This window comes from Pantoea sp. App145 (assembly GCF_047947045.1).
Lineage (GTDB): Bacteria > Pseudomonadota > Gammaproteobacteria > Enterobacterales > Enterobacteriaceae > Pantoea.
This window is the reverse complement of sequence record NZ_CP133290.1, coordinates 4,203,223-4,260,893: the sequence shown is the minus strand read 5'-3', so window position 1 is coordinate 4,260,893 and position 57,671 is coordinate 4,203,223. Positions and strand designations below refer to the sequence as shown.

The 57,671-nt window shown below is 55.5% G+C and carries 48 protein-coding genes (1 of these 48 running past the window's edge); 17 read left to right on the top strand and 31 right to left on the bottom strand.

Going from position 1 to position 57,671, the window contains the following annotated elements; all coding sequences use genetic code 11:
• The 3 genes in view from RCF31_RS19720 to fhuB are tightly spaced (at most 4 nt apart) and all read left to right on the top strand, a layout consistent with a single transcriptional unit that may run on beyond the window.
• Positions 1-360 carry the 3' end of a TonB-dependent siderophore receptor gene (locus RCF31_RS19720; RefSeq protein WP_416412043.1) on the top strand. It extends 1,791 nt beyond the left edge of the window, so only the last 360 of its 2,151 coding nucleotides appear in the window; the start codon falls outside the window, past its left edge; the stop codon is at positions 358-360.
• 4 nt (positions 361-364) lie between these two features.
• Entirely contained in the window at positions 365-1,237 is an 873-nt protein-coding gene (locus tag RCF31_RS19715; protein ID WP_299445421.1) for an ABC transporter substrate-binding protein, read from the top strand.
• Positions 1,234-3,207, top strand: coding sequence for a Fe(3+)-hydroxamate ABC transporter permease FhuB (fhuB, locus tag RCF31_RS19710; RefSeq protein WP_416412042.1), 1,974 nt, complete (start codon positions 1,234-1,236; stop codon positions 3,205-3,207). Before RCF31_RS19715 ends, fhuB begins: the two co-directional genes overlap by 4 nt.
• A 127-nt stretch (positions 3,208-3,334) precedes the next feature.
• On the opposite strand, the gene RCF31_RS19705 is transcribed toward fhuB, so the two are convergent.
• Positions 3,335-3,895 (bottom strand): GNAT family N-acetyltransferase, encoded by a 561-nt coding sequence (locus tag RCF31_RS19705; protein WP_416412041.1) that lies wholly within the window; start codon positions 3,893-3,895, stop codon positions 3,335-3,337.
• Between the two features lie 213 nt (positions 3,896-4,108).
• Here RCF31_RS19705 and RCF31_RS19700 point away from each other — a divergent pair, with 213 nt between their 5' ends.
• Both RCF31_RS19700 and RCF31_RS19695 read left to right on the top strand, forming a co-directional pair.
• Positions 4,109-4,312: a hypothetical protein gene (locus tag RCF31_RS19700; protein ID WP_013509840.1), complete on the top strand. Its 204-nt coding sequence runs from the start codon at positions 4,109-4,111 to the stop codon at positions 4,310-4,312.
• Between the two features lie 74 nt (positions 4,313-4,386).
• A complete protein-coding gene (locus RCF31_RS19695) occupies positions 4,387-5,112 on the top strand; it encodes a 4'-phosphopantetheinyl transferase family protein (protein ID WP_416412040.1) in 726 nt (241 codons plus the stop codon).
• 17 nt (positions 5,113-5,129) lie between these two features.
• Here the strand turns inward: RCF31_RS19695 and RCF31_RS19690 are convergent, their stop codons facing one another.
• The 3 genes from RCF31_RS19690 to apbE all read right to left on the bottom strand — a co-directional run bounded on the left by RCF31_RS19690 (position 5,130) and on the right by apbE (position 8,562).
• Positions 5,130-6,782, bottom strand: a complete 1,653-nt coding sequence (locus RCF31_RS19690; RefSeq protein WP_416412039.1) for a multidrug ABC transporter permease/ATP-binding protein — start codon at positions 6,780-6,782, stop codon at positions 5,130-5,132.
• Between the two features lie 86 nt (positions 6,783-6,868).
• Entirely contained in the window at positions 6,869-7,510 is a 642-nt protein-coding gene (gene alkB / locus RCF31_RS19685) for a DNA oxidative demethylase AlkB (RefSeq protein WP_299445410.1), read from the bottom strand.
• Positions 7,511-7,524: 14 nt separating this feature from the next.
• Entirely contained in the window at positions 7,525-8,562 is a 1,038-nt protein-coding gene (apbE, locus tag RCF31_RS19680) for an FAD:protein FMN transferase ApbE (protein ID WP_416412038.1), read from the bottom strand.
• Positions 8,563-8,949: 387 nt separating this feature from the next.
• On the opposite strand from apbE, the gene RCF31_RS19675 reads away from it, so the two are divergent.
• The gene (locus tag RCF31_RS19675) at positions 8,950-9,096 is read left to right on the top strand and encodes a hypothetical protein (RefSeq protein ID WP_313684837.1); all 147 of its coding nucleotides are present in this window, start codon (positions 8,950-8,952) and stop codon (positions 9,094-9,096) included.
• 8 nt (positions 9,097-9,104) lie between these two features.
• On the opposite strand, the gene RCF31_RS19670 is transcribed toward RCF31_RS19675, so the two are convergent.
• Positions 9,105-9,560 carry a nuclear transport factor 2 family protein gene (locus RCF31_RS19670; protein WP_299445679.1) on the bottom strand — a complete coding sequence of 152 codons (456 nt, stop codon included), beginning with the start codon at positions 9,558-9,560 and terminating at the stop codon, positions 9,105-9,107.
• Positions 9,561-9,653: 93 nt separating this feature from the next.
• On the opposite strand from RCF31_RS19670, the gene RCF31_RS19665 reads away from it, so the two are divergent.
• Entirely contained in the window at positions 9,654-10,217 is a 564-nt protein-coding gene (locus RCF31_RS19665; RefSeq protein ID WP_416412037.1) for a TetR/AcrR family transcriptional regulator, read from the top strand.
• 27 nt (positions 10,218-10,244) lie between these two features.
• On the opposite strand, the gene ompC is transcribed toward RCF31_RS19665, so the two are convergent.
• Positions 10,245-11,351: a porin OmpC gene (gene ompC, locus RCF31_RS19660; RefSeq protein WP_416412036.1), complete on the bottom strand. Its 1,107-nt coding sequence runs from the start codon at positions 11,349-11,351 to the stop codon at positions 10,245-10,247.
• A gap of 1,077 nt (positions 11,352-12,428) precedes the next feature.
• Between ompC and RCF31_RS19655 the strand changes: the two genes are divergently transcribed.
• Genes RCF31_RS19655 through rcsB form a run of 3 tightly spaced genes read left to right on the top strand, consistent with a single transcriptional unit; the run spans position 12,429 to position 16,916 of the window.
• A complete protein-coding gene (locus tag RCF31_RS19655; RefSeq protein WP_416412035.1) occupies positions 12,429-13,583 on the top strand; it encodes an MFS transporter in 1,155 nt (384 codons plus the stop codon).
• 23 nt (positions 13,584-13,606) lie between these two features.
• Positions 13,607-16,264, top strand: coding sequence for a phosphotransferase RcsD (gene rcsD / locus RCF31_RS19650; protein WP_299445677.1), 2,658 nt, complete (start codon positions 13,607-13,609; stop codon positions 16,262-16,264).
• 1 nt (position 16,265) lies between these two features.
• Entirely contained in the window at positions 16,266-16,916 is a 651-nt protein-coding gene (gene rcsB, locus RCF31_RS19645; RefSeq protein WP_013509853.1) for a response regulator transcription factor RcsB, read from the top strand.
• Positions 16,917-16,959: 43 nt separating this feature from the next.
• Here rcsB and rcsC read toward each other — a convergent pair whose 3' ends face one another.
• Together rcsC and gyrA are read right to left on the bottom strand one after the other, a co-directional pair.
• The gene (gene rcsC / locus RCF31_RS19640; protein ID WP_416412034.1) at positions 16,960-19,812 is read right to left on the bottom strand and encodes a two-component system sensor histidine kinase RcsC; all 2,853 of its coding nucleotides are present in this window, start codon (positions 19,810-19,812) and stop codon (positions 16,960-16,962) included.
• Between the two features lie 167 nt (positions 19,813-19,979).
• Entirely contained in the window at positions 19,980-22,619 is a 2,640-nt protein-coding gene (gyrA, locus tag RCF31_RS19635) for a DNA topoisomerase (ATP-hydrolyzing) subunit A (protein ID WP_299445391.1), read from the bottom strand.
• A 177-nt stretch (positions 22,620-22,796) separates the two neighbouring features.
• Here gyrA and ubiG point away from each other — a divergent pair, with 177 nt between their 5' ends.
• A complete protein-coding gene (ubiG, locus tag RCF31_RS19630; protein WP_416412033.1) occupies positions 22,797-23,522 on the top strand; it encodes a bifunctional 2-polyprenyl-6-hydroxyphenol methylase/3-demethylubiquinol 3-O-methyltransferase UbiG in 726 nt (241 codons plus the stop codon).
• Between the two features lie 79 nt (positions 23,523-23,601).
• Here the strand turns inward: ubiG and lsrG are convergent, their stop codons facing one another.
• From lsrG to lsrA, 5 genes are read right to left on the bottom strand one after another with little or no spacing between them, the layout of a single operon-like run.
• Positions 23,602-23,895 carry a (4S)-4-hydroxy-5-phosphonooxypentane-2,3-dione isomerase gene (gene lsrG, locus RCF31_RS19625; protein ID WP_416412032.1) on the bottom strand — a complete coding sequence of 98 codons (294 nt, stop codon included), beginning with the start codon at positions 23,893-23,895 and terminating at the stop codon, positions 23,602-23,604.
• An 11-nt stretch (positions 23,896-23,906) separates the two neighbouring features.
• Entirely contained in the window at positions 23,907-24,914 is a 1,008-nt protein-coding gene (lsrB, locus tag RCF31_RS19620; protein WP_416412031.1) for an autoinducer 2 ABC transporter substrate-binding protein LsrB, read from the bottom strand.
• A 5-nt stretch (positions 24,915-24,919) separates the two neighbouring features.
• A complete protein-coding gene (lsrD, locus tag RCF31_RS19615) occupies positions 24,920-25,933 on the bottom strand; it encodes an autoinducer 2 ABC transporter permease LsrD (protein ID WP_416412030.1) in 1,014 nt (337 codons plus the stop codon).
• Positions 25,930-26,973, bottom strand: a complete 1,044-nt coding sequence (gene lsrC, locus RCF31_RS19610) for an autoinducer 2 ABC transporter permease LsrC (protein WP_416412029.1) — start codon at positions 26,971-26,973, stop codon at positions 25,930-25,932. Before lsrC ends, lsrD begins: the two co-directional genes overlap by 4 nt.
• Complete coding sequence (gene lsrA / locus RCF31_RS19605) at positions 26,973-28,508, bottom strand: autoinducer 2 ABC transporter ATP-binding protein LsrA (protein WP_416413299.1); 1,536 nt, start codon at positions 28,506-28,508, stop codon at positions 26,973-26,975. Before lsrA ends, lsrC begins: the two co-directional genes overlap by 1 nt.
• A 217-nt stretch (positions 28,509-28,725) precedes the next feature.
• Here lsrA and lsrR point away from each other — a divergent pair, with 217 nt between their 5' ends.
• From lsrR to yfaE, 5 genes are all read left to right on the top strand, one after another.
• The gene (lsrR, locus tag RCF31_RS19600; RefSeq protein WP_299445379.1) at positions 28,726-29,697 is read left to right on the top strand and encodes a transcriptional regulator LsrR; all 972 of its coding nucleotides are present in this window, start codon (positions 28,726-28,728) and stop codon (positions 29,695-29,697) included.
• A gap of 48 nt (positions 29,698-29,745) precedes the next feature.
• A complete protein-coding gene (lsrK, locus tag RCF31_RS19595; protein WP_416412028.1) occupies positions 29,746-31,323 on the top strand; it encodes an autoinducer-2 kinase in 1,578 nt (525 codons plus the stop codon).
• Between the two features lie 464 nt (positions 31,324-31,787).
• Entirely contained in the window at positions 31,788-34,073 is a 2,286-nt protein-coding gene (gene nrdA / locus RCF31_RS19590) for a class 1a ribonucleoside-diphosphate reductase subunit alpha (protein ID WP_299445375.1), read from the top strand.
• 78 nt (positions 34,074-34,151) lie between these two features.
• Positions 34,152-35,282 carry a class Ia ribonucleoside-diphosphate reductase subunit beta gene (gene nrdB, locus RCF31_RS19585; RefSeq protein WP_299445373.1) on the top strand — a complete coding sequence of 377 codons (1,131 nt, stop codon included), beginning with the start codon at positions 34,152-34,154 and terminating at the stop codon, positions 35,280-35,282.
• A gap of 2 nt (positions 35,283-35,284) precedes the next feature.
• Positions 35,285-35,545 carry a class I ribonucleotide reductase maintenance protein YfaE gene (yfaE, locus tag RCF31_RS19580; protein ID WP_416412027.1) on the top strand — a complete coding sequence of 87 codons (261 nt, stop codon included), beginning with the start codon at positions 35,285-35,287 and terminating at the stop codon, positions 35,543-35,545.
• 87 nt (positions 35,546-35,632) lie between these two features.
• On the opposite strand, the gene RCF31_RS19575 is transcribed toward yfaE, so the two are convergent.
• Together RCF31_RS19575 and elaB are read right to left on the bottom strand one after the other, a co-directional pair.
• On the bottom strand, positions 35,633-36,829 hold the full coding sequence (locus RCF31_RS19575; RefSeq protein WP_416412026.1) for a nicotinamide mononucleotide deamidase-related protein YfaY: 1,197 nt from the start codon (positions 36,827-36,829) through the stop codon (positions 35,633-35,635).
• A gap of 134 nt (positions 36,830-36,963) precedes the next feature.
• On the bottom strand, positions 36,964-37,272 hold the full coding sequence (elaB, locus tag RCF31_RS19570) for a stress response protein ElaB (RefSeq protein ID WP_084876105.1): 309 nt from the start codon (positions 37,270-37,272) through the stop codon (positions 36,964-36,966).
• Between the two features lie 274 nt (positions 37,273-37,546).
• On the opposite strand from elaB, the gene RCF31_RS19565 reads away from it, so the two are divergent.
• A complete protein-coding gene (locus RCF31_RS19565; protein WP_416412025.1) occupies positions 37,547-39,205 on the top strand; it encodes a glucan biosynthesis protein D in 1,659 nt (552 codons plus the stop codon).
• 28 nt (positions 39,206-39,233) lie between these two features.
• Here RCF31_RS19565 and RCF31_RS19560 read toward each other — a convergent pair whose 3' ends face one another.
• The 16 genes from RCF31_RS19560 to RCF31_RS19485 all read right to left on the bottom strand — a co-directional run bounded on the left by RCF31_RS19560 (position 39,234) and on the right by RCF31_RS19485 (position 57,330).
• On the bottom strand, positions 39,234-39,683 hold the full coding sequence (locus RCF31_RS19560; RefSeq protein ID WP_416412024.1) for a GNAT family N-acetyltransferase: 450 nt from the start codon (positions 39,681-39,683) through the stop codon (positions 39,234-39,236).
• 30 nt (positions 39,684-39,713) lie between these two features.
• On the bottom strand, positions 39,714-40,826 hold the full coding sequence (locus RCF31_RS19555; RefSeq protein WP_416412023.1) for an MFS transporter: 1,113 nt from the start codon (positions 40,824-40,826) through the stop codon (positions 39,714-39,716).
• Positions 40,823-42,169 carry an HdeD family acid-resistance protein gene (locus RCF31_RS19550; protein ID WP_416412022.1) on the bottom strand — a complete coding sequence of 449 codons (1,347 nt, stop codon included), beginning with the start codon at positions 42,167-42,169 and terminating at the stop codon, positions 40,823-40,825. The genes RCF31_RS19555 and RCF31_RS19550 overlap by 4 nt, the downstream gene beginning before the upstream one ends.
• A gap of 121 nt (positions 42,170-42,290) precedes the next feature.
• Positions 42,291-43,754, bottom strand: coding sequence for an NADH-quinone oxidoreductase subunit NuoN (nuoN, locus tag RCF31_RS19545; protein WP_084876110.1), 1,464 nt, complete (start codon positions 43,752-43,754; stop codon positions 42,291-42,293).
• 6 nt (positions 43,755-43,760) lie between these two features.
• Positions 43,761-45,281 (bottom strand): NADH-quinone oxidoreductase subunit M, encoded by a 1,521-nt coding sequence (gene nuoM / locus RCF31_RS19540; RefSeq protein WP_299445355.1) that lies wholly within the window; start codon positions 45,279-45,281, stop codon positions 43,761-43,763.
• Between the two features lie 91 nt (positions 45,282-45,372).
• Positions 45,373-47,208, bottom strand: coding sequence for an NADH-quinone oxidoreductase subunit L (nuoL, locus tag RCF31_RS19535; protein WP_416412021.1), 1,836 nt, complete (start codon positions 47,206-47,208; stop codon positions 45,373-45,375).
• Entirely contained in the window at positions 47,205-47,507 is a 303-nt protein-coding gene (nuoK, locus tag RCF31_RS19530; protein ID WP_013509877.1) for an NADH-quinone oxidoreductase subunit NuoK, read from the bottom strand. The genes nuoL and nuoK overlap by 4 nt, the downstream gene beginning before the upstream one ends.
• Positions 47,504-48,055: an NADH-quinone oxidoreductase subunit J gene (nuoJ, locus tag RCF31_RS19525; RefSeq protein ID WP_299445336.1), complete on the bottom strand. Its 552-nt coding sequence runs from the start codon at positions 48,053-48,055 to the stop codon at positions 47,504-47,506. Before nuoJ ends, nuoK begins: the two co-directional genes overlap by 4 nt.
• A 9-nt stretch (positions 48,056-48,064) precedes the next feature.
• Complete coding sequence (gene nuoI / locus RCF31_RS19520) at positions 48,065-48,607, bottom strand: NADH-quinone oxidoreductase subunit NuoI (RefSeq protein ID WP_013509879.1); 543 nt, start codon at positions 48,605-48,607, stop codon at positions 48,065-48,067.
• Positions 48,608-48,618: 11 nt separating this feature from the next.
• Positions 48,619-49,593 carry an NADH-quinone oxidoreductase subunit NuoH gene (nuoH, locus tag RCF31_RS19515; RefSeq protein ID WP_313688941.1) on the bottom strand — a complete coding sequence of 325 codons (975 nt, stop codon included), beginning with the start codon at positions 49,591-49,593 and terminating at the stop codon, positions 48,619-48,621.
• On the bottom strand, positions 49,590-52,313 hold the full coding sequence (gene nuoG, locus RCF31_RS19510; RefSeq protein ID WP_416412020.1) for an NADH-quinone oxidoreductase subunit NuoG: 2,724 nt from the start codon (positions 52,311-52,313) through the stop codon (positions 49,590-49,592). The genes nuoH and nuoG overlap by 4 nt, the downstream gene beginning before the upstream one ends.
• A gap of 103 nt (positions 52,314-52,416) precedes the next feature.
• Positions 52,417-53,757: an NADH-quinone oxidoreductase subunit NuoF gene (gene nuoF, locus RCF31_RS19505; RefSeq protein ID WP_208617319.1), complete on the bottom strand. Its 1,341-nt coding sequence runs from the start codon at positions 53,755-53,757 to the stop codon at positions 52,417-52,419.
• Between the two features lie 2 nt (positions 53,758-53,759).
• Positions 53,760-54,275, bottom strand: a complete 516-nt coding sequence (gene nuoE / locus RCF31_RS19500) for an NADH-quinone oxidoreductase subunit NuoE (protein ID WP_416412019.1) — start codon at positions 54,273-54,275, stop codon at positions 53,760-53,762.
• A gap of 2 nt (positions 54,276-54,277) precedes the next feature.
• On the bottom strand, positions 54,278-56,077 hold the full coding sequence (nuoC, locus tag RCF31_RS19495) for an NADH-quinone oxidoreductase subunit C/D (protein ID WP_084876119.1): 1,800 nt from the start codon (positions 56,075-56,077) through the stop codon (positions 54,278-54,280).
• A gap of 116 nt (positions 56,078-56,193) precedes the next feature.
• Positions 56,194-56,871, bottom strand: coding sequence for a NuoB/complex I 20 kDa subunit family protein (locus RCF31_RS19490; protein WP_084876120.1), 678 nt, complete (start codon positions 56,869-56,871; stop codon positions 56,194-56,196).
• A 15-nt stretch (positions 56,872-56,886) separates the two neighbouring features.
• The gene (locus RCF31_RS19485; protein WP_084876121.1) at positions 56,887-57,330 is read right to left on the bottom strand and encodes an NADH-quinone oxidoreductase subunit A; all 444 of its coding nucleotides are present in this window, start codon (positions 57,328-57,330) and stop codon (positions 56,887-56,889) included.
• Positions 57,331-57,671: the final 341 nt, after the last annotated feature.

Sequence of the window (57,671 nt, the reverse complement as noted above, 5' to 3'; positions counted from 1 at the left end):
GCCACCACGCTGGACGGCGGCACCACCTCACTGGAAGGCAAACGCCTGTGGGGAATACCACGCAATACGGCATCCGCCTGGCTGGACTACACCTTCCATCAGGGGGTGATGCAGGGATTTGGTGTCAACGCGGGTGTTCGTTACATCGGAGCCAGTGAAGATACGTCAAACACCATTCGTGTGGCGTCCGCAACCGTGATGGATGCGGGTATTCATTACGATACCGGTGATCATTGGTTGTTTAGCCTGAACGCCAGTAACCTGCTTGACCGCCATTATGTCGCCTCGTGCTATAGCGCCACGACCTGTACCTATGCCGATGGCGCAAACGTACTGGCCAGCGCACGCTACCGCTGGTAATGGCATGAGAAGACGTACGTTTTTACAGTGGTTCGCGTTGCTCTCCCTGGTGGGGAGCACGCGTTATGTGAGTGCGTCTTCACTCCCGGCCCCACGTCTGGTGGTACTCGACTGGGGGCTGGTGGAAACGCTACTGGCGATAGGTGTGATCCCGGCTGGCGTGGCAGAAATCGAGGGTTATCACGACAACGTGGTGGAACCACGCATTCCCGCCGAGGTGCCGGATGTCGGCCTGCGCCTGACTCCCAATCTGGAGTGGTTACAACAGTTAGTGCCGGATTATATCCTGATCAATTCCAGCCAGGAGTCGCAGCGCGAAATCCTTGAGCGCATCGCTCCGGTGCGGGCATTCACCATTTACAGCGATACAGGGACACCCTGGCAACACGCCATCGAGGCCACCCGCCAGCTGGGTGAACTGTGTCACCGCCAGTCCGCTGCCGCGCAGCTGATAAGCGGTGCCGCAGAAACCTTACGCCAGGCAGCATCAGGCCACGCAACCGACTTAACCGTTTTCCTTATCCGCTTTTTCGATGCCCGCCATATCGGTGTCTATGGTCAGCGCAGCCTGTTTCAGGACGTTCTCACCGCCATGAAAATTAACAATGGCTGGCAGCGAGAAACTGATTACTGGGGAATCAGCGTCGCTGGGCTGGATAGCCTGGCCCCGGCCACTCAGGCACAGATTCTTTATTTCACCCCGTTACCCGCCAGTATGCCGCACGGCCTGGCGGATAATGCCTTATGGCAGGCGCTACCTGCGGTGCAGGCAGGCCATAGCGCGCCATTACCCGCCTTTTGGGGATTTGGCATGCTCCCCTCCGCCATGCGTTTTGCCCGGCAACTGTCCGCAGCACTCAGAGATCGGTCCGCATGAAACCCCTGAACCTGCGCGCCCGGATAATATTGCTACTGGCGTTACTGCTGCCATTGCTGTTGCTGAGTCTGCATAACTTTGCCCAGTTGCTGCCGATGCCAGCGCACTCTATCCGGCAACTGATCGTTTTGCAGGGATGGTTACCGCGTCTGGTGATCAGCCTGTTGTGTGGGGCAGCGCTGGGTCTGGCGGGTCTGCTGTTTCAGCAAACGCTGCGTAACCCGCTGGCAGAACCGATGACGCTGGGAGTGGCTGCCGGTGCCCAGCTCGCGCTCTCACTGGTAACGATATTTCTCCCGCACTGGCTGGTGGCAGGGACGCAAACGGTGACGCTGATCGGGGCGATCACTGCAGCCGGGCTGGTGCTGGTCCTTTCAGCCTCACGTGGGCTGGAGCCTTCGCGGGTGGCGATTGCCGGTTTGGTGGTGAGCTTATTCTGTGGTTCAGTGATCACCGTGCTGCAATTGCTCTACGCCCCTTATCTGCACAGCCTGTTTATCTGGGGAGCCGGTTCGCTGGTCCAGGCGGGCTGGGGATCGGTACGTCAGTTGGCCGGGCAGTTGCTGGTTGGCTGGCTGCTGGCGTTACTATTACGGCGTCCGTTGCAGCTACTGGGCCTCGGTGAACTGCACGCCAGCAGCCTCGGACTACGCACCCAATATGCCAGGCTGGCAGGATTTGCTCTGGCGGTGCTGCTGACCGCCGCAGTGGTCAGTGCAGTCGGGGTCATAGGTTTTGTCGGGCTGGCAGCCCCTGCCCTGGCACGGTTGCTCGGCGCGCGTCGTCTGCTGCACCAGTTGCTACTGGCCCCACTGTGTGGCGCGCTATTGCTGTGGGGTACCGATCAGGCCGTCCAGCCTTTTGCCAATGCGCTGGGGGAGTTGGTACCCACCGGAGCGGCCACCGCGCTGTTTGGCGCTCCGCTGATACTGTGGTTACTGCTCAGGTTGCGCACTACGTCCATGCCGCTGGCCCCGGTGTCTGCGAGTGCTGGCGAGTCGATCCACACAGACCACCGTATCTCCCCTCTTAGCCTCGGTTTGTTTGTGCTGCTGGCGCTGTGTCTCCTGCTATCGGTGTTTTTTGGCCGCTCCCCCAGCGGCTGGGCGTTCACACCACTCTCGCATCTGGCAGCGCTGTTGCCATGGCGCGTACCCCGTGAGGTGGCCGCCTGTGCTGCCGGGATGATGCTGGCCGCAGCCGGGGTGTTACTGCAACGATTAACCGGTAACCGGCTGGCAAGCCCGGAAATGATGGGGGTGAGTGCTGGCGCTGCTTTGGGGATGCTGGCATTGACTCTGATGGTGGGAAGCACATCACATGCGCTGCGTCTTGGCGTTACCACGGGCGGGGCGTTGGTTACGTTGCTGATCATTTTATCTTTTTCCCGCCGTCATCATTTTTCCCCGGATCGCGTTTTGCTGGCCGGCGTGACCATCAGCGCGCTGTTCCAGGCATTGGTGGCGACGGTCATCGCAGCCGGTGATGAACGCGCCATCACCTTGCTGAACTGGTTATCCGGCTCGACTTACTCGATCATGCCGCGCGATGCAGAAGTCGCGGCAGGGATGGCGCTGATATTAAGTGTACTGACGCTGTTTTTCCGGCGCTGGCTGAGCATTTTACCGCTGGGTGCAGCCTGTGCCGCCTCCGTCGGCGTCACTCTGGCGCAGGCCCGCCTGCTCACCCTGACCTTTATCGCCATGCTGACGGCATCGGCAACCTTGATCGTCGGCCCGGTATCCTTTGTCGGCCTCACCACTCCGCATATTGCGCGCCTGCTGGGTGCGCGGCGTCCGGGGCAGCAACTCCTGCTTGCCCTGCCCAGTGGCGCGTTAATGATGGTAGTGGCAGATTGGGCCGGGCGCACCTTGCTGGCTCCACGCGAACTCCCCGCCGGGCTGGTCGCCACCCTGCTGGGCGCACCTTATATGATGTGGCTGCTTACCCGGCGTGGTGAGAGATCATGAGAGAGGGTGTTACGCCTGCTTATCTGCTCGGATCCGTAGCGGCGCGATTTATCGCGCTATTATCAGCTGCGCCCCCTGCCAAAAGCGCGCAATAAATTGCGCCGCTACGACCTGGTGCGATATTGCATCACGGGGCAGATTTCTGCGTCCGCTGCGCCAGCCACTCTTCCTGCGTGATTTCCCAGTTGCCCGCCAGCATTTCGCCGCCGACAAAGGCTTTACTGAAGGTATCGATCAGCCGCATCCCGGTGCGTTCGGAGATGCGCCGCGATGCGAGGTTATCCATCGCTTTGGGCACGCGCAGACGAGGTTGTTTCAGAGTCAGAAACCAGTAGTCAGTCACCACAGCACAGGCTTCGCTCATCAACCCCTGCCCCTGCCATTCTGGCACCAGCCAGAAACCCCGGTTATCTTCCTCACCGGCGCGCAGGGAGATCAGTCCAATCACTGTCTCTGGTGCGGAACGATGGCGTAAACTCCAGTGCCATGCCTGACCGGCCTCCATTGCGGGTAACGCGATGTGGTTAATGTAATAACTGGCCCCATCCGCAGGGTATGGCCAGGGGACCGCATTAGTCAGATGCCGTACGATTTCCCAGCGTGGGAAGATTTGTTGTACCTGGATGGCATCGCTGCTTTGTAGCGGTTCCAGAAGCAATCGTGGCGTTTCGAGCCGGGGTACTGTCATCTCAACCTCCTGTTGTCCAATCCCTTAATGGGTATCAGAAAATAGCCAGAATTAACATTGTTTTCACCAAATAATCAGTAAGTTACCGTGAGCAATAAATTCTGCCCCAGATCACATTTTTGCTAAATTGTGACAGCAATTCATCTGAGTGAAACAAAACTGTCACACTATTACCCTAACCTTTAGTCTCCTGTTTTACGATGGAAAACCGTTATGGTCATCAAAGCAAAAAATCTGCAGGACGCTGAAGAACTCCTGCACTCCGGTATCAGTAAAGTCGAACTGGCTTACGATATTGGCAGCGACGATTTCTTCCGCCTGGCGTCTCGCTGGTGCGATCGCGGTGCGCGCATCAGTAAAGGCCATCAGCATTTTGTGGTATCGATCAAGAGTTTTGCCATTCCCCCTAATGACTAAAGACGGTGAGCGCTGAGCTTGCCCTCTCTCCGGCTGACTGGTTAAATGCCCTTTTCCGTCAGACGTGATTCCCTATGTTTACACCCGCCACACCGCTTACCGTTCCTGAATCACCCTTTTTGCTCGCCGCTGGCATAACACCTGGCGCCCCGTTGCTCGCCTGGTGTCAGTTCGATAAACAGCACTGGCAGGCCGAGCTGCATCAACGTTGGCAATTGCCACTGCCTGCGGCACTGGAAAAGGCGGTGATTAAGCGTAAGTCCGAACATCTGGCCAGCCGCTGGCTGGCGCGCGAAGTGATGGCACAATTTGGCGTGGCGGATTTTATGCTACTCAACGCTACCGATCGTTCACCCTGCTGGCCCGCAGGCGTGCAGGCCTCCCTGTCGCATAGCCATGATATGGCGGTGATTACGGCAACGCGTGAACCGCTGTGCGTCGGTGTTGATGTGGAACAGGTGATGGCTGCCAGGACGGCGCAGGAAACGGCGGAAATGTTGATGAATGCGCAGGAACGTGCGCTGCTGCAACAGCTTGCGTTGCCCTTTGCTATGGGGGCGACGCTGTTGTTTTCCCTGAAAGAGAGTGTGTATAAGGCATTGTGGCCGCAGTTACATCAACCCATGGAATTTCTCCAGGCGGAGCTGATCCATCTCGATCTGACGACCCATACCGCCCGGCTGCGCTTAACCGAGGATTTTTCTGCGCACTTTAACCAGCAAACCTTGCTTCAGGCGCGTTTCAGTCAAAGTGAGCAGCGCGTGGTAACGCTGGTCACGCATCCTCTGGTGCTTCAATAACAGCCGCTACGGAACCGTTAATGGCCGGTATCGGTGCGTTTTACCGCATCCAGCGTCGCCATTTCACGTTCGCTACCGGTCAATTCACTCAGCTTACCGTCACGCATTTCCAGCAGGCGATCGGCGTGAATGAAATAGTGATCGTCATGGCTGATAGCAAACACCGTTTTGCCGGATTCCTGTAACCAGGGCAGCAGCTCGCGATAAAAAATACGGCGGAAATGCGGGTCCTGATCGGCGGCCCATTCGTCAAGCAGCAGAATGTCGCGCTCCTCTGCGGCTGCCAGCAGCAGCGCCAGGCGCTTACTTTGTCCTTTCGACAGTTGCAGATTCAGTACCTTGTTGCCCGTCAGCTTCAGTTTATCCTGCATCTTCAGACGCTCCAGCCAAAGCTGTACCAGCGCCGGATTGGCGGGTTGACCAGCCTGGCCGATAAGACGATCAAACAGATGCACATCGGTGAACACCGCAGAGAAATGCTGGCGATAAGCTTCCAGATTGTGCCAGTCAACCGCTTTGCCATTCAGCAACAAGCTACCGGATTGCGGCTGATATAAGCCGGTCAGTAGCATCGCCAGCGTCGATTTGCCGCTGCCATTACCGCCAATCAGGAACACCAGCTCGCCCCGACGCAACGTCAGGTTGATCGGCCCCACTTCGAAGCCATGTTCGCCATAATGGAAGCAAACATCACGTAATTCGAGGGATTCCCACTCACTGGCAGCGGGCAAGGCTTTGAACTCCGCTTCATAAGGTGCGAGGTCAAAAGTATTCAGCTTACGAAATGCCACCTGGGCACTGAGCAGCGTAGGTAAAGCGCCCACAGCTGCCAGTAACGGCGTGCGCAGAAACAGCAGCGTCAGCGAGTAAGTTGCCGCCACGGCGGTATTGGCCCAGCCAAGACCATTGGCCATCCAGAACACGATGCCAATCGCCCCGAGCATCATAATGTTTGACCAGTTCACCGCACTGAGATGGAAGGTATCGGCACGCACAATATGGTGACGATAGCTTCTGGCGTTTTCCTGGTAAACGCTGTCGTAAATCTGCTGCGCGCGATCGCGGTTCAGCTGTAGCTCTTTGCGCCCTTCAATGATGGTTTGATAGTCACGATAGAGGTCATCTTCCACCTCGCGCAGCTTTGCCATATGTTGATAAACACGCGACACCAGCAGCCAGCCCCCCACCAGCGTGACCACCAGCCACAACGAGGTCACCGCCAGCATTTTCGGTGATAACCACGCCATATACAGCGCGGAACCGAGGGTAATGATGATGCCCTGGATCAACTCCGGCAGACGGACAAAAGCAATGGTAATGGCACGCACGTCACTGGTCAGCCCGGCCAACAGTTGTGCGTTGCCGATCTGCTCAATACGCTCTACGCGGGTATCCAGAATACGTTTGATAAATTCGCCACGCAGACGCCAGACGAAGTGATGACCCAGCAGCGTCAGCGACAGCTGTGAGCCGAGCGTCACCGCCATCAGCAGAAACAGCTGCAGCAGGAACGCCGGTAATACGCTAACCGAGGTATTCACCGCCGTGATCAGCTCGTTATTAATCCAGGCAATCATGCCAATGCCGAGCGCGGCGCTAAGTAAAGTAAGAAGGATGACGCCAATAAAAGGCCAGCGATACTGGCGATAGACAACCTGAAGCAGAGCCATTAAACGGTTCCAGCAGTAAACTTTTGCAGCCTGCAGTTTAATGGTGCGTCAGATGATAGCAAGAATAATTCTCATCCAACGCGCCCTCAATGGGCGCGACGGAAAGTGAGGTTATAGCGAAAGGCACCGGCCTGCGGATGCACACCCGGTTTGAGCGGCAGAATGCCGTGATAGCGCAGACGCGAAGGCCCACCCCATACCACGATATCGCCGTGTTCCAGTAACACGCGCTGTGTGGCATCACCACGTTCGAAACCACCAAACTGAAACACGGCGGGCAGCCCGAGCGACACCGAAACGATCGGCTGGCGCAGGTCCTTCTCATCTTTATCCTGATGCAGCGTCAGTTTGGCTCCGGGCTCATAACGGTTTATCAGACAGGCATCCGGGTTAAAACCGCTGAACCCGGCTTCCAGCGCCGTCTGTTGCGCCAGCTCGCGGAACAAGGTCGGCATCGGCGGCCATGTATGTCCGCTGAGGTTATCCTGTTCGGTGTACTGGTAGCCGCGTGAATCGCTCGACCAGCCCAAATTGCCGCAGTTGGTCATGGCAACCGACATACGATGCCCACCCGGCGTAATGCGATGAGCAAACGGGTTAAGTGCGGCGATGGTATGAATTTCCGCCAGCAATGCATCCGCCTGCTCGCGGGCGCGACGACGCAGGATCACCGCCCCCTCAGCCAACGGTTCCTGCCACGGCGCTTCATCACTAAACAAGTCCAGCATTTGCGCCTCCGTAATCAGTGGTCATCCTGTGAAATCAGGAATGGTTTGAACTGCGGCGACATCCAGTGACTGAAGCCGTCGCCCTGTCTGGTTATCAGATACACCGCCAGATGCTCCTTCAGCGCCAGCGCTTTAGCGCGCTCAGTGCCAAGCACCATCAGCCCGGTATCCCAGCCATCCGCTTCCAGCGCGGTGGTGGCGATCACCGTTGCTGACACCAGTTTATGCTGGATTGGCCGCCCGGTGGCCGGATCGATAACGTGCGAAATGCGTTTGCCATCCAGTTCATAATAGTTGCGATAGCTGCCGGATGTACTGATGCCGTGGCCCTGTAAATCCACCCGCGCTTCCACCGCATTTTCCCGATCGGTTGGTTTCTGGATCGCTACACGCCATGGTTGGTTCTGGGCATTCAAGCCGCGACTCAGTACCGCTCCGCCCACCGATACCAGATAATCGGTGATGCCCTGCTGCTCCATCAGGCGCGCCAGATGGTCGGTTGCATAGCCTTCACCCATGGTGGAGAGATCAACATACAAGCCCGGCAGATCTTTTTGCAGCCACTGGCCGTCAACCGCCTGGATCACCCGCAGATGCTGTAAACCGGTTAGCGCTTTCGCCGCCGCAATTTCAGCATCCGTTGGCGTATGCGCAGGTTGTTTGGTCGGCCCAAAACCCCACAGATTGACCAGCGGTCCGACGGTAATGTCCATCGCGCCACGGGTTTTTGCGCCGATGCGCAATGCTTCGGTAACGATATCCGCCATATCGGCACTGACTGGTTGCGGTGTGTTGCCCTGATATTGATTGAAACGCGATAGCACGGAGTCCGGCTTCCAGGTAGAAAGCTCGCCATCGTCACGATCCAGCTGTTGCTGAATCGCCTGCTGTAATGACGCTTTACGCTGTGCATCGACTCCGGCGAGGCTAACCCGCCATACCGTACCCATGGTTTTACCTTCCAGCACCATACTTTGTCGGCCCGGCGTTTGATCGCAACCACTCAGCCCGAACACCATCAGGCTTATCAGCAGAATATTCTGAAAACGCATTTAATCCTCATCTGTAACGCTTTAATTAAGCCTGTTACAAAGCATAACTCGCTTGTAAATCAGGCTAAAGCTGCTTGAAGTTGACTGGAGGCTGGCACAGGATAACCCGTTCCTGCACAACCGCGCATACGGGAGCGTCAGATGATTTATACAATTCTTGTGGTGGCCACTGGCCTGTTTTTATACAGCAGCCTGCAATGCTGGCGGCATTATCGTCAGCGTCATCTGCGCGGGCGTTAAATTTCTGCACCAGAAAAACCCGCGTTGCACCGCTTCAGCGCTGGCGCAGTGTAGCAAAGTGAAACCGATCCGCGTGGCGCTGAGAGCGGTGTTGTGGCATGAATTCTGCAATGTTGAAGCTAAGTTGAATATCGCTGAGGCAGCAGAATGGAAAAGTCAAAAACACAACATGGCAAATGGCAGCAGTGGCTGAGTTTCTCAGCCTTTACCCTCGCGGGCGTAGCGCTGGAAGGCAGCCACCCTCCAGCACAACAGCAAGCGCCAAAAGCGAAGAAGTGGCGCACTGCGCAGTAATGCTGCGTTTATAGCCCCAGTTCACTCAGGCCCGGATGATCAATCGGGCGTGTTCCCAGCGGCCAATGGAATAAACGCTGCGCTTCAGTGATTGCGAGATCGTTGATACAGGCGTAGCGCGTTACCATCAAACCCTCTGCCCCGAAGTGCCAGTTCTCATTACCGTAGCTGCGAAACCAGTTACCACTGTCATCATGCCATTCATAAGCAAAGCGCACCGCCAGCCGGTCGTTATGCCACGCCCATAACTCCTTAATCAGCCGATAATCCAGCTCTTTAGCCCACTTGCGTTGCAGAAACGCCTCTACATCTGCCCGTCCATTGACAAACTCACTGCGATTACGCCAGCGGGTATCTTCACTGTAAACCTGTGCCACCCGGTGCGGATCGCGGCTATTCCAGGCATCTTCCGCCATCCGCACTTTCTGCGTGGCGCTTTTTTCATCAAACGGGGGAATCAGCATTATAGTCTCCTTATTTATGTAGACAGATCTGTCTACTTGATTCATCCTGCCGTATGTAGACAATTCTGTCTACTTCCTTTTTACGGTGATGCTATGCTCGCTCCTCTGACTTTCGATCCCCAGGCCGCCGCGCGCGACCGCATCCTCAATACCGCCCAGCGCCTGTTTTATCAGCAGGGCATTCGCGCCACCGGCATTGATAAAGTGATTGCCGAAGCGGGCGTTACCAAGGTGACCTTTTATCGACACTTCCCCGCCAAGAACGCCCTGATTGTGGCGTTTCTGCAACAGCGCCATCAACGCTGGATGACAGCATTTCGCACAGCACTGGCGCAGCAGCCTGCGCTGGTGGATGCCCTGCCCGCTGCATTGCAAAGCTGGTTTAGCGAAGCGGATTTCCGTGGCTGTGCCTTTATTAACAGTGCGGCGGAATTGGGAGACACCCTGCCGGAAGCCAGTGCGCTGATTCTGGAGCATAAAAGAGAGATGGCGGCGGCGATTGCGCAGCAACTCACGACAGCACAACAAAGAACAGTTGGGCAGATTGTCTTGCTGGTGGAGGGGGCGATTGTGCAGGTTCAGCTGGGAGAAGCGGCGGAGCAGATTATCGCTGCGTTACATGATGCGCTGACTACGTTGTTAAAAACCGGAGCGTGACCGGCAGGCCACGCTCCGACAAACTTCTTAGAACTGGTAAACCAGACCCAGAGCAACAACGTCGTCGGTGTTGATACCGGCGGCCTGGGTGAAGTTGTTGTCGTCCAACAGGTTGATCTGGTAATCAACATAGGTGGACATGTTTTTGTTGAAGTAGTAGGTCGCGCCTACATCGATGTATTTTTTCAGGTTCTGAGTGCCGTAGTTCTGAACATCACCGCGTGAAGAGATGAAGGCCAGAGACGGACGCAGACCGAAGTCGAACTGGTACTGTGCAACCATTTCCCAGTTATCCGCACTATCCGCATAACCAAACGCAGAGCTGTCGCTGGAACCGAAGCGTGTTGCGTTGATGGAACGGGTATACATCGCGGCCAGGTAGATGTTGTTGGCATCATATTTCAGACCACCGGTATAAGCCTCGGCTTTGTTACCGCGACCCAGGATACCGTCGTAGCCACCGTTCTGCGAGTTGGTACGATCAGACGACATCATCGCCGCACCGATACCAAAACCAGAACCCAGGTCATAGGTGGTGCTCAGACCAAAGCCATCACCGTTCTCACCCAGCACATCACGGCCAGATGCGGACTCAGTCGGGTTGTCATTTTTGCCCTGGTACTGCACGGCAAAGTTCCAGCCATCCACCAGACCGAAGAAGTTGGTGTTGCGGTAAGTCGCCAGACCGTTGCTGCGCTGGAACATGAACTGGTCAGCGCCGTAGGTATCACCACCGAACTCAGGCAGTACGTCGGTCCATGAACCGATGTCATACAACACGCCGTAGTTACGACCATAGTCGAAAGACCCGGCATCACCGAATTTCAGACCAGCAAAGCCCACACGCGTGAAGCTGTTAGCTGTACCCTGGTTCTCTGTGGTATTCAGAGCCGCCTGGTATTCCCACTGGCCGTAACCGGACAGTTGATCGGTTACCTGCGTCTCACCTTTGAAGCCAAAGCGCAGATAAGACTGGTCACCATCACTGCCAGAGTTGTCAGAAAAATAGTGCAGACCGTCGACTTTGCCGTACAGATCTAATTTGTTGCCATCTTTATTGTAAATTTCCGCTGCGTTTGCAGCACCTGCAACAAGAAGCGCAGGAATCATCAGGGAGAGAACACGAAGTTTCATTTTATTACCCTCTTTAATGTGCCTTTATTTATGCCACTGCTAACTGAACGATTAAAAATTCAGCCGGCAAGCCATTGTTATTTTATAGAGAGCAATAATCTATCACGAAAATGATACTAAATTTCCGAAAGTGTTTCATTGTATGAAATAAATATTTCCAAATGTAAATTTTGGGGAACTAATAAGCAGCACGCATCGGTAAAAAATATAGCACATATTGACAAACCGATTTTTAGTTACTTAATATCAACCAGTTACATTGAAAACCCTTTCAGCACTGAATGATAAAACTTTTCAGCCATCAGAGAATACAATTACTCCCGCTATCATCATTTATTTCATTATTACCTTCATTCACCCCGAATGAGATGTTTACCCTAAATTCCCGCCGGACATGTTTGTCCGGCATTTTTTTGCCTGCCATTTATCGCCTTTTTGTCATCTTCCGTAAACTTACTTGACCACCTTTAATTAAGACAGCCCCCCAATAACATTATTTGTTTATTTCCGCACGTTTTGTTCAATAACAAGTCAAAAACCAGCCATGTTAATTTCCAGCTGTAACAAAGATCATAGTAATTATTTGCGGTCCGTAATATTCACCCTCACATATCGCTTCTTTGCCTTTATTCAGCAAGTTAAGCTCTGCATTCATTACGTCATTGTGACCAGTTCAATTTAAACATGACTTATTCAATCGGGGGAAAATAGCGATTCTCCAAACCGGTACGGCGGTGAGATAACCTTATTGGTTATTCCTCGTCTGATAAATCGCTCAATTAATCTTCCGGAAAAGCTGAAGTTTTCTATTTATCTCGTGATCAACATCACAAATTATTCCGCAGCCGGGAGAGTGTTTTTCAGCTAACCTATTGAATCAACTCATCATGATTTGAGTTAAGTCACACACCCGCACGGTCCCGGCGCCAGGAAAGTTCTGGAAAAAAATTGCAGTGGCTGAAAAGTCGGTAAAATGCCCTTTTTCCGGTTAATTCATGGCATGGGACGAACCCTTAACCTGCCGTTGCAGCGGGTTGATGCTAAAATCGCCCTTTTGACGAGAAAGATAATAACTTCATGACAGCACTGGACGCCGCACAACATCCGCGAGACGCTCGCCTTCTGCACTGGTCAACACGTACCGTGTTTCTAATCAATGGTCTCGGCATGTCCGCCTGGGCTCCTCTGGTGCCGTTTGCCCGCGATCGTCTGCACTTAACCGGCAGCATGCTCGGTGCATTGCTGCTGTGCCTTGGCATTGGTTCGCTGGCCGCAATGCCGGTTACCGGAAAACTGGTGGCGCGCTATGGTTGCCGACGAGTCATGCTCTGCTCCACTGCGATGGTGCTGATGATGCTGCCGCTGCTGGCGACAGCCAGCCAGACCGGAGTGATGGCAGTGGCGCTGATGTTGTTTGGTGCCGGACTTGGCACGCTCGATGTCGCCATGAACTACCAGGCAGTAGAAGTAGAAAAGGCGGCGCGTCGTCCGATGATGTCCGGCTTTCATGCTTTCTTTAGTCTGGGCGGGATTATCGGTGCCGCGACAGTCAGCCTGCTGATGAGCGCCGGATTATCGCCTCTCGCCGCAGTGGGCGTGGTGATGGTGGTAATGGTGTTGCTGCTGTTACGCAGCCAGCCGGGGATGATGACCACCCGTTTACACCAGCCTGATCAGCCATGGCTGGTGATTCCACGCGGCTGGGTGGCCTTTCTCGGCCTGCTGTGCTTTATCCTGTTTCTCGCCGAAGGCGCGGTACTCGACTGGGGTGCCCTGCTGCTGTTACAAAGCCCGGAGATGCCCGCCACCTGGGCCGGACTGGGCTATGCGGTGTTTTCTGTTGCCATGACACTCGGACGGTTTACCGGAGATAAAATCATCCAGCGCTGCGGGCGTTATCCGGTGATGCTGGGCGGCGCTCTGGCGGCAGCGGCGGGCATGACGCTGGCTGTCATCATCCCCTGGCCTGGTCTGGCGTTGCTGGCTTTTCTGCTGGCGGGGTTCGGCCTGGCCAATACGGTGCCGATGTTGTTCAATGCTGCCGGAAATCAACACGATATGCCGTCAAATCTGGCGATTTCCGCCATGACAACCTTAGGCTATGCAGGTATTCTTTCAGGTCCGGCTTTGATCGGATTAATATCCCAGTGGATCAGCCTGAGCGGCGCATTTCTGCTTATCGCCCTGCTGCTGCTGACTGTAGCTGCCAGTGCCCGACTGGTTGCGCGATAATTTCAGGTGCCTGAGACGCTATGTTGCCTTACAAATTTCCTCTGACATCCGGCAATGTGACCCGCTTTTTTGTGGTGTTCAACCTGGTGCTGTTCCTCGCGCTGGGCGCGATGGTGCACAACAGCGTTAATGCCTGGATCACCGATAAGCGCTACGCGATGACCGATCTGGCGCGCGCCATGCAGAAGCGCATCGATGCGTACCGCTTCGCCACCTGGCAGATTTATGAAAATCTCGCCACCAGCGCTGCCGGTTCCACTCCGAACAGCAGCCTGCAGGAAACCCGTCTGCGTCCGGATGTGTATTACCTGGAAAAAACCCGTCGCAAAACCGAAGCGCTGATTTTTGGTTCCCACGACAGCAGCACGCTGGATATGACCATGCGCATGTCCAGCTACCTCGATACCCTGTGGGGGGCGGAAAATCCCACCTGGTCGATGTATTTCCTCAATGGTCAGGATAACAGCCTGATCATGATCTCAACCCTGCCGCTGAAAGATATGGCGACACGCTATAAAGAAAGCGCGATCAATTCGCTGGTGGATAGCCGCCGTGCCGAGATGTTGCAGCAGGCTAATGCGCTGGATGAACGCGAGAGCTTTTCACCGCTGCGCCACTTTGCCTGGCAGAATGACCATTACTTCACGCTGCGTACCACCTTTAATCAGCCGGGTCATTTAGCCACGGTGGTGGCTTTTGATTTACCGGTCAACGATCTGATTCCGCGCAGCATGCCGGTGGAGAATTTCCTGCTACGTCAGGACACCACGCAGTCCAGCAGCAGCAACAGCGATGATGAAACCAGCGAAACCACTCATGTTTCACTGGTTAACCCGAATCTGGAGATTGCGGCATCGCTGCCAAGCACCTCGTTGCAGCTGGTATACCGTGTACCCATCACCAGCCTGATTATTGATAGCCTGCATAATCTGCTGTGGCCGTTACTGGTCAATCTGCTGCTGTTCCTGCTGTCGATAGCCGGTATCACCCTGCTGCGTCAGCAGTCGCTGCGCCCGAATGAGAACCAAAGTGCGGAGCTGGATTCCCTGCGCATGTTGAATGAAGAGATTGTCGCCAGTTTGCCGGTCGGCCTGCTGGTGTACGATTTCGCCACCAACCGTACTTTGCTGAGCAACAAGATCGCTGAACATTTGCTGCCGCATCTGAATCTGCAAAAAATCATCAATATGTCCGATCAACATCAGGGCGTGTTGCAGGCCACCATCAATAACGAGGTGTATGAGATCCGCCACGCGCGCAGCGTGCTGTCGCCGCATACGCAGCTATTTATGATGCGCGATCAGGATCGCGAGTTGCTGGTCAACAAAAAGCTGCAAAAAGCCCAGCAGGTACTGGATCGTAATCACCAGATGCGTCAGCAGTTGATGCATAACCTCGGCCACGCCCTGCACCGCCCTCTGGAAAGTATGGTGGCGCAACTGGTGCAGCTCAGCCAGCGCGACAGCGATGAAAGCGTGCTCGATCTGCTCGACGAAAGCCAGGGGCTGGCGCGTCTGGTGGATGATATCGTGCTGCTCAACCGTCTGGAAGCCCATGACTGGTCGCCAGATGCCAGCCGTTTCAACCTGCAGGAGCTGCTGGATGAAATTGCGCTGGAAAGCCTGCCGCTGCTGCGCCGCAAAGGCCTGGCGCTGGTGGTGAATAATCACCTCGCCAATGATGAGATCCGCTTTGGCGATCGCCGTGCGCTGCGCAAAGTGCTGACCACCCTGATGCATTACTCGCTGACCACCACGCTTTGGGGCAAGATTTCCCTCGACATTAAGGCCAGTGAAAGCAAGCCAGACCGCATCCTGTTGCAGCTGGTCGATACCGGTTCCGGTCTGACGGTTGACGAGCTGGCAAACGTCGATTTCCCGTTCCTCGGTGATACCACACAGGATCGTTTTGGTCAGGCATCCGGCATGGCCTTCTTCCTGTGCAAACAGCTGTGTAAACAGATGGGGGGTTCTCTGGAAATTGTGGCAAAACCGGATATCGGCACCCGCTACAATATCCAGTTACCGCTGGCGCTGGAGCAGCAGACCGAGCAGGAAGAGAAGCTGCTGGAAGGCGTCAATGTGCTGGTCGATATCGCCATGGAAGATGTGCATAAAATTGTTTGTCGCCACCTGGAGAACTGGGGGGCGAAGTGCCTGACTTCTGACGAGCGTTTGTCAGGACAGGAACATGATGTGCTGGTAACTGACGACCCTTCACGCCTTAACGGCTGGGCGTTGTTACTGGCGGGTGATGAGATGGGTCACCACGCGCTGAACGATCAACAATTCCGCGTTAACTTTAACCTCAGTAATGCATTACTCGATGCGTTGCTGGCATTGATCGAGAAGCAACTGGCCCATGATTTAATGGAGGAGACTAACGAAGATGAGGCTGCCACACCGCTACTAAGCGGAGGCTATTTTCAGCTGTTTACCGAGACAGTTCCGCCTGATGTCAAGAGACTGTATACTGAAGCAGCGGAGAAGGATTACCCCTCGCTTGCTCAGACAGCGCATCGCCTGAAAGGCGTGTTTGCCATGCTAAATCTGGTGCCAGGTAAACAGCTTTGTGAAGAGTTAGAACAGCACATTAAAGTATGTGACGATTCAACCATTAAAAATACCACCAGTGAAATTGACACTTATGTCAATCAACTGCTGCAGCAAGGTAACCCATAAGATGAATAACCTGAATGTAATTATTGCCGATGACCATCCAATTGTTCTGTTTGGTATCCGTAAGTCTCTGGAACAGATTGAATGGGTCAACGTTGTAGGTGAGTTCGAAGACTCAACAGCACTGATTAATAGCCTGTCCAAACTCGATGCCAATGTCCTGATTACTGACCTCTCCATGCCAGGCGAGAAGTATGGTGACGGTATCACCCTGATCAAATACATCAAACGTCATTATCCGGACCTCTCGATTATCGTTCTGACCATGAACAATAACCCGGCGATCCTGAGTGCCGTACTGGATCTGGATATTGAAGGGATCGTGCTGAAACAGGGTGCGCCGACTGACCTGCCAAAAGCGCTGGCAGCATTGCAGAAAGGCAAAAAATATACGCCGGAAAGCGTGGCCAAGCTGCTGGAGAAAATCAGTGCGGGTGGTTATGGTGACAAACGTCTGTCACCGAAAGAGAGTGAAGTGCTGCGTCTGTTCGCCGAAGGTTTCCTGGTCACTGAAATCGCCAAGAAGCTGAACCGCAGTATCAAAACCATCAGTAGCCAGAAGAAATCGGCGATGATGAAGCTGGGCGTAGATAACGATATCGCGCTGCTGAACTACCTCTCTTCCGTCAGCGCCACCCAGGTCGACAAAGAGTAACCCCTTTCAGGCGGTGCCGTCGCACCGCCTGTTCTGCCAATCCCTACCCTTCCCGCGTTTTCCGTACCCGCTCTGCGTAGATCGCCAGCGTGGTTTTCAACACATCCAGCGTCACCGGTTTGGACAGGCAGTTATCCATACCCGACTCCATACAACGCTGCTTCTCTTCGGCCAGCGCATTCGCCGTCACGCCAATCACCGGGAACGCATGTCCCAGTTGACGCAGGCGTTGTGTCAGACGATAGCCATCCATATTCGGCATGTTCACGTCGCTGAGTACGATATCAATGTGGGTACGGCTGATGACATTCAGCGCATCAACACCATCCTGAGCGGTTTTCACCTGATAACCCAGCGTACTGAGTTGTTCTGATAGCAGCATACGGTTGATAGGATGGTCATCGACGATCAGGATCATAATATCTTCATAGCTGGCCTGCTCTGTCACTGCGCCCGGCAGCGCCAGCGGCGTAGTGGTTTCGCTATCAATCGCGATGCGATAGATACGCCCCAGCAACACCGGCAATTCGTGCAGCGTAGCACTGCTGTGCAGCCACTGCCCTGCGGCTATCTCCTGCGGCATATCGATGTGTTCGCCGCTGATGCGGATACGCGCTCTGACGCTTTGCAACGGCAGATCTTCATGGTCGCTGATGATCACATCGTCGCTACCGGCCTGTCCCTGATAACGGGCAACCTGCATGCCCTGCTGTTGCAGCAGGCGCAGCAGGAAGCTGGCGAGGTAATCGTTACGCAGATCGAGCCAGAGCGCTTTTTCCTGCAACCCTTCCAGCAGAGGCGGCGCAGCCTGTTGTCCGGCGTAAATCGGGATGCGCACCACAAACTGGCTGCCCATGCCCGGCTCAGAATCCACCTCAATATCCCCATCCATCATATTGATCAGCTTTTCGCAGATCGCCAGTCCGAGGCCGGTTCCCTGGAAGTTTCGCTGCACGCCACTGCCGACCTGGAAGAACGGGTCAAACAGCCGCGTCACCTCTTTCGCCGGAATGCCGACGCCGGTATCACGCACGCGAAACGCCAGATAGCCTTCTTTCTCATAGGCATGGAGGATGATGCACCCGGTATGGGTAAATTTGATGGCGTTATTCAGCAGGTTAGAGATGACCTGTTGCAGACGTAGCGGATCACCATCCAGCGTCAGCGGCACATCATTTTCAATAAACACATACAGCGCGAGGCGTTTGCGCACCACCAGCGAAAGGTAGTTGCCGACGATATGGTTAATCACCTCGCGCGGCGAGAAAGGACGCGGTTCAATCTTCAGCTGCTCAGACTCAATTTTTGAGAAATCGAGAATGTCGCTGATAATTTTCAGCAGCAGACTGGAGGAGTTATTCATCGCCGTGACCAGCGAATCCACCCCTTTCGGTAACGCTTTGGTCTGCAACAGATCGAGGTTACCGATGATCCCGTACAGCGGCGTACGTAATTCATGGCTGACGGTGGCGAGGAACATCGATTTCGACGCACTGGCCTGCTCTGCCGCCTGCGCCATCTCCTGTAACGATTGCTCCATACGCACGCGCGCCGAAACATCCACCAGCACGCAGATCGCCACGTTTTCATTGCGATAGCGCGAATGAACAAAGCTGATTTGCAGGTTGGTATTGCTGCCCGTCAGCACATCAACAAAGTTAACCTGCTGGCCACCAATGATTTCGTTCAGGCGCTGCCGGTCTTCCTGGGTAAGCAACGTCAGGTAATTGTGCGCCAGTTCATTGCTGAGGATATTGGTGCCGTCACTGGTGCGCAGGATACAAATCCCCACCGGCGCAGAGGCCACAATTTTACGGTTGAACTGTTCATGTTCTTCCAGCCGATGTGCATTATCTTCCGCAGGCAGAAACATGCGGCGCTCAAATATCCACGCCAGAGTAAACAGCAATAATGCGCTGAGAATATTCAGCAGCAGCGCGTTAATCAGCATCAGTTTCAGCTGATCAACCAGCACATCGGTGGAAAGTGACCAGACAATATTGAGGTCAGACGGCGGCAACGGTTTTTTCAGCACCAGCTGACGGTAACCGTCCAGATAGCCGAACCAGGTTTTGTCGTCAGGCAGATCATCAAGGGAGTAACCCGGGCCACCGCGACGTGTGGTCAGCAGAGGGCGGTAATTCTCATCGGTGATGGTCGCCACCAGCGGCAATCCACCCGGCTGAATAAATTCATCGAGGCGAATGTTTTGCTCCACCCCGAGCAGCGCCTGCAGTTTATTCGCCACATAGACTGGCATCACCATATAGAAACTGCCCACCCCTGGCTGGGTGCCTTCGGTGATCCAGTACATCGGATTACGACGCTCGTCTTCATTGCTGCTGCGATAGTGCAGCACACGCTCGCGCAGTGCTTTCAGGCTGCGATCCCGATCCACCGTATTACTGCCAATGGTGAAATCGGCCAGGCATTGATTTTCCCCGCCGATAAAGAACACCCGATTCAGCTCATAGGCCGAAGCAAAATTACTTTTCCAGTAATTGATGTAGTAACTGAGGGAATCGAGGGAGTTACGCCAGGTGCTGCTCATTGAGGTGCAATCACCGTCGGAAAACAGCGGCGTGAATTGCGGCAGCGTGCCTTTGCTGGTGGGCATGCCGTTCAGCACATCCAGACCACTGGCACTGCTGGTGAGGCGGTTTTCCGTGATGTACTTCAGTTCACGCATCACATCCGCCGAGTGGCGGACATACCATTCCGCCTGACCGTAGTTGGCGTCAAACTCCTGGCGAACCGCATTCTCTTTCTCGTGCAGCACATTGATGATGTAAAAGGTGGTCAGCAACGCACCCAGCGACCAAAGCAGCAACGCCAGTGCGCGAAACAGGTAGCGCGAGATACGGAGCGTGGTACGGAAGGAGACGAGATATTTCAATGCAGGCTCAACTCACGGCAAGGGGTAAAGGTCAGGGAATTATTATGCCCATACACTAGCTTTATCATCCCGAAAAAGCCAGACGGAGCGCCGCTTCCGGCCAAAACTCAGAAAAAGAAACGGCAGGTCGGTTGCCCTGACCTGCCGTTGGTTATCACCGAGACAGATTACTCTTCTTCGTCTGCTTCCGGTGCATCGTCGTCGTTGTCTGTTTCCGGCGCGATATCCTCTTCGCCTTCGGCAACGCTACCATCGATGGCGTCGAGTTCTTCCTCTTCCACCGGTTCGACCACACGTTGCAGACCCACCACGTTTTCATCTTCTGCGGTACGAATCAGAATCACGCCCTGGGTATTACGACCCACGATGCTGACTTCCGACACGCGAGTACGCACCAGCGTACCGGCATCGGTGATCATCATGATCTGATCGCTGTCGTCCACCTGCACCGCGCCGACTACCGGCCCATTACGCTCGGTGACCTTAATGGAGATCACACCCTGAGTCGCGCGGGATTTGGTCGGGTATTCGCTGTTGGCGGTACGTTTACCATAACCATTTTGCGTCACGGTCAGGATGGCACCTTCTTCACGCGGCACAATCAGCGATACCACTTTGTCGCTTTCGGCCAGCTTGATACCGCGTACGCCTGAAGCTGAACGCCCCATCGCACGGACGGCACTTTCCGCAAAGCGCACCACTTTACCGGCGGCAGAGAACAGCATGGTTTCATCGCTACCGTTGGTCAGCGCCACACCGATCAGCTCATCATCTTCACGCAGATTGATGGCGATGATGCCAGCACTACGCGGACGGCTGAATTCCTGCAACGCGGTTTTCTTCACAGTGCCGTCAGCGGTTGCCATAAAGATGTTGAAGCCTTCGGTGTACTCGCGTACCGGCAGAATGGCGGTGATGCGTTCGTTCGCTTCCAGCGGTAGCAGGTTGACGATCGGACGACCACGTGCGCCACGGCTGGCTTCCGGCAGCTGATACACCTTCATCCAGTACAGACGGCCACGGCTGGAGAAGCACAGAATCGTATCGTGGGTGTTAGCCACCAGCAGACGGTCGATAAAGTCTTCTTCTTTAATACGTGCGGCGGATTTGCCTTTACCACCGCGGCGCTGGGCTTCATAGTCCGTCAGCGGCTGGTATTTGACATAACCCTGATGCGACAGCGTCACGACCACATCTTCCTGGTTAATCAGGTCTTCGATGTTGATGTCAGCGCTGTTGGCGGTAATCTCAGTGCGACGTTCATCGCCAAACTGGTCGCGCATCGCTTCCAGTTCTTCACGGATCACTTCCATCAGGCGCTCTGCGCTTGCAAGGATATGCAGCAGCTCAGCGATTTGATCGAGCAGTTCTTTATATTCGTCGAGCAGCTTCTCGTGTTCCAGGCCGGTCAGTTTCTGCAAACGCAGATCCAGAATGGCCTGAGCCTGCTGCTCAGTCAGATAGTATTGACCGTCACGAATACCGAACTCGGCTTCCAGCCACTCCGGACGCGCAGCGTCATCACCGGCACGTTCCAGCATCGCGGCCACATTGCCGAGATCCCACGACTGCGCAATCAGGCCTGCTTTCGCTTCTGCTGGCGTCGGGGCGCGACGGATCAACTCGATAATCGGATCGATGTTAGCCAGCGCAATCGCCAGACCTTCAAGGATATGGGCACGGTCACGCGCTTTGCGCAGTTCGAAAATCGTACGACGCGTCACCACTTCACGACGATGGCGAACGAACGCTTCAAGGATCTCTTTCAGCGCCATAATTTTCGGCTGGCCCTGATGCAGCGCCACCATGTTGATACCGAAAGAAACCTGCAGCTGAGTCAGCGAGTAAAGGTTGTTCAGCACCACTTCACCGACCGCATCGCGTTTGATCTCGATAACGATGCGCATGCCGTCTTTATCCGACTCATCACGCAGGGCGCTGATGCCTTCGACACGCTTCTCTTTCACCAGCTCGGCAATCTTCTCGATCAGGCGTGCTTTGTTCACCTGATACGGCAGCTCGTGAATGATGATGGTTTCACGGCCGCTTTTCGCGTCAGCTTCCACTTCGCCACGCGCGCGAATATAGATTTTGCCGCGACCGGTACGGTAGGCTTCTTCGATACCACGACGACCATTGATGATGGCGGCGGTCGGGAAATCTGGCCCCGGAATGTGCTCCATCAGCCCTTCAACGCTGATGTTTTCATCATCAATATAAGCCAGGCAGCCGTTAATTACTTCGCGCAGGTTGTGCGGCGGAATGTTGGTGGCCATACCTACGGCGATACCGGAAGAACCGTTAACCAGCAGGTTAGGGATTTTAGTCGGCAGGACCTCAGGAATCTGCTCGGTTCCGTCATAGTTAGGAACGAAATCGACAGTCTCTTTTTCCAGGTCCGCTAACAGATCGTGGGCGATTTTGGCCATACGCACTTCGGTGTAACGCATCGCTGCGGCGGAGTCGCCGTCGATGGAGCCGAAGTTGCCTTGACCGTCTACCAACATGTAACGCAGGGAGAAAGGCTGGGCCATACGAACGATGGTGTCATAAACGGCAGAATCACCGTGCGGGTGATATTTACCGATAACGTCACCGACCACACGGGCGGATTTTTTATAGGGTTTGTTCCAGTCGTTACCCAGTTCGCTCATGGCAAAAAGCACACGGCGGTGCACTGGCTTCAGGCCATCACGGACGTCGGGTAAGGCTCGGCCAACGATGACCGACATGGCGTAATCGAGATACGAGTTTTTCAACTCTTCTTCGATATTGACCGGTGTAATTTCTCTCGCAAGGTCGCTCATGGAGCCGCTATCCCTCTACATAATCCCGGAATTCAAAGGTGCGAAAGTATATCACATTGCTTACATGGGGTGAATGTTAAGCGCGGTTTAATCCGGCTTTTCCTTTGTTCTGAGAGGTGCGCAGGCCGCGCTTAAGCGTTTATACTGAAGCCACATTTTGTCAGGAGTCATGATTCAATGAATGAACAACCGCAGGAAAGCCGCCAGAACGTCGATCATAACGAAATTGCCAAGTTTGAGGCAGTCGCATCGCGCTGGTGGGATTTAGAGGGTGAATTTAAGCCGTTACACCGCATTAATCCCCTGCGTCTTGGCTGGATTGCCCAGCACAGCAATGGTTTGTTTGGCAAGAAGGTGCTGGATGTAGGCTGCGGCGGCGGCATTCTGGCGGAAAGCATGGCGCGCGAAGGCGCAGAAGTCACCGGGTTAGATATGGGTGCTGAACCGCTGGAAGTGGCGCGTCTGCATGCGCTGGAGAGCGGTATCAACGTCAACTACGTGCAGCAAACGGTGGAAGATCATGCCCTCAGCCATGCGGGCCAATATGACGTGGTCACCTGCATGGAGATGCTGGAGCACGTGCCGGACCCACGTTCGGTGGTGCTGGCTTGTGCGCAGCTGGTGAAACCTGGCGGCGAAGTCTTTTTCTCCACCATCAACCGCAACCCGAAAGCCTGGCTGCTGGCAGTGTTTGGTGCCGAATATGTGATGCGCATGGTGCCGCGCGGCACGCATGACGTGAAGAAGTTTATCCGTCCGGCGGAGTTGCTGAACTGGGTGGATGAAACCCCGCTGCGTGAGCAGGGGATGATTGGTTTGCACTACAATCCGCTGACGAATCAGTTCCGGTTGGGTCGTGGTGTGGATGTGAATTATATGGTGCATACGCATCGTCAGATGTAAGGCATCTTGCGCGATGAATCGCGCCGCTACAATTTGTGCTCAGTCCCGTAGCGGCGCGATTTATCGCGCGGAAGACAAACTACTCCGGGAATATCCCCTTAAACACCGTTTTCTTTCTTGGTTCGGTCATCAGCGCCTCGAGCGCCTCCACACAAGCCAGATAATGCGGTGTTTTTTTATGGGCCAGCACCGCCGCCTCATCCGCATAAGCTTCATAAATAAAAAAACGCGTCGGCACGTTGCTGTCCTGCAAAACATCAAAACGCAGGTTGCCGGGTTCCTGTACCGCCCCTAGATGATTTGCATGGAATACTCGTAAAAATTCGTCGATACAGTCGGCTTTTACGTTGATCTCCACCAGAGTGACTTCCATTCACGTTCTCCTTAAAAATCGTAGTTGTCGATGTTGTCTTTGGTAAACACCACGCGCTCAGGCAGCAGCACGATACCGTTGCCTTTGGCTTCATAATTGTAGCCCTGCACGCTGTTGTCGGAGACCGTCACTTTGCCCACATCCGGTACCTGTAAACTGTCTCCAGGATTGAGATCGCCTTTCAGCAACTGATTCGCCACCGCAATCGAAATCCGGCCCTGCTTCACCACATCCCACAGGCCGAATTGCTGCACCGTGCCGCGCTTAACATAGGGTCGCATCACGTTCGGGGTGCTAAAGCCAACAATGGTGACATCTTTACGCCCAAGGTTTTCCGCCGCCTGAGCCGCGGCCGGTAACGCATTGGCATCCGGGGCGATGATCGCATCCAGATCGCTCCAGGATTTCAGGATGCCCTCCGCCGTCTGCAACGATTTGGTGGCATCGTTATAGCCATACTGGGTGGTGACAATCTCCCAGTTAGGGTGATCTTTGGCGATCTTCGCTTTCGCTTCTTTTACCCATTGATTCTGATCGGTCACCGTCGGGCTGGAATAGAAGAACGCGACCTTGGCTTTATCCTTTTTCACCTGGCTGGCAGCCATATCCACCAGCATGCCACCCAGCTGCGCAGGGGTGCCCTGATTGATATAAATCGAGCGGCATTCCGGTTTGGTGTCGGAGTCCCAGGTCAGCACCTTCACACCGCGTTGCATCGCGCGTTTCAACGCCGGGCACAGGCCGTCTGGCGAAACTGCGGCCACTACGATGGCGTTATAACCCTGATTAACAAAGTTATTGATCATCTGCACCTGGCCGGAAACGCTCGGCTCGGTGGGGCCATCATAGGTCACATCAACGCCGAGTGCATTTCCGGCCTCGGTGGCCCCTTTGCCGCCGCTGGTGAAATACCCTACCCCCACTAGCTTGGGGATAAAGGCGATCCGTTCGGCTGCCTGAACGCTCAGACTGGCACCGAGTACACAGCACAGGGCCAGAGATAACCGCTGCATTTTCATGATTTTTACTCCTGGTAAGATGCGCGATCGCGCGTGAATCGCGCACGCAAACGCCGGCTAAGCTGGCGCACAATGCCTGGATTCAGGCTCCAGGAGCGTCCGATCACCGCAAGAATCAGCAGTGCGCCAGAAAGCGCGCTACTGACCTGACTCGACACTCCCACCATTTGCAAACCCTGCTGCAAAAAGCCGATGACCAGCGTGGCCAGCGCGGTGCCCAGCACCGAACCCGCCCCACCGTAAATATTGGCACCACCCAGCACCACCGCCGTGATCGCAGGCATTAACAGCGGCGCACCGAGGTCGGCACGCGCCGAGCCGAAGTACGCGCTCATCACCGCCGCCGCCAGCGCCGATGCCAGCCCGACCAGGCTGTATAGCAGCAGCAACGTGCGGTTGACCGGCAACGCGCCATAGCGCGCCGCACGCAGATTCTGGCCGAGCAAAAACACATAGCGTCCGGTACGCGTCCGGTGCATCAGCAGCCAGAACAGCAGGCAAAGCAACGTAAACAACAGCAGCGGCATCGGGATGCCAAGCGGGGTGAGATTGGCTAAATCGGTAAAGGTCGCCGGAAAATCCCCGATCCCCTCAAAGCCGGTCGCTCCAGCCAGCCCGGAAAGCAGCAGCGCTCCGCCACCGTAGAGATAAAGCGTGCCCAGGGTGATCACCAGCGGGTTCACGCCGGTCCAGAGGATGAGCGCGCCATTGAGCCAGCCACACAAGCTGCCCAGCAACAGCGTACACAGCAAAGCAACCGCCAACGGCCAGTGACTTTGCAGCATGATACCCAGCGCGATGGCACATAAGCCGGTCACCGCAGCAAAGGAGATGTCGATACCGCCACTGACAATCACCAGCGTCAGCGGCAAGGCGACAATGCCGACGGTGATAAAATCGCTGGTGCTGAATAGCAGGGTGTCGATGTTCAGCATGCGTGGATTACCCCAGCCAAACAGCAGGATTTCCAGCACCAGCAGCAGCGCCAGCGCGCCTTCCCAGTTCAGATAGCGCTTCATTCGGTCGCTCCCCGGCGCGAGGCCGCTGTCGGCGGTGGTTTAACGGTTTTTTTTCGTGCCGGAGGGGATAAAAAACGGGCGTACTTTTGCCGATGCAGACGTCGGGTCAGCGCCTGGCGTAACCGTCCGTCAACCACCAGCACCGCCAGCAGCACCAGTCCCGAGATAAAATCATTCCACCATGCCGGTAGCCTGAGCAGCACCAGCACACTATCGATTTGCGTCAGGAACCAGGCACCGAGTATCGCCCCCAGCAGGGTGCCGGAACCGCCCAGTAAACTGACACCGCCCAGCACACAGGCTGCGATGGCTTTCATCTCCATCCCGGTGCCAGTTTGATTGGGCACAAAACCAATTTGCGCAGCAAACACCATCCCGGCCAACGCCGCCAGCGCGCCGTTGGCAGTGAAAGCCAGTAAACGCACCTGATTGACCGGCACGCCCAGCTGGCGCGCGCCCTGCAAATTATCACCGGTGGCATAAAAGTTGCGACCGGCAGCGGTCCGCGCGAGGAACAACATCATCGCCAGCGCGATAAGCAAAATCATGATGCCCAACGGTGACAGCCCCGCCACTACCGGCGCGGCCAGGGTTTTCAGCTGCTCCGGCAACCCTTCGATCCATTTGCCACCGGTCAGCAACAGCATCAGGCCGCGATAAAGCCCGAGAGTGCCCAGGGTGGCGACAATCGCCGGAATACGCAGCCCGGTGACCAGTACACCATTAAACAATCCGGCTAACATACCGGTGCCCAGCGTCGCCAGACAGGCCAGCGGCAGTGCTACTCCCTGATTCAACAGAACGCCCAACACCGCAGCACACAGCCCCATGGTGGAACCGCAGGACACATCAATATTGCGCGTCAGCAGCACCAGCGTGGCACCCATCGCCAGCAGAATGGCGATCTGCGCACTGCCAAAAATCATCCCCACTAATTGCAGGCTAACGTTCTGACGATCCAGCAGCCAGGGCAGCATAAACAACAGCAGGATCGCCAGCAGGGTGCTCAGCTCCCGGTGGGTTTGCAGGTATTTCAGCATCAGTATTCTCCTGCTACCTGAGCGCTACGTCCCCAGGCCATCTGAATGATATGTTCCGCACTGACCGTCGCCCCGGATAATTCGCCCACCAGTGCGCCCTGGTGCATCACCACCACGCGATCCGCCAGCAGCGCGACCTCATCCAGATCCGAAGAGATAATGATCAGACCGATCTGCTGCGCCACCACCGATCGCAACAACTGATAGATATCAGCGCGAGCGGACACATCCACCCCGCGCGTCGGTTCATCGACGATCAGGACTTTCGGCATCGCCTCAAGGCAATTTGCCAGCAATAACTTTTGCTGATTCCCCCCGGAAAGCGTGCGCGCCAGCTGGTCGTTGTGATTGAATTTGATCCCCAGTGCGCGCTGGTAGCGTGTCAGCACCGCCCTCTCCTGCCGGAGCCGCAGCCACCAGCTGCGCCGTGGCAGCGTTAATGCGGTGACGTTCCACGCCAGCGGTGCATCCGGATAGAGGCCGGAGGTTTGCCGGTCTTCCGGCAGATAAACCAGCCCGGCGCGCAGACGCGCTGCTGTCGGCAGCGACAACAGATCCTGCTGCTGCAAACGGACCGTGCCGCTGCTGGCGGTGCGTAATCCGTACAGCGTTTCCGCCAGTTCGGTACGCCCGGCCCCGACAATGCCCGCCAGACCGAGGATCTCTCCCGCTTTCACCTGCAACGAAATCTGACGAAAACCTTCACCACTCAACTCATCAACCTGCAATAGCACCTGGCCTTTTTGCTCCGCAGGCACGTTACCCGCCTGTAACCACAGCTGCTGCTCAGCGCTCAGTGGGGCTTGTCGTTCGGGCGGCATCATTGCTGCCACCAGCGCGTCATCATCCAGCGCATCAATGCTGCCCTGTAACACCACGCAACCGTCGCGCATCACGCTGACCTGATGCGCCAGCGCCCGAATTTCCGGCAGCTTATGGGAAATGAACACCACTCCCACGCCCTGCCCGGCCAGCTGGCGCACCAGACGGAACAGGCGATCGGTTTCCACCGGGGTTAATGACGCGGTTGGCTCATCGAAAATCACCACTCTGGCGTCGCGCATCAGGCCACGCAGAATCTCCACCTGTTGCTGGTCAGCCACCGCCAGGGTACCGGCCAGTGCGTCCAGCGGCAGCGCGCTGCCCATCTGGCTGAGTAAGGTTTGCAGTTTTTGGTTATCCGCCTGAGCGCTCGGCAGGCGAAACAGGATGTTCTCGCGCACCGTCAGGCTGGGGAACAACAATGGCTCCTGTGGCACCAGGTAGATACCACACTGATGTGCTTTGGCCGGGGTCATTAACGTCAGGGGCTGATTAGCGAGGGTAAGCGTGCCGCTATCCGGTTGCTCGATACCGGCAATGATTTTCATCAGCGTTGATTTGCCTGCGCCGTTGCCACCGAGCAAGGCGTGAATCTGCCCCGCATGCAGTTGAAAATCGATGCCACGTAGCACCGGCACACCGGAAAACGCCTTACAGACCGCAGTGATGTGTAACAGCAAACTGGATTGCCGATTGACCTGATCCTGCACCATTGCCGCTCCCGATAAGAACAAATGATTTTTAAATAACATTATGTTCACAATCCTGGATAAGCTTTTTCGATAAAACTCTCGCAGCGGTCACAGATTGTTATTTCGCCAGCATGGCGCGTATGATTGTGGCTGACTTGTTGTGCGAACTGCCAGCACGGTCACATTTTCTTCAACAACCAAAACGAACAATTGATTTACTTTTTATAAAGTGTTCATCATGAAAAGCGATCTTAGCCCGGCAACGGGTCTCACTGTGGAAAACAGTATGAGTGAAGAAGAGCTACTGGCGCGTACCGCCTGGTTCTATTACCACGACGGACTGACACAGAATGAAATTGGTGAGCGACTTGGTCTGACTCGCCTGAAAGTGTCACGCCTGCTGGAGAAAGGACGCCAGTCAGGAGTGATCCGCGTACAGATTAATTCGCGTTTTGAGGGATGCCTGGCACTGGAACATGCCCTGCTCGAACGCTTCAGTCTGAAGCAGGTACGGGTGCTGCCGCAGCTTCACGGCCCGAATCTTAGCCAGCGGCTGGGGGTGGGTGCCGCCCAGATGCTGATGTCGTTACTCCAGCCGCAACAGTTGTTGGGGGTGGGGTTTGGCGAAACCAGCATGAACACCCTGCAACATCTGAGCGGCTTTATCGCTTCGCAGCAGATCCGCATGGTGACTCTCTCGGGCGGCGTCGGGCCGTATATGACCGGCATAGGCCAGCTTGATCCGGCCTGTGGTATCAGCATTATTCCGGCCCCGCTGCGCGCTTCCAGCGCCAGCGTGGCGCAAATCCTGCGTCAGGAACGCAGTGTACAGGACGTGATGCTCACCGCCTGCGCCGCCGATGTGGCGATTGTCGGCATCGGTGCGCTCAGCCAAAAGCAGCAGGCCACCATTTTACGCTCGGGTTATATCAGCGAAGGAGAACAGCTGATGTATGGCCGCAAAGGCGCGGTGGGTGACATTCTCGGCTTCTTTATGCGTCCCGATGGACAACTGGCTGAGTCCATGCCAATCCATGATGAACTGATTGCCGTCAGTCCTGCCGAGCTGGCGACGATACCTGTCGTGGTAGGCGTGGCAGGCGGCACCGAAAAAGCAGAAGCCATCATTGCCGCCCTGAAGGGGGCGCGCATTAATGCCCTGGTAACAGAAGAGGACACAGCCCGCGCGATGTTGGCGTTATTGCAGTAGCCCTGCGGCGGGGTCGATCCGGTCAGATTTTTTGCAGGAGTTACTGAGATGACGCTATCCCATGCCCCGCATTTAATGGCGCTCGACGCCGGCACCGGCAGCATTCGCGCGGTGATTTTTAACCTGCAAGGTGAGCAAATTGCCGTCGCCCAGGCCGAATGGCAGCACCTGGCCATACCCAATGTGCCCGGTTCGATGGAATTTGACCTGAGTAAAAACTGGCAACTGGCCTGCCAGTGCATTCGCCAGGCGCTGCAACAGGCGCAGCTCCCCGCCAGCGCCATCCGTGGCGTAGCCTGTTGTTCGATGCGTGAAGGTATCGTGTTGTATAACAAGGCCGGTGAGGCGATCTGGGCCTGTGCCAACGTTGATGCCCGCGCCAGTCGTGAAGTCAGCGAACTCAAAGAAATCCATCACGGCGAGTTTGAACGCGAAATCTACCAGTGCTCCGGACAAACCCTGGCGCTGGGTGCGATGCCGCGCCTGCTGTGGCTGGCGCATCACCGTCCGGATATCTATCGCCAGGCCGCCACCCTGACCATGATCAGCGACTGGCTGGCAAAATGCCTCAGTGGCGAGCTGGCGGTTGATCCTTCCAATGCCGGAACAACCGGGCTGCTCGATTTACGCAGCCGCAACTGGCGGCCGGAACTGCTGGAGATGGCCGGTTTACGCGGCAATATGCTGTCGCCCGTGGCGGAAACCGGTACCCCGCTCGGGTACGTCACTGCCGACGCAGCCAATGCCTGTGGCCTGGCACAAGGCACAGTGGTGGCGATGGGCGGTGGCGATGTCCAGTTGGGCACGCTGGGGCTGGGGGTGGTCAGGGCCGGAGAGACAGCGGTGCTGGGTGGCACATTCTGGCAGCAGGTGGTGAATCTGCCACAGCCGCAGGTCGATCCGGCGATGAATATTCGTATCAATCCGCACGTCATTCCCGGCATGGCGCAGGCGGAAGCCATCAGCTTTTTTACCGGCCTGACCATGCGCTGGTTCCGTGATGCCTTTTGCAGTGAGGAGAAACTGCTGGCGGAACGGCTGGGGGTTGATTGCTATAGCCTGCTGGAGGAGATGGCCGCCCGCGTTCCGGCCGGTGCCTGGGGGGTAATGCCGGTATTCTCTGACGCGATGCACTTTAATAAGTGGTATCACGCCGCTCCGTCGTTCATTAATCTCTCCATCGACCCGGAACGTTGCAATAAGCAAACCCTGTTCCGCGCGCTGGAGGAAAACGCCGCCATTGTTTCAGCCTGCAATCTTGATCAGGTGGCAGAATTTTCCGGCGTGCGGGCATCGCATCTGGTGTTCGCTGGCGGCGGATCCAAAGGGAAGCTGTGGAGCCAAATCTTAAGTGACGTGACCGGTCTGACGGTAAAAGTGCCGCAGGTAAAAGAAGCGACCGCGCTGGGCTGCGCCATTGCGGCGGGGGTTGCTGCCGGACTCTACAGCAACCTGGCGGAGACCGGACGCGACCTGGTGCGCTGGGAACGGGAATTTCACCCCGATGCCGCTCATCATGCGCTCTACCAGCAACAAAAAGCCGTCTGGCAAAAAGTCTACGCTGACCAGCTGACACTGGTGGATAACGGGCTGACCACGTCAATGTGGAAGGCGCCAGGGCTGTAAAAATCGCGCCGCTACAGAGGGATGCATACCCGTAGCGGCGCGGTTTATCGCGCAGGCCGCATCCGAACGTCATAAATAATTCATCAGTGAACTCGGAAAAATCCGTATCTGTGTAGCTTATCCTGCCATTTTTTCACCAGAAATTTGAGTTGGCGGAGTGGATTGAATAAGAAATACGCGCTCGATCAAGTTCTGAAAAAAATCTGCATTCCGGTTGACATGATGTCGGGCCTTATAAGACAAGGCCTAAGAAATTTCGCAAAAATTACAACCCCTGCAAACATCATTTTTTCCTCTTGTTAACCCGCGCTAAAATACTAAAATATGCCTCCATGTTGTTATGGTTTTACCCTTCACCCCCTAGATATAGTGTTTATCCACAACATTATTCACAATGAATATGCTGTGCATAAACCGGGATTTCTTTTAATTTTTGGATACTCACGCAAAGGTAAAAACGCGACATGAACCAAAGTCTGCTCGTTACTAAACGCGATGGCCGCCAGGAGCGCATTGATCTCGACAAAATTCACCGTGTACTGGACTGGGCAGCCGAAGGGCTGAACAACGTTTCAGTGTCACAGGTTGAACTGCGTTCTCACATTCAGTTCTATGATGGGATTCGGACCTCCGACATCCATGAGACCATCATCAAGGCCGCTGCAGACCTTATTTCTCGCGATGCCCCGGATTACCAGTACCTCGCCGCACGCCTGGCGATTTTCCATCTGCGTAAAAAAGCCTACGGCCAGTTTGAGCCGCCGACGCTGTTCGACCAGGTAGTCAAAATGGTCGAGATGGGCAAATACGATCGCCATCTGCTGGAAGACTACAGCAAAGAAGAATTCGAGCAGATGGACGGCTTTATTGACCACTGGCGCGACATGAACTTTTCCTACGCCGCAGTGAAGCAGCTGGAAGGTAAATACCTGGCACAGAACCGTGTGACCGGTGAAATCTACGAGAGCGCGCAGTTCCTGTATATTCTGGTGGCTGCCTGCCTGTTCTCCGGCTATCCGCGTGACACACGCATGGATTACGTCAAGCGTTTCTATGACGCGGTCTCTACCTTCAAGATTTCGCTGCCGACGCCAATTATGTCCGGCGTCCGTACTCCGACGCGTCAGTTCAGCTCCTGCGTATTGATCGAATGTGGCGACAGCCTGGATTCCATCAACGCCACTTCCAGCGCCATTGTGAAATACGTTTCCCAACGTGCCGGTATCGGTATCAATGCCGGTCGCATCCGTGCGCTGGGCAGCCCGATTCGCGGCGGTGAAGCGTTCCACACCGGTTGTATCCCGTTCTACAAACATTTCCAGACTGCGGTCAAATCCTGCTCGCAGGGTGGCGTGCGCGGTGGTGCAGCGACCCTGTTCTACCCGATGTGGCATCTGGAAGTTGAAAGCCTGCTGGTGTTGAAAAACAACCGTGGCGTCGAAGGCAACCGCGTCCGTCATATGGACTACGGTGTGCAGATCAACAAGCTGATGTACCAGCGTCTGCTCAAAGGTGAAGAGATCACCCTGTTCAGCCCGTCTGACGTGCCTGGCCTGTATGATGCGTTCTTCGCCGATCAGGATGAATTTGAGCGTCTGTACACCACTTACGAGAAAGACGACAGCATCCGTAAACAGCGCGTGAAGGCGGTCGATCTGTTCTCTCTGATGATGCAGGAACGTGCTTCAACCGGCCGTATCTACATTCAGAACGTTGACCACTGCAACACCCACAGCCCGTTTGATCCGGCTATCGCGCCGGTGCGTCAGTCTAACCTGTGCCTGGAAATCGCCCTGCCGACCAAGCCGCTGGATGACGTCAACGACGAAAACGGTGAAATCGCCCTGTGTACGCTGTCTGCGTTCAACCTCGGTGCAATCGAAAGCCTCGACGATTTGGAAGAACTGGCGACCCTGGCCGTACGCGCCCTGGATGCCCTGCTCGACTACCAGGATTACCCGATCCCGGCCGCTAAACGTGGCGCTATGGGACGTCGTACCCTGGGTATTGGTGTGATTAACTTCGCTTACTACCTGGCGAAAAACGGTGTTCGTTACTCCGATGGCAGCGCCAACAACCTGACGCACAGAACCTTCGAAGCCATTCAGTACTATCTGCTGAAGGCGTCTAACGAGCTGGCGAAAGAGCAAGGTGCCTGCCCGTGGTTCAATGAAACCACCTATGCGCAGGGCATTCTGCCGACCGATACCTATAAAAAGGATCTCGACAGTATCTGCAACGAGCCGCTGCATCTCGACTGGGAAACGCTGCGTGAGTCGATCAAAACCCACGGCCTGCGTAACTCCACGTTGTCCGCGCTGATGCCATCTGAGACCTCCTCGCAGATTTCGAACGCCACCAACGGTATCGAACCGCCGCGCGGTCATATCAGCATCAAAGCCTCGAAAGATGGCATCCTGCGCCAGGTGGTGCCGGAGTATGAGCGTCTGAAAGATCAGTACGAACTGCTGTGGGAAATGCCTTCCAACGACGGCTATTTACAGCTGGTTGGCGTGATGCAGAAGTTTATCGACCAGGCGATTTCGTCGAACACCAACTACGATCCGAACCGCTTTGCGAACGGCAAAGTGCCGATGAAGCAGTTGCTGAAAGATCTGCTGACCGCTTACAAGTTTGGCGTGAAAACCCTGTACTACCAAAACACCCGTGACGGTGCTGAGGATGCGCAGGACGATCTGGCCCCTTCCATTCAGGATGACGGCTGCGAAAGCGGCGCTTGTAAGATTTAATTAAAGGGCGGAGCACGCGGCTCCGCCCTCCTGTTTCGGGGTCGACAACTGTCGGCCCGTTCACATTTGGACATCCCTATGGCTTACACCACATTCTCGCAAACCAAGAATGACCAGCTGAAAGAGCCGATGTTTTTCGGTCAGTCAGTCAACGTTGCCCGTTTCGATCAGCAGAAATATGACATCTTCGAAAAGCTGATCGAGAAGCAACTCTCCTTCTTCTGGCGTCCGGAAGAAGTGGACGTTTCCCGCGATCGCATCGACTATCAGGCGCTGCCGGAACACGAGAAACACATTTTTATCAGCAACCTGAAATATCAGACGCTGCTGGATTCGATTCAGGGTCGTAGCCCGAACGTGGCACTGCTGCCGCTGATCTCGATCCCGGAACTGGAAACCTGGATCGAAACCTGGGCGTTCTCCGAGACCATCCACTCGCGCTCCTATACCCACATCATCCGCAACATCGTTAACGATCCGGCGCTGGTGTTTGATGACATCGTCACTAACGAGCAGATCCTCGCCCGTGCGCAGGATATCTCTAAGTACTACGATGACCTGATTGAGATGACCAACTACTGGCATCTGCTGGGTGAAGGCACTCATCAGGTGGCGGGTAAAACCGTGACCGTTGATCTGCGTGCGCTGAAGAAGCAACTCTACATCTGCCTGATGAGCGTGAACGCACTGGAAGCGATTCGCTTCTACGTTAGCTTTGCCTGCTCCTTTGCGTTTGCTGAGCGCGAGCTGATGGAAGGTAACGCCAAAATCATCCGCCTGATTGCCCGTGATGAAGCACTGCACCTGACCGGGACTCAGCATATGCTGAACCTGATGCGCAGCGGTGAAGACGATCCGGAAATGAAAGAGATTGCCGCAGAGTGCCGTGACGAATGTTACGACCTGTTCAAGAAAGCAGCCGAGCAGGAAAAAGAGTGGGCAGAATATCTGTTCAGCGGCGGCTCGATGATCGGCCTGAACAAAGACATTCTGTGCCAGTACATCGAATACATCACCAATATTCGTATGCAGGCGGTCGGTCTTGATCTGCCTTTCCAGACCCGCTCCAACCCGATTCCGTGGATCAACAGCTGGCTGGTGTCTGATAACGTGCAGGTTGCACCGCAGGAAGTGGAAGTCAGCTCTTATCTGGTGGGTCAGATCGACTCTGAAGTGGGCGAAGACGACTTTAACGACTTCCAGCTGTAAGTATGAGCCGTTCTGTCGTCATTCTGCGCAGCTCCGGCACCCGGCTGGAGTGCGCAGAAGAACATCCCAACCTGCTCGCCACGCTCGAAGCGCATAACTTGTGCGTTGAATTCCAGTGTCGCGAAGGCTACTGCGGATCCTGCCGGATGCGTTTGCTGAAGGGTGAAGTGCAGTACGCCGAGGCACCGCTGGCATTTATTCAGCAGGGCGAGTTTTTGCCCTGCTGTTGTAAAGCCAAAGGCGAGATTGAGATCGAGTTGTAACCCCCTGTAGCGGCGTGATTTATCGCGCGGGTTTTCCCCGTCACAGCGCACGTCATTGCGCGATAAATCACGCCGCTACGAGACCATTTAAATCTTCACCGTTTCCAGCACATCAATCCAACCGTGTCCGGTGCTGACTTCACTGCCATGCAGCCAGCGGCGCAGCATATTCATTGCCATCATCGCCACCACCTTCTGGCGAATCTCCAGGTTATGCCGCCCATGGTTGAATTTCACCCGCTGACCCCAGCTGGCTTGCGGGGTGTGCAGCGCAATCGACACCTCCCCTTCATGCAAAGTGCCCACGGCCAGCGCCACATCGGCCAGCTGCTCCCCGGCGAAATCACGGATGCGCTGCACCTGCTGCTCCAGCGTTTCCGGCAGCGATGGCAACACATTACCGGCACGTAACGGCACCTCAGCAGAAGCCAGCTGCCACTGCAACAAGCCAGCGGTGTACGATTCGCTGATCGCCAGCGTCAACTCACGCGCTGCCAGCTCACGCGCCAGCAATGCCGGTAACCCTTCGGTGCCATGAAAAATGGTGCATTCTGCCAGTTGCAGTTTGACCTGTTGCCACACCTGCTCCATCGCCACACGCTGGCTGGCCGGGCCGGTGAGTTTGATTTCAATAATCGGCATTGAGGAGCGATACCCCATCACCACGCCATCCGGTAACGGCAACGGCTCCAGTTCCGCCGCTAAATCGCTTTCGCCGCGACCAAAGGTAGTCAGACGCAGGCACAAGGGTGGCTCCGGCAATTCAAAGCGAGCTTTCAGACGCGGCAGGATCTCCTGCTCGACCATCACTTTAAATTCGGAGGGTACGCCCGGGGTGAAGAAGATCCAGCAACGATTGAGTTGCAGTGCAAAACCACAGGCGGTGCCTACCGGGTTATCAATCAATTCGGCGTTGGCGGGAATTTCTGCCTGCTTACGGTTGCTCGGTGCCATGATGCGCCCACGTCCGGCAAACCAGGCCTCCATTTTCTCCAGCCATTCCTGATGCAGCACCAAATGGCTGTCGCTGGCCGTGGCTGCCGCGAGGGCGCTGAGATCGTCACTGGTGGGACCAAGGCCGCCATTGACAATCAACACATCGGCAATCTGGCTACGGCTCTGGAGCGCCTCCACCAGCGATGGCAGAGCATCCCCTACCGTGCTGCGGCTGGTCATCGGCAAACCGTGCTGAAACAACACATCAGCCAGCCAGGCAGCGTTGGTATCCACAATCTGCCCATGTAACACTTCATCGCCCGTTGAGAGCATTTCAACTCGTATCACGTTTATTCTCCTTATTCCCTGTCGCTTTACTGTAGGAACCAGGCGAGAGAAACACAATCACTGTGGGTGCGGAAGCGGAGGATTTTCAGTAAGACAGGATGAATGGGCGCGAAGAATTCACGCCCGGAAAAGCATTAACGGCGGGCTAGCAGCAACCCTAAGAACAGCCCGGCGGCGGCACCGATGCCAATTCCCTGCCAGGGTTTATCGTGCACATAATCATCGGCACGATAAGCGGCTTTTTTTGCCCGATAGTAGTAGCTGTCAGAGGCCTGGCTGACACGTGATTTCACCTCTTCCAGCGCCTGCTCCGCTTTGGTTTTCAGTTCGATATACTTTTGATCGGCCGGGTCACCTGACGAACGCAGCACTTCTTCCAGCGTTTCGGTCAGCAAGGCCAGATCGTCATCAAGACGGCTTTCAAATTGATCTGAAGATGACATTACGCAGTTCCTCCATGTATTTAACTTACCTGTCGGTTAACTATAGTCACTAAAAACCAGAAGCGGCCAGGAATCGCCCGAGTTTCGTCGCTAAAGCGTAAAGATCTGAAATCTGCTTCGCTTCCCTGATTAATCTGATAAATTTCTTCGGACTGAATTTTTTCATTCGGCGACTGTCGTATCCCCCTGTAGCCTGAAGCTATCAGGTCTGAAATGTGTGCATGATGCACGGCAGTCACCTTAAACCCGAGCAGCTAAGGATTAGATTTCTGGCATGAATCGTAGAAAGTTTATGAAAGCGTCAATGGCCCTCTCTGCCCTGAGCGGCATGACGGGTCTGTCCACGCTGTTTGCGCAGTCCGCCTGGGCCGATGATGGCATCGCCGACGGGACCGCAGTGCGCTTCGATTTCGATGTACTGAAAAAGAAAGCCTCAGCACTCGCCAGACAGCCCTGGGGTGGCGCGCCTGGCCCGCTGCCTGACACCCTGGCCAATCTGACCCCGCAGGCCTATAACGAAATTCAGTACGACGCCAACCATTCGCTGTGGAATAACATCCCCAATCGCGAGCTGGATGTGCAATTTTTCCACGTTGGCATGGGGTTTAAACGCCGTATCCGGATGTTTTCCGTCGATGCCGACAGCCGCGAAGCGCGTGAAATCCACTTCCGCCCGGAGCTGTTCAACTACAACAACGCCAACGTTGATACCAAACAGCTGGTCGGCAAAACCGATCTTGGCTTTGCGGGTTTCCGTGCATTTAAAAAGCCGGAGCTGGCGCGTCGCGATATTGTCTCCTTCCTCGGTGCCAGCTACTTCCGCGCCGTCGATGAAACTTATCAATACGGCCTTTCCGCGCGTGGCGTGGCGGTGAACACCTTCAGCAACGGCCATGAAGAGTTCCCGGACTTCACCGCCTTCTGGTTTGAAACGCCGAAAGCCGAAGACACCACCTTTGTGGTATATGCCCTGCTGGATGGTGCCAGCGTCACCGGTGCCTACAAGTTCACCATTCACTGCGAAGCAGAACGCGTAGTGATGGAGGTGGAAAACCACCTGTTTGCCCGCAACGAGATCCGTCAGCTGGGTATCGCGCCGATGACCAGCATGTTCAGCTGCGGCACCAACGAGCGCCGTATGTGCAATACCTATCATCCGCAGATCCATGACTCCGATCGTCTGGCGATGTGGACGGGTAACGGCGAATGGATCGCCCGTCCGCTGAACAACCCGCAGCGTTTGCAGTTCAACGCCTATCAGGATGAGAACCCACGCGGCTTTGGCCTGTTGCAGCTCAATCATGACTTTAAAGATTATCAGGATGTGATTGGCTGGTATGACAAACGTCCAAGCCTGTGGGTCGAGCCGATTGGCAAATGGGGGAAAGGGGCTATCAATCTGATGGAAATCCCCACCACCGGTGAAACGCTGGATAACATCGTTTGCTTCTGGCAACCGGCTGAACCGGTGAAAGCCGGTAGCGAATTCAACTTCCAGTACAAACTTTACTGGAGTGGCCTGCCGCCGGTGCGCAGCGGTCTGGCACGCGTGGATGCGACCCGTACCGGCATAGGTGGCTTCCCGGAAGGCTGGGCGCCGGGCGAGCATTTCCCGGATCAGTGGAGCCGTCGCTTTGCGGTGGATTTCGTCGGTGGCGATTTGAAAGCCGCTGCACCGAAGGGAATCGAACCGGTGATCACCGTGTCAGCCGGTACCATTAAACAGGTTGAGATTCTCTACGTGGAACCGCTGGACGGTTACCGCATCCTGTTTGACTGGTATCCAAACAGCGATTCCACCAAACCGGTGGATATGCGTCTGTTCCTGCGCACCAAAGACGAAACCCTGAGTGAAACCTGGTTGTATCAGTACTTCCCGCCGCCGCCGGATCAACGTAAATACGTTGATGACCGGCAGATGACGCCGGGCTGATAAACATGGCGAGGTGCAAACCTCGCCATTATTTTTGCATGTCGATATGCGGAATATCATCTTCCAGATAAATGTCACTCACCGCGACGAAGCCATGGCGACCATAGAACGATTGCAGATGCGCCTGCGCTGAGAGGAACTGCGTATGTTGCGGCCAGTGCTGCTGGCAAACCTGCAATGCCTGGGTCATTAACCGGTTACCCAGATTGATACCGCGTGCGCGATCCGAAACGATAACGCGACCTATCTTCACCGGGCTTTGTGCATCCGCAGGTGATAACAGACGCGCGTAGGCCACCAGCTCATCACCATGCATACCTAACAGATGACGGTTCTCCGCCACCAGATCCTGCCCATCGACATCAAGGTAAGGACATTGCTGCTCGACCACAAACACTTCACTGCGCAGCGCCAGCAGCGTATAAAGTTGTTGCAGGCTCAAATCACGATGATGAATATCCAGCCAGTTAATTTCCATAAAGCCTCCTTGTTGGGGGGTTAATTTACCTCACGTACGTCGTTGTTGTAGTGCAAAACCGGTAAAAAAAGCACATAACAGCGCCGCCAGCCACGGCAAGCCGTGCAGCGTTAGCGACATTGCCAGCCCACCCAATGCCGGACCAATAAAAGCGCCAATCCCCCAGGCCACTGACAACGCGGCATAGGCCGCCGCCAGTTCCGACCCCTGAAAACGCTGCCCCACCAGCGTGATGATAACCGTGTAAATACCGACAAATACCCCGCCCCAGCAAAACAGCAGCAAGCGCGCCAGCCATAGCGACTGAAGCGCGAACGGCCAGGCCAGCGCCCCGAGGGTGGACAACGCCGCCAGCCAGACAATTAAGTGATGACGATCCATACGATCGGCCAGCCAACCGATCGGGAGCTGCAACAGGATCGCCCCAACCATTAAAATGGTAATCAACGATGTCGCCTGTCCTTCAGACCAGCCAAGATTGATGGCGTAAAGCGCCAGCAGATTCATCCCCGCCGCTTCCAGCGCCGCATTAAGGATGGTCGCCGCCAGCGCCAGGGGTAACAAGCGCAGCCAGCGCGACAATTTTCGCGGTGTCCCCTCTTCCGCGCTGAAATGCAGTTTGCCGCTAGCGCACAGCGCCAACACAGCAAGGGCGGATAAGGCCGCACCAGTGATAAATGCGCCGTCACCACTGCCCTGTATCGTCAGAATAAAAGGACCGAGCGCGAATCCTGCTGACAGCATCGCGGTGTAAGTTGCCAGCATTTTTGCCCGGTTATGCTCCACAGCTTGCTGATTCAGCCAGGTTTCCGTCACCACCAAAATCACTTCTGAGGCCATCCCCAACAGCAGCCGCAGCAAGAAGCTGCTGCTAATAGGCAGCACAGGAAAAAGGATCAACAACAACACCGTGACCAGCAGCGACATAGTAAGTAGGAATTTAGGCGCAAAACGACGGATGAGAGCGGGCAATGCTGGCGCGATAAGCAGCACGCCCAGCGCATGCATCGCCGCATTGATGCCGATTTGCGTTTCACTGTATCCCGCCTTTGATAGCCGCAACGCAATCAAAGGCGCACTTAAGCCGTAGGTCAAACCAAAGATGGTAATGGCGAGGAGGATCATCGCGCGATTACGCGTCATTTTATCACGCTGCGCGAAGGCGTCCGCTTCTGCTGCCATAAGGTAAAGCGTAAGCGCAAACTCTGCCACAGCCGCACTGGCCACAGCCTGATGGGCTGCGGTTCAATCACCCGCTTGAGCAGACGCACGTAATCCAGCACCAGGCCTGGTGTCCAGGCCATCTCCTCTGCCCTGCCGCGTACCACGCCTAATAGCCAAAAATTAGGGTCAGCCAGCAGGCGTAAGCCAGCATACGGCTGTCGTGCCAGAATCCCCTCAATCGCCACATCCAGCGCCTGTATCACCGCAGATGAGCAATTACGCGCCGTCAGGTTGTAGGTACTGTCCAGCCGGTAGCTATGCCAGAAATTTTGCAAGGCCTTAAAATTGTAATGTGAAAACAGGATCTGTTTATCGGGCTGACACCAGTCAGCCACCTCTAGTGACAAAGAGGCCAGAAAACGCCCCGCGACATCGTTATGCTCCCCCGAGCGCAACACTGCGCGGAAGTTACTGCTATCGCGATCAATATCCTCGAGTGGATAGTGACTGATATACAGACCATCTCCGACCGCCAGCGAAGTATGCCCGGTCGAGATCACCCCGTGCTGATCAACCGCAGCGATATAGCGATTAATTAACCGGTAACTCTCGCGCAGCCTGATCGAACCTAACGGAGTCCAGACATAGACCTTGAGCAGCTGGGGAGGTGGCTGAAGGGGAAAAGGGGGATGCACATACTGGCTGCTGTGCCACTGTCGCAATCCGCCCACCTTAAACAGGGGTAGCGTGGTCACCGTGCTGTTGGCCGTCAGCAGGTGTGCCTGACGCGCCATCTGTAGCAACGTGGTGCCAATACTTAGCAACAGTAACGAGAAACACAGTGGTACGGCGATGTGATGATGAAACGGCCAGTCACTGATGATCAGAATACTGATAATCCATTCCACCACGCCGGTAACGCATTGCTTCTTCCAGCGCCAGCCACGTAACACGATGGCGGCCACGAAGCGGAACAAACCATCAACCATAAAGGCGATGCCAAACAGCACTGCCGATACATCATTGTTATCCTGCGGAATATTGAGAATCAAAAAGCCGATACACCACAAGCCCAGCGCCTTGAGCAGGGTCAACCCATCAATGCGCATTTCGCGGATAAAGGCGAGTGTCATCTGCACCATGCCTTCAATAATAAAAAATAGCGCGAGCATATCCAGTGGAACCGAAAGCAAGCCGTCACTGGCAATATCGTAGAAGATCAACGCCGCCAGTAGCAGCAACGCCATGCCAGTCAAAGCCAGCCAATACCAGCGTCGACGGATCACCTGGGCACCGGTCAGCAGAAAGATCAACTTAATCACATTACCTCAGCGCAGCGGGATGAACATGACTTAAAAGTTAGCAATCGGTGGCGGGGTTGTCTGAGATAACAGGCAAAAAAAATCAGGCCCGGGGGCCTGATTTGTCAGTAACGTATCATGCTTACATCAGCGGCTGTGCCATTTGCACCAGCGAGATCAGCGGCTGCGGATAGACACCCAACAGCAGGACCAGAATGGCGGAAATCAGTACCACCACCCCACCGGCAGTGAAGGCCCAGTTGGCCGGGGTATCACGATCGCGCGTATGCAGTTCCGGCGGACTGAGGTACAGACTCACCGTTACACGCAGGTAGTAGTAAAGACCGATGGCGCTACCCGCCACCACTGCGCCGGTCAGCCACCACAGGTGCGCATTCACACCCGAAGCGATCACGTAGAACTTACCGATAAAGCCCAGCGTCATCGGGATACCCGCCAGCGACAGCATCATGATGGTCATCACCGCTGACAGAATCGGACGGTGCCAGAACAGGCCACGATAAGAGTACAGGGTGTCGGCATCCGGGCCACGATACGGGCTGGACATCAGGCTGACCACACCGAAAGCACCCAGGCTGCTGAACAGGTAACCGGCCAGATACACCCCAGCAGTTTCCAGTGACAGCTGATGGGTTTTCACCGAAATCAGCGCCACCAGCAGGTAACCCAGGTGGGCGATGGAGGAATAACCCAGCAGACGCTTGATGTTGCTCTGCGAAATCGCCATCAGGTTACCGAACAGGATTGAGACGAAGGCAATGACACCCAACACGGTGCGTACGGCTTCGCTGTCGGTCACCGGCGCGTACATAAACAAACGCATGATCACGCCGAAGATAGCGATTTTGCTGGCGGTCGCCAGGAAGGTAGAGACCGGTGCAGGTGCGCCCTGGTACACATCAGGCGTCCACAGATGGAACGGCACCAGCGACAGTTTGAAGCCGAGACCGATAATCATCATCCCGAGGCCAACCAGCAACAACGGCTGCTGCATCATGCTGTCGTTCAGGCTTTTACCCAGCTGAACAAAGCTCAGGCTACCGGAGTCGGCATAGATCAGCGCAATACCGAACAACAGGAACGATGACGCTGCTGCCGACAGAATGGTGTATTTCAGTGCCGCTTCCAGTGAACGTTTCTGGCGGAAAGCGTAACCAATCAAACCAAACAGCGGCAGTGACAGCAGTTCGATACCGATAAACAGCGCCGCCAGATGGTTGGCGCTGGCCAGCACGATACCGCCGAGTGCCGCAATCAGCACCAGCAGATAGAACTCATCTTTGTTGTCCGGGAAACCGGCCAGCCACGGGTAAGCGAAGGTGCAGGTCGCGAGACTCGCCAGCATCACCAGCCCGGTGTAGAAGATAGAGTAGCCATCGACACGCAGCATCGGCGTGACATCCATTGGCCCGACATGGGCAACAAACCACAGAGAAAGCAGCGCCAGGTTAAGACCAATGACCGTCAGCGTGGCATTAACAAAATGGTTGCGTCGCCACGCAATGGACAGCATCACAACCACCACCGTCAATCCGACGATCAACAGCGGCAGTAACGCGATCAATTGTTGAGGAGTTATTGTCATGGCGAATTACGGCCTTGTAGTTGAAATTGAAGCGGTAAACCACTGCTGAATGTTGCTCATTGCAGCATGGGAAGTGTCGAGGATCGGCTGCGGATACACCCCGAGCAGAACCAGCAGCACCACCAGAACCATAATCATAATGAACTCACGCGGTGACATGCCTGGCAGCGGCGCCTGTGATTTTGCTTCACCGTAATAAGCGCGCTGCATCATCACCAGTGAATAGACTGAGGCGAATACCAGACCAAAAGTGGCAATCACGATAATCACCGGCACCACCTGGAAACTGCCGGTGAGAATCATAAATTCCCCGGCAAAGTTACCGGTGCCCGGCATCCCCAGATTGGCGACGGCAAAGAACAGCGACAGTCCCGGAATCCATTTGATGCGTGACCACAAGCCACCCATCTGGCGCATATCACGCGTGTGCAGACGTTCATACAGCTGGCCACACAGGATGAACAGCGCAGCGGCGGACAGGCCATGCGCAATCATCTGTACCACTGCGCCCTGGAACGCCAGCTGGCTGCCGGTGTAGATAGCAATCAGCACGAAGCCCATGTGCGAGATAGAGGTGTAAGCGATCAGGCGTTTGATATCTGTCTGTGCAAACGCCATCCAGGCACCGTAGAAGATACCGATGACGCCCAGCCACATAGCAATCGGTGCAAACTCCGCCGAGGCATGCGGGAACAGCGGTAGACTGAAGCGCAGCAGACCATAAGCGGCAGTTTTCAGCAGAATCCCGGCGAGGTCCACCGAACCGGCTGTCGGTGCCTGACTGTGCGCATCTGGCAACCAGCCGTGCAACGGTACCACCGGCATTTTTACCGCGAAGGCGATAAAGAAGCCCAGCATCAGCAGATATTCCACGGTGTGGGACATCGGCGTTTTCAGCAATTCTTCGTAGCTGAAGGTCCACACGCCGGTGGCGTTGTAGTGCACAAACACCAACGCCAGGATGGCAATCAGCATCACCAGACCCGATGCCTGGGTATAAATAAAGAACTTGGTGGCGGCGGTGATACGGGTTTTCCCGTCCGACGCTTTATGACCCCAGAGCGCGATGAGGAAGTACATCGGCACCAGCATCATTTCCCAGAAGAAGAAGAACAGGAACATGTCGATGGAGAGGAACACGCCAATCACGCCACCGAGAATCCACATCAGGTTGAGGTGGAAAAAGCCCTGATATTTCTCAATTTCTTTCCAGGAGCAGAGTACCGCCATCAGACCGAGCAGACCGGTCAGCACCACCATCAGCAGCGACAGACCATCAATCGCCAGATGGAAATGGATACCGAAACGCGGGATCCACGGCACCGAATATTCTGATTGCCACTGCGGCATTCCTGTCGCCTGCGTCAGTGAATAGCCTCCCTGCAACCACAGCTGCATAGAGAGCACCAGCGTCAGCCCCATGGTGATCAGGGCAATCCAACGCGGCACCTTCGCGCCAAGGCGCTCGGCCAGCCAGCACAGCAAGCCACCGAGAAAAGGTATGATTATTAGCCAAGGTAATAACACGGCGTACTTCCCTTTTTTTTGCCTTTATCAGGCAATTTTTACTTTCTCGACTGGGGTGAAGGAAAGACCGCCACCCCGCCCATCAATCTTTTTAAACCACCAGCAGCAGGGCCAGAACGACCACAGCACCGACACTCATGGACGCCACATACCAGCGCAGATAGCCGTTTTCGCTGACCACCAGCCCCTTGTTGCCAACGCGTGAAATCAGCGCGGGCAGATTCATCAGCGAGTTCAGCGGGTCACGGTGCAACAGCCAGGCAATGCCGAGGAATGGCTTAACGAACACTTTGTCGTACAGCCAGTCGAAGCCCCAGGCCGCAAACCACCAGGTCCCGAAGAAACGGCCCGGTGCACTGTTGGCAACGCGGGTCACCAGCTGACGTTTGCCCAGCCACAGCGCCGCAGCAATCAGGATACCGACGATAGCCACCACGCCAGAGGTGATTTCCAGCCCCACTTTGCCGCCTTCACCAAACTCGTTCTGCGGCAGAACACCTGCCAGCGGTGGAGTAATCAGCGCACCAATGAAGGTCGACAGCACCAGCAGCACAATCAGCGGCAGATGATGAGTAATGCCTTTACCGGCATGGGCATGAATTTTTTCTTCGCCATGGAAGACGATGAAAATCATGCGGAAAGTATAGATAGAGGTCAGGAACGCCCCAACCAGACCGGCAACCATCAGATTGATGTGGCCATTGGCCAGCGCACCAAACAGGATTTCATCTTTACTGTAGAAACCTGCGGTAATCAGTGGCAGCGCGGCCAGTGCCGCACCACCCACCAGGAAGCAGGCATACACCAGCGGGATGCTCTTACGCAGACCACCCATTTTGAAGATGTTCTGCTCGTGATGGCAGGCCAGAATCACCGAACCTGAAGAGAGGAACAGCAGCGCTTTAAAGAACGCATGGGTCATCAGGTGGAAAATCGCCGCATCCCACGCCTGAACACCAAGCGCCAGGAACATGTAGCCAATCTGGCTCATGGTCGAGTAAGCCAGCACGCGTTTGATATCGGTCTGCACCAGCGCGGCAAAACCCGCCAGCACCAGGGTGATAGCCCCCACGATACCGACCAGATGCAGCACATCCGGCGTCAGCAGGAACAGGCCATGCGTACGGGCGATCAGATAGACACCCGCCGTCACCATGGTCGCGGCGTGGATCAGTGCAGAAACCGGCGTCGGACCGGCCATCGCATCCGCCAGCCACGTCTGCAACGGCAGCTGTGCTGATTTACCCACCGCACCACCCAGTAACAGCAGGGTAGCCCACTGCAACATATGGTTGTCAGCCGCAAAGTGTGCCGGAGCCAGTTCCATCAGTTCGCGGAAGTTCAGCGTACCCAGTTCGTTGTAGAGGATGAATAAGGCTAAAGCCAGGAACACATCACCCACACGGGTAATGATGAAGGCTTTCATTGCTGCTTTGCCATTGTCCGGGTTGCTGTAGTAGAAACCGATCAGCAGATAGGAACACAGCCCCACCCCTTCCCAGCCGAGATACATCAGCATCAGGTTATCGGCCAGCACCAGAACCACCATGCTGGCGATAAACAGGTTGGTGTAAGCGAAGAAGCGTGAGTATCCCTCTTCACCGCGCATGTACCAGGACGCGAACATGTGGATGAAGAAGCCAACCCCGGTCACCACGGACAACATCGTCAGCGACAGGCCATCCAGCACCAGGTTGACTTTGATGTCGAAGTGCCCGACGTTCATCCAGGTCCAGAGCGCCTGCGTAAACGGCTGCTGCCCCTGGCTGAAGAAATCCATGCCGACAAAAATGGTGGTCAGGGCAGCCAGACCGACTGAGCCCATCCCCACAGCGGCAGACAGGTTCTCCGACCAGCGACCACGGGAAAATGCCAACAGCACGAAGCCAATTAGCGGAAATAAAACGGTTAAGTAGAGAAGATTCATCCGCGCATCTCGCTCACAGTATCAATGTTCAGCGTCTGACGACGACGATAGAGCTGGAGCAGCAGCGCCAGACCAATACTGGCTTCCGCCGCCGCGAGGCTGATGGCCAGAATGTACATTACCTGGCCGTCCGCTTGTCCCCAGTAGCTGCCTGCCACCACCAGCGCCAGCGCGGCAGCGTTGATCATGATTTCCAGACCAATCAGCATAAACAGCAGGTTACGGCGCAGCACCAGTGAGGTCAGGCCAAGAACAAACAGCACAGCAGCCAGAATCAGGCCGTGTTGTAACGGGATCATGCGTGCTCCTCCTTATTCCCTTGCGCCTCTGCCGGACGGTTGCTTAACACTTCGCCCTGACGCTCTTCACGTCCGATATGGAAGGCCACAACCAGACCGGCCAGCAGCAGCATCGACGCCAGCTCCACAGCCAGAACATAAGGACCAAACAGGCTGATACCCACCGCTTTGGCGTCAATAACGGTGCCATCAATACCCTGATCATGTGCGGTGCTGATGGCATAAATCATCACCACCAGCAGCAGTAAGGACACGATGCCAGGACCAATCCACAGCGATGGCTTCAGCCACTCGCGCTCCTGATCCTGCTGGGTTTTGCCAAGGTTCAGCATCATCACCACGAACACGAACAGCACCATAATGGCACCGGCGTAGACGATGATTTCCAGCGCACCGGCAAAGTAAGCGCCCATCGAAAAGAACACACCCGCAATCGACAGCAGCGAAACAATCAGGTACAGCAGCGCATGTACCGGGTTGGTGTGAGTGATGACGCGTAGCGTCGTCAACACCGCCACCAGTCCGCAAAGATAAAACGCAAATTCCATACCTGCTCCTTAAGGTAACAAGCCTTTGACGTCGATCGGTTTGGCTTCGTTTTCTGCATCGCCTTTACCTTTCCCGTCAATTGCCATACCCGCCATGCGGTAGAAGTTGTACTCCGGATATTTACCCGGACCGGAGATCAACAGATCCTGTTTTTCGTACACCAAATCCTGACGCTTAAACTCACCCAGTTCGAAATCCGGGGTCAGCTGGATAGCCGTAGTCGGACAGGCTTCTTCGCACAGGCCACAAAAGATGCAGCGTGAGAAGTTGATGCGGAAGAATTCCGGATACCAGCGGCCATCCTGCATTTCGGCTTTTTGCAGCGAAATACAGCCTACCGGACAGGCTACCGCACACAGGTTACAGGCAACGCAACGCTCCTCACCGTCCGGATCGCGCGTCAGCACGATGCGGCCACGGTAGCGTGGCGGCAGGTACACCGGTTCTTCCGGGTACATCTGGGTTTCGCGTTTGGCGAAGGCATGCATGCCTATCATCCAGATACTGCGCACTGTCGTGCCGAAGCCAACGACAATATCTTTTAAAGTCATCTCAAAACCCCTTACTGCGCAGACAGAATCACTGCGGCGGTCGCCAGCAGGTTCAACAGCGTCAACGGCAGACACACTTTCCAGCCGAACGACAGCACCTGGTCATAGCGTGGACGCGGAAGCGCAGCACGAATCAGGATAAACATCACCATGAAGAACGCAGTCTTAACGGCAAACCAGATGATCGGCGGCAGGAACGGCCCCTGCCAGCCACCGAAGAACAGCGTTACAATCAGCGCTGACACGGTGGTGATGGCCACGTATTCACCGACAAAGAACAGACCGAACTTCATCCCGGCGTATTCGATGTGATAACCATCGGCCAGTTCCTGCTCGGCTTCCGGCTGGTCAAACGGATGACGGTGACACACCGCAACGCCTGCGATACAGAAAGTAAGGAAGCCGAAGAATTGCGGAATGATGTTCCACAGGTGCGCCTGGCTTTCGACAATGGCATTCAGATTGAACGACCCCGCCTGCGCTACCACGCCCATCAGCGACAGACCGAGGAACACTTCGTAGCTCAGGGTCTGCGCGGAAGCACGCATCGCACCCAGCAGCGAATATTTGTTGTTACTCGACCAGCCCGCAAACAGCACCGCGTACACCGCCAGACCCGCCATCATCAGGAAGAACAGCAGACCGATATTCAGGTCAGTCACCATCCAGGTCGGCGTGACCGGCACAATTGCAAACGCCAGCAGCAGCGAAACAAACGCAATTACCGGGGCGAGGGTAAAGATGAATCGGTCGGTAAACGGCGGAATCCAGTCCTCTTTAAAGAACATTTTGATCATGTCCGCTGCCAGTTGCAGCGAACCGCCCCAACCTACACGGTTCGGTCCGTAACGGTTCTGCCATAAGCCGAGCAGACGACGCTCGGCAAAGCTCATGAAGGCACCACAACCCACCACCACCAGCAGGATGACGATGGCTTTGCCGATGCTAATCAGGATGTCAATAACGTCCGGTGTCAGCCAGCTCATTGCGCCGCCTCCTGCAGTTTGTCAATTTGCGCACCCGAGAGGAACGGCGGTACACCCGGCATACCGAGTGGCAGACCTACCTGCCCCGCCTGCAATGACGCGGAGAAACGTACCGGCAGGCGCAGGGTTTCACCAGCACACACCAGCTCCACCGCCGCACCGTTATTCACACCGAGCTTCTCAGCGTCGGCTGGGTTGATCACCAGCGTGGCCGGGGACATACGTTTCTGGAACACCGGTGAACGTTGCGTCATCTCTTCACTACCGAACAGCTGATAGTAAGGGGCCACGCGCCACTGGCTGCCACCGACAAAACTTTCCGGCACGGCACTGAACCACGGCAGTGAACCTTCTGCGGCCTCAAACAGACGCACACCCGGGTCGCCATTGCGCAGCTTACCGCCCACTTCGGCCTGGAATTTGTTCCATGCCTGTGGGGAGTTCCAGCCTGGCGCCCAGGCAAACGGAATCTGCGAACGCGCAGCATTCGGCTGGTTGTTCCCTTCCATCGAGAAGGCGAACATGGTGTCTTTATCCTGCGGCTGACGCGGTTCGTGCACGCTGATATTCGCGCGCGCCGCAGTACGGCCACTGTAACGATGCGGGGAACGCGCCAGTTTCTGACCACGAATACGGAAGCTGGCATCCGGTGCTGCATCTTTGATGCCTTTCAACTGCGGCAGTGCCGCGACGGCGGCATCAATCACATGGTCGAGCAGCGTCCAGTCAATGTGGCGACTTTCTACGGTGCTGTGCAATGAATGCAGCCAGCGCCAGCTTTCCAGCATCACCACGCTGTTGTCGTAGTAAGCCGGATCGTAAACCTGGAAGAAGCGCTGAGCGCGACCTTCATGGTTGATCGAGGTACCGTCGCTTTCGGCAAAGCTGGCGGTGGAGAACACCAGGTTGGCTTTTTCCAGCGTGGCGGTGCGTTGATGATCAACCACAATCACGTTGGCAGCCTGCGCCAGTGCCGCGTCCACCGTCGCCTTCGGCGCGTGGCGATACAGATCGTTTTCCAGCACGACCAGCGTATCGGCTTCGCCGTTGCTCAGTTGCGCCAGGGCACTATCCAGCGATGCACCGCCCATCAAGCCAAGGCCGATGCTGTTAGCGGCGGATGCCAGCAGGGTGATGCCGACATCCGCACCACGCGCTTTCAGCGCTTTAGCCACGTTGGCGGCCGCTTCAATCATTGCGGTGCTGCCAGAGTGAGTACCGGAGATAATCAGCGGCTTTTTCGCCCCGGTCAGCGCCTGTACCACCACATCCAGCTTACCGTTCAGCGTCTTGTCAAAATCGCCAACCGCTGGCGCGCTTTCATCCAGCGCATGCGCGATAGCAAAACCGAGACGCGCCTGATCTTCCACCGGAGCGCGATAGCTCCACGCGGCGATATCATCCAGACGGGTTTCATCGACGTTGGTCACGAACAGCGGGTGTTTGGCGTGTTGTCCGATGTTGAGGATCGCCGCGATTTGCCAGTCAGCCACTTTCTGTGCGGCGGCCATTTCGCGTGCTTTACCCTTCACCGCCTGACGCACGGACAGTGCCACGCGCGCACCAACCTGAGTCAGATCTTCGCCCAGCACCAGCACCGCATCGTAGCTTTCAATCTCACGCAGAGACGGGGTATAGATACCGCCTTCGCGCAGCACTTTGAGCATCAGTTCCAGACGCGCCTGCTCGCCCGCTGGCATACCGGTGGAGAAGTTATCCGCTCCCACCAGCTCGCGCAGGGCAAAGTTACTTTCGATGCTGGCACGCGGAGAGCCAATCCCGATGACTTTTTTCGCCTGACGCAACACATCTGCCGCTGCGTTCACAGCCTGCTCAGCATTCAGGGTGACCCAGTCATTGCCACGCAGCTGTACCGGATGGCGCGGACGGTCCTTCAGGTTGACGTAACCGTAACCAAAGCGACCACGGTCACACAGGAAGTAGTGGTTTACCGTGCCGTTATAACGGTTTTCGATACGACGTAATTCGCCGTAACGCTCACCGGGGCTGGTGTTACAACCGACGCTGCATTGCTGGCAGATGCTCGGCGCAAACTGCATATCCCACTTACGGTTATAACGCTCGGAGTGGGTTTTATCGGTGAAGACCCCGGTCGGACAGATTTCTACCAGGTTACCGGAGAATTCGCTTTCCAGCGTGCCATCTTCCGGACGACCAAAGTAGACGTTGTCATGCGCGCCATACACGCCAAGGTCGGTGCCATCGGCGTAATCTTTGTAGTAACGCACACAGCGATAACAGGCGATGCAGCGGTTCATTTCATGAGAAATGAACGGGCCGAGGTCCTGATTCTGGTGAGTACGTTTGGTGAAGCGATAGCGACGGAAGCTGTGGCCCGTCATTACCGTCATATCCTGCAGGTGGCAGTTACCGCCCTCTTCGCACACCGGACAGTCATGCGGGTGGTTGGTCATCAGCCATTCCACCACGCTTTCACGAAACTCTTTCGCTTCGCCATCGTCGATGGAAATAAAGGTGCCGTCCGATGCGGGCGTCATGCATGACATGACAAGGCGACCGCGGGTATCTTCGGCATTCTGGAATTGCTTTACCGCGCACTGGCGACAGGCACCCACGCTTCCCAGCGCCGGATGCCAGCAAAAATAAGGAATATCAAGGCCCAGAGACAGACAAGCCTGTAGCAGGTTGTCCGACCCGTTCACTTCATACTCTTTACCGTCTACATGGATAGTAGCCATAGTGAATATGCTTCCGTAAGGCCCGTCCGGGGACGAGCGTTAAACATCTATTTCTTTCCCCACGCGAGGCAATCGCGCCGGGTAATCCGTGTACGGCGGCTGATTACCAGCGCGCTTTCAGCAGGTTCGGCTGGATACCGCCGATGGCTCGGGTATTGCCAAATACCTGCGGCGCAATGCCGGCTTCAAACTCTTCACGGAAATATTTAATAGCACTCTGCAATGGCTCTACCGCACCAGGCGCATGGGCACAGAAGGTTTTACCTGGGCCAAGCTGGCGACAAAGCTGTTGCAGGGTTTCGATATCACCCGGCTGGCCTTGTTTCTGTTCCAGCGCACGCAGGATCTTCACGCTCCACGGCAGACCATCACGGCATGGCGTACACCAGCCGCAGGATTCGCGGGCAAAGAACTCTTCCAGATTGCGCACCAGCGACACCATGTTGATCTCATGGTCAACCGCCATCGCCAGCGCGGTCCCCAGACGGCTACCGGCTTTACCAATGCTGGCAAATTCCATCGGCAGGTCGAGGTGTTGATCGGTGAGAAAGTCAGTGCCTGCGCCGCCCGGTTGCCAGGCTTTGAACTTCAGGCCATCGCGCATGCCACCGGCATAATCTTCCAGAATCTCACGTGCGGTGATACCGAACGGCAGCTCCCAGACCCCCGGGTTTTTCACGCGGCCCGAGAAGCCCATCATTTTGGTGCCGGTATCGTCACTTTTGGAGATGTTCTTGTACCACTCCACCCCATTGAGGAAGATGGCCGGTACGTTCGACAGCGTCTCAACGTTATTAACACAGGTCGGTTTGCCCCAGACGCCGGCACTGGCCGGGAACGGTGGCTTGGAACGCGGGTTAGCGCGACGCCCTTCCAGTGAGTTAATTAACGCGGTTTCTTCACCACAAATGTAGCGACCCGCCCCGGTATGCACGATCAGCTCGAAATCAAAACCGGTGCCGAGAATGTTTTTGCCGAGAAATCCGGCTTCGGTGGCTTCAGCGATTGCTTTGCGCAGATGCACCGCCGCCTCGATATATTCACCGCGCAGGAAGATGTAGCCACGGTAGGCTTTCAGTGCAAAGGCGCTGATCAGCATCCCTTCCACCAGCTGGTGCGGCAGTTGCTCCATCAGCAGGCGGTCTTTATAAGTACCTGGTTCCATCTCATCGGCGTTACACAGCAGGTAACGGATGTTCATGGATTCGTCTTTCGGCATCAGGCTCCATTTCAGGCCGGTGTTAAAGCCTGCACCACCACGGCCTTTCAGACCGGAGTCTTTCACCGCTGCGACGATTTCGTCCTGACTCATGCCTTTCAGCGCTTTTTCCGCGCCAACGTAACCGTTTTTGCTGCGATATTCGTCAATCCATACCGGCTGTTTGTCATCGCGCAGACGCCAGGTCAGTGGATGCGTTTCCGCAGTACGAATGATCTGTTTGATAGTCATTGATACTGCTCCAGTAAGTTGGCAATACCTTCCGGCGTCAGATGAACATGGGTATCTTCATCCACCATCATGGTCGGGCCTTTATCGCAGTTACCCAGGCAGCAGGTCGGCAGCAACGTAAAGCGGCCATCCGGCGTCGTCTGGCCCGGTTTGATGTGCAGGTTTTGTTCTAACGCGGCCTGAATTCCCTGATAACCAGTGATATGGCACACCACGCTATCGCAGTAGCGAATCACATGACGCCCAACCGGCTGGCGATAGATCTGGCTATAGAATGTCGCCACACCTTCTACGTCACTGGCCGGAATACCGAGCACGTCGGCAATGGCGTGAATTGCGCCGTCAGGCACCCAGCCACGCTGTTTCTGCACGATCTTCAGCGCTTCAATGGAAGCCGCACGCGCATCTTCGTAATGGTGTTTTTCGTGCTCAATCGCGTGGTGTTCTGCCTCGCTCAGCACAAAGACCTCATTCGGGTCGATCGTTTGGATGGCAATTTTTTGATCGTGCATAATTAGCGGTCCACGTCTGACATAACAAAATCGATACTACCGAGGTAAACGATCAGATCGGATACCAGGCTGCCACGGATCACCGAAGGGATCTGTTGCAGATGCGGGAAGCTCGGCGTACGCACGCGGGTGCGGTAGCTCATGGTGCTGCCATCGCTGGTCAGGTAGTAACTGTTGATCCCTTTGGTCGCCTCGATCATCTGGAAGGATTCGTTGGCCGGCATTACCGGGCCCCAGGAAACCTGCAGGAAGTGAGTGATCAGGGTTTCGATGTGTTGCAGCGTGCGCTCTTTCGGCGGCGGCGTGGTTAGCGGGTGATCCGCTTTGAACGGCCCTTCCGGCATATTTTTCAGGCACTGCTCCAGAATGCGCAGCGACTGCCACATCTCTTCCATTTTCAGCATCACGCGGGTGTAGGCATCGCTGATCCCGGCACCGACCGGAATCTCGAAATCGAAATTCTCGTAACCTGAATACGGACGCCATTTACGCACGTCAAAATCAAGACCCGTGGCGCGCAGACCGGCACCGGTGGTGCCCCACGCCAGTGCTTCGTCCATGTTGTACGCGGCAACGCCCTGAGAACGGCCCATCAGCACGCGGTTGCGCAGCGCTGCTTTGTCGTACTCTTTCAGACGTTTTGGCATCCAGTCGAGGAATTCACGCAGCAGACGTTCCCAGCCTTTCGGCAGATCGTGCGCCACACCACCAATACGGAACCATGCCGGGTGCATACGGAAACCGGTAATGGCTTCGACCACATCATAGATTTTCTGGCGATCGGTAAAGGCGAAGAACACCGGCGTCATAGCACCGACGTCCTGAATAAAGGTAGAGATGTACAGCAGATGGCTGTTGATGCGGAACAGTTCCGACAGCATCACGCGAATCACATTGACGCGATCCGGAACGGTGATACCCGCCAGTTTTTCCACCGCCAGCACATACGGCATTTCGTTAACGCAACCACCGAGATACTCGATACGGTCGGTATACGGAATGTAGCTGTGCCAGGACTGGCGCTCACCCATCTTCTCGGCACCGCGGTGGTGATAACCAACATCCGGCACGCAGTCGACGATCTCTTCGCCATCCAGTTGCAGAATGATACGGAACGCACCGTGGGCAGACGGGTGGTTTGGACCGAGGTTAAGGAACATAAAGTCCTCGTTGGCGGTGCTGCGCTTCATCCCCCAGTCTTCGGGTTTGAAGGTCAGCGACTCCATTTCGAGGTCTTCTTTTTGTTTGGTCAGCGTGAAGGGATCAAATTCGGTCGCACGCGCCGGATAATCCTTGCGCAACGGATGCCCTTCCCACGTTTGCGGCATCATGATGCGCGTCAGGTGCGGGTGACCATCAAAGGTCATGCCAAACATTTCCCAGGTTTCGCGCTCATACCAGTTGGCATTGGCAAAAATTTTGGTGATGGTCGGCAGACGCATATCGTTTTCAGACAACGCGACTTTGAGCATGATGTCGCGATTGCGTTCAATCGATAGCAGATGATAGAAAACGGAAAAATCCGCGGCAGGCAGACCCGCGCGGTTGGTACGTAAACGCTCGTCCATGCCATGCAAATCATACAGCATGACGTAAGGCTTCGGCAGTTTGCGCAGGAATTCGACAATTTCCAGCAATTGTTCACGCTTCACCCACACCACCGGAATACCGGTGCGGGTGGCCTGAACGGTAAAGGCATCCGGCCCAAAACGGTTACGCAGCTCGCCGATCACCGGGTCGTCCAGGTGATCCCGGGTTTGCCATGCAGGCTGAGCGAGATCTTGCGTGGTTAAATCTGTCATACGTTACTCACCATTCCGGCCTGTTATCAGGCACTCAAAAGAAGGCGTCAGGATGGCGGCACACATTAAATTGTGGTGTTCTGCTGCGGCCGTGGCTCCATCCGTGTACGGGTAGCTTAAACTTCGTCGGGTGTTCTCAGGTTGGTGACGGCGATACGGTCACCGCGTTTTCTTTCGCGTTCTGATTGCATATTCGCGCGATAAACGCCCTGATCCCCCACCACCCACGAGAGCGGACGACGCTCTTTGCCGATGGATTCGCGTAACAGCAGCAGCGCCTGCATATAAGCTTCCGGACGCGGCGGGCAACCTGGGATATACACATCCACTGGCAGGAATTTATCTACGCCCTGTACCACCGAATAGATGTCATACATGCCGCCGGAGTTGGCACAGGCCCCCATTGATATGACCCATTTGGGTTCGAGCATCTGGTCATACAGACGCTGAATCACCGGGGCCATTTTGGTAAACGGCGTACCGGCAATCACCATGAAGTCAGCCTGACGCGGTGAGGCGCGCATAACTTCCGCACCAAAACGCGCCACGTCATGCACCGCAGTGAATGACGTGGTCATCTCCACGTAGCAACAGGAAAGGCCGAAGTTGTACGGCCAGAGAGAGTTTTTACGACCCCAGTTCACCATGTCGTGCAGGGCATTTTCGAGTTTGCCCATATAGACGCTGCGGTGAACGTGCTGCTCCAGAGGATCAGCGACGATCTCCTGTTTTTGCAGCGGATAGCGATCGTTATCGCCCCCATTCGGGTCTACGCGTGTCAGCGTGTAGTCCATCTTATTGCCTCGCTTTTACTGCTTTTGAGGATTGGTGTGGCTGTGACTGACCGGGCTTGACTTGACCACCACGCGACGACGCGCCGGTGCCCAATCCAGCGCACCGATGCGAACCAGGTAAACCAGGCCTGCCAGTAGCACCAAAATGAAAATTGCGGCTTCGACAAAGCCGACCCAGCCACTTTCGCGGATGGAAGTCGACCATGCGTATAAAAAGAGGGCTTCGACGTCGAAAATCACGAAGAACATCGCAACCAGATAGAATTTTGCAGAGAGGCGAATATGGGTATCACCGACCGAATCGATACCCGATTCAAACGGGGTGTTCTTGTAACGCGCGCGGGCACGACCACCTAACAACCAGCCACCGGTCAACATAAAGGCGCAAAGACCGAACGCGAGAACAATGAAAACAATAAATGCCCAGTGATGAGCGATCACTTCTGTGGTTGTTGACATACTCTTTGCTTACTCATCAAAAGTGGCGATGGCATCCTGCACATTCGCAGCAAACGCACCACATCGATTCAAGGGAAGGATAAAAAACCTTATAAACTTTGCTGTCATTAGCAATTAAGCAGCAATTTTATGGGGTTTTTTACTCCTTTCTATAACCTTTTGTCAACTTTGACAAAAGTATCCAAACATTATTTTACATCCGCAGCATATTATTAACATACAAGGCCCGTTGCGCCAGCTAAATCGCTTCAGTTTGTGAGGTTACTTTCAGTGTAGCGGGTATTCACATGCATGGATCGTGCATTTAACAATCATATTTTGACAGGAATTAACCGGATTTC

Coding starts and splice junctions, on each gene's coding strand:
- RCF31_RS19715 (WP_299445421.1), top strand. CDS start 365: ATGAGAAGACGTACGTTTTTACAGTGGTTCGCGTTGCTCTCCCTGGTG.
- fhuB (WP_416412042.1), top strand. CDS start 1,234: ATGAAACCCCTGAACCTGCGCGCCCGGATAATATTGCTACTGGCGTTA.
- RCF31_RS19705 (WP_416412041.1), bottom strand. CDS start 3,895: ATGACAGTACCCCGGCTCGAAACGCCACGATTGCTTCTGGAACCGCTA.
- RCF31_RS19700 (WP_013509840.1), top strand. CDS start 4,109: ATGGTCATCAAAGCAAAAAATCTGCAGGACGCTGAAGAACTCCTGCAC.
- RCF31_RS19695 (WP_416412040.1), top strand. CDS start 4,387: ATGTTTACACCCGCCACACCGCTTACCGTTCCTGAATCACCCTTTTTG.
- RCF31_RS19690 (WP_416412039.1), bottom strand. CDS start 6,782: ATGGCTCTGCTTCAGGTTGTCTATCGCCAGTATCGCTGGCCTTTTATT.
- alkB (WP_299445410.1), bottom strand. CDS start 7,510: ATGCTGGACTTGTTTAGTGATGAAGCGCCGTGGCAGGAACCGTTGGCT.
- apbE (WP_416412038.1), bottom strand. CDS start 8,562: ATGCGTTTTCAGAATATTCTGCTGATAAGCCTGATGGTGTTCGGGCTG.
- RCF31_RS19675 (WP_313684837.1), top strand. CDS start 8,950: ATGGAAAAGTCAAAAACACAACATGGCAAATGGCAGCAGTGGCTGAGT.
- RCF31_RS19670 (WP_299445679.1), bottom strand. CDS start 9,560: ATGCTGATTCCCCCGTTTGATGAAAAAAGCGCCACGCAGAAAGTGCGG.
- RCF31_RS19665 (WP_416412037.1), top strand. CDS start 9,654: ATGCTCGCTCCTCTGACTTTCGATCCCCAGGCCGCCGCGCGCGACCGC.
- ompC (WP_416412036.1), bottom strand. CDS start 11,351: ATGAAACTTCGTGTTCTCTCCCTGATGATTCCTGCGCTTCTTGTTGCA.
- RCF31_RS19655 (WP_416412035.1), top strand. CDS start 12,429: ATGACAGCACTGGACGCCGCACAACATCCGCGAGACGCTCGCCTTCTG.
- rcsB (WP_013509853.1), top strand. CDS start 16,266: ATGAATAACCTGAATGTAATTATTGCCGATGACCATCCAATTGTTCTG.
- gyrA (WP_299445391.1), bottom strand. CDS start 22,619: ATGAGCGACCTTGCGAGAGAAATTACACCGGTCAATATCGAAGAAGAG.
- ubiG (WP_416412033.1), top strand. CDS start 22,797: ATGAATGAACAACCGCAGGAAAGCCGCCAGAACGTCGATCATAACGAA.
- lsrG (WP_416412032.1), bottom strand. CDS start 23,895: ATGGAAGTCACTCTGGTGGAGATCAACGTAAAAGCCGACTGTATCGAC.
- lsrB (WP_416412031.1), bottom strand. CDS start 24,914: ATGAAAATGCAGCGGTTATCTCTGGCCCTGTGCTGTGTACTCGGTGCC.
- lsrD (WP_416412030.1), bottom strand. CDS start 25,933: ATGAAGCGCTATCTGAACTGGGAAGGCGCGCTGGCGCTGCTGCTGGTG.
- lsrC (WP_416412029.1), bottom strand. CDS start 26,973: ATGCTGAAATACCTGCAAACCCACCGGGAGCTGAGCACCCTGCTGGCG.
- lsrA (WP_416413299.1), bottom strand. CDS start 28,508: ATGGTGCAGGATCAGGTCAATCGGCAATCCAGTTTGCTGTTACACATC.
- lsrR (WP_299445379.1), top strand. CDS start 28,726: ATGAAAAGCGATCTTAGCCCGGCAACGGGTCTCACTGTGGAAAACAGT.
- lsrK (WP_416412028.1), top strand. CDS start 29,746: ATGACGCTATCCCATGCCCCGCATTTAATGGCGCTCGACGCCGGCACC.
- nrdA (WP_299445375.1), top strand. CDS start 31,788: ATGAACCAAAGTCTGCTCGTTACTAAACGCGATGGCCGCCAGGAGCGC.
- nrdB (WP_299445373.1), top strand. CDS start 34,152: ATGGCTTACACCACATTCTCGCAAACCAAGAATGACCAGCTGAAAGAG.
- yfaE (WP_416412027.1), top strand. CDS start 35,285: ATGAGCCGTTCTGTCGTCATTCTGCGCAGCTCCGGCACCCGGCTGGAG.
- elaB (WP_084876105.1), bottom strand. CDS start 37,272: ATGTCATCTTCAGATCAATTTGAAAGCCGTCTTGATGACGATCTGGCC.
- RCF31_RS19565 (WP_416412025.1), top strand. CDS start 37,547: ATGAATCGTAGAAAGTTTATGAAAGCGTCAATGGCCCTCTCTGCCCTG.
- RCF31_RS19560 (WP_416412024.1), bottom strand. CDS start 39,683: ATGGAAATTAACTGGCTGGATATTCATCATCGTGATTTGAGCCTGCAA.
- RCF31_RS19555 (WP_416412023.1), bottom strand. CDS start 40,826: ATGACGCGTAATCGCGCGATGATCCTCCTCGCCATTACCATCTTTGGT.
- nuoN (WP_084876110.1), bottom strand. CDS start 43,754: ATGACAATAACTCCTCAACAATTGATCGCGTTACTGCCGCTGTTGATC.
- nuoL (WP_416412021.1), bottom strand. CDS start 47,208: ATGAATCTTCTCTACTTAACCGTTTTATTTCCGCTAATTGGCTTCGTG.
- nuoK (WP_013509877.1), bottom strand. CDS start 47,507: ATGATCCCGTTACAACACGGCCTGATTCTGGCTGCTGTGCTGTTTGTT.
- nuoJ (WP_299445336.1), bottom strand. CDS start 48,055: ATGGAATTTGCGTTTTATCTTTGCGGACTGGTGGCGGTGTTGACGACG.
- nuoI (WP_013509879.1), bottom strand. CDS start 48,607: ATGACTTTAAAAGATATTGTCGTTGGCTTCGGCACGACAGTGCGCAGT.
- nuoH (WP_313688941.1), bottom strand. CDS start 49,593: ATGAGCTGGCTGACACCGGACGTTATTGACATCCTGATTAGCATCGGC.
- nuoG (WP_416412020.1), bottom strand. CDS start 52,313: ATGGCTACTATCCATGTAGACGGTAAAGAGTATGAAGTGAACGGGTCG.
- nuoE (WP_416412019.1), bottom strand. CDS start 54,275: ATGCACGATCAAAAAATTGCCATCCAAACGATCGACCCGAATGAGGTC.
- nuoC (WP_084876119.1), bottom strand. CDS start 56,077: ATGACAGATTTAACCACGCAAGATCTCGCTCAGCCTGCATGGCAAACC.
- RCF31_RS19490 (WP_084876120.1), bottom strand. CDS start 56,871: ATGGACTACACGCTGACACGCGTAGACCCGAATGGGGGCGATAACGAT.
- RCF31_RS19485 (WP_084876121.1), bottom strand. CDS start 57,330: ATGTCAACAACCACAGAAGTGATCGCTCATCACTGGGCATTTATTGTT.